General features: G+C 68.2%; 38 protein-coding genes, 4 tRNA genes, 2 pseudogenes and 1 riboswitch (1 of these 45 cut by a window edge). Of the genes and pseudogenes, 25 read left to right on the top strand and 19 right to left on the bottom strand.

Annotation, left to right across the window (positions count from 1 at the left end):
- The first annotated feature begins 125 nt into the window (after positions 1 to 125).
- From AB0N02_RS39865 to AB0N02_RS39815, 11 genes are all read left to right on the top strand, one after another.
- Positions 126 to 869 (top strand): hypothetical protein, encoded by a 744-nt coding sequence (locus AB0N02_RS39865; RefSeq protein ID WP_363958135.1) that lies wholly within the window; start codon positions 126 to 128, stop codon positions 867 to 869.
- On the top strand, positions 866 to 1,534 hold the full coding sequence (locus tag AB0N02_RS39860; RefSeq protein ID WP_363958132.1) for a YdcF family protein: 669 nt from the start codon (positions 866 to 868) through the stop codon (positions 1,532 to 1,534). Before AB0N02_RS39865 ends, AB0N02_RS39860 begins: the two co-directional genes overlap by 4 nt.
- 151 nt (positions 1,535 to 1,685) lie before the next feature.
- The gene (locus AB0N02_RS39855; RefSeq protein ID WP_363958129.1) at positions 1,686 to 3,455 is read left to right on the top strand and encodes a serine/threonine-protein kinase; all 1,770 of its coding nucleotides are present in this window, start codon (positions 1,686 to 1,688) and stop codon (positions 3,453 to 3,455) included.
- 210 nt (positions 3,456 to 3,665) lie between these two features.
- A complete protein-coding gene (locus AB0N02_RS39850) occupies positions 3,666 to 4,997 on the top strand; it encodes a hypothetical protein (protein ID WP_363958126.1) in 1,332 nt (443 codons plus the stop codon).
- A complete protein-coding gene (locus tag AB0N02_RS39845) occupies positions 4,990 to 5,625 on the top strand; it encodes a 2'-5' RNA ligase family protein (protein WP_363958123.1) in 636 nt (211 codons plus the stop codon). The genes AB0N02_RS39850 and AB0N02_RS39845 overlap by 8 nt, the downstream gene beginning before the upstream one ends.
- Positions 5,626 to 6,240: 615 nt before the next feature.
- Complete coding sequence (locus tag AB0N02_RS39840; protein WP_363958120.1) at positions 6,241 to 7,062, top strand: hypothetical protein; 822 nt, start codon at positions 6,241 to 6,243, stop codon at positions 7,060 to 7,062.
- Positions 7,063 to 7,572: 510 nt separating this feature from the next.
- Positions 7,573 to 7,995: a hypothetical protein gene (locus AB0N02_RS39835; protein ID WP_363958118.1), complete on the top strand. Its 423-nt coding sequence runs from the start codon at positions 7,573 to 7,575 to the stop codon at positions 7,993 to 7,995.
- Positions 7,996 to 8,009: 14 nt separating this feature from the next.
- Positions 8,010 to 8,306, top strand: a complete 297-nt coding sequence (locus AB0N02_RS39830; RefSeq protein WP_363958115.1) for a hypothetical protein — start codon at positions 8,010 to 8,012, stop codon at positions 8,304 to 8,306.
- Between the two features lie 77 nt (positions 8,307 to 8,383).
- On the top strand, positions 8,384 to 9,451 hold the full coding sequence (locus tag AB0N02_RS39825; RefSeq protein WP_363958113.1) for a DUF4192 domain-containing protein: 1,068 nt from the start codon (positions 8,384 to 8,386) through the stop codon (positions 9,449 to 9,451).
- 80 nt (positions 9,452 to 9,531) lie between these two features.
- A complete protein-coding gene (locus AB0N02_RS39820; RefSeq protein ID WP_363958110.1) occupies positions 9,532 to 10,560 on the top strand; it encodes a DUF932 domain-containing protein in 1,029 nt (342 codons plus the stop codon).
- A 145-nt stretch (positions 10,561 to 10,705) separates the two neighbouring features.
- Positions 10,706 to 11,200, top strand: coding sequence for a hypothetical protein (locus tag AB0N02_RS39815; RefSeq protein WP_363958107.1), 495 nt, complete (start codon positions 10,706 to 10,708; stop codon positions 11,198 to 11,200).
- 325 nt (positions 11,201 to 11,525) lie between these two features.
- Here AB0N02_RS39815 and AB0N02_RS39810 read toward each other — a convergent pair whose 3' ends face one another.
- Positions 11,526 to 11,702, bottom strand: coding sequence for a hypothetical protein (locus tag AB0N02_RS39810; protein ID WP_363958104.1), 177 nt, complete (start codon positions 11,700 to 11,702; stop codon positions 11,526 to 11,528).
- A gap of 158 nt (positions 11,703 to 11,860) precedes the next feature.
- Between AB0N02_RS39810 and AB0N02_RS39805 the strand changes: the two genes are divergently transcribed.
- Both AB0N02_RS39805 and AB0N02_RS39800 read left to right on the top strand, forming a co-directional pair.
- Positions 11,861 to 12,625, top strand: coding sequence for a class I SAM-dependent methyltransferase (locus AB0N02_RS39805; protein WP_363958102.1), 765 nt, complete (start codon positions 11,861 to 11,863; stop codon positions 12,623 to 12,625).
- Between the two features lie 193 nt (positions 12,626 to 12,818).
- Positions 12,819 to 13,049, top strand: a complete 231-nt coding sequence (locus AB0N02_RS39800; protein WP_363958099.1) for a hypothetical protein — start codon at positions 12,819 to 12,821, stop codon at positions 13,047 to 13,049.
- A 405-nt stretch (positions 13,050 to 13,454) separates the two neighbouring features.
- Here AB0N02_RS39800 and AB0N02_RS39795 read toward each other — a convergent pair whose 3' ends face one another.
- Entirely contained in the window at positions 13,455 to 14,390 is a 936-nt protein-coding gene (locus AB0N02_RS39795) for a nucleoside hydrolase (RefSeq protein ID WP_363958096.1), read from the bottom strand.
- A gap of 546 nt (positions 14,391 to 14,936) precedes the next feature.
- Positions 14,937 to 15,257: a hypothetical protein gene (locus AB0N02_RS39790; RefSeq protein WP_363958093.1), complete on the bottom strand. Its 321-nt coding sequence runs from the start codon at positions 15,255 to 15,257 to the stop codon at positions 14,937 to 14,939.
- A gap of 78 nt (positions 15,258 to 15,335) precedes the next feature.
- On the opposite strand from AB0N02_RS39790, the gene AB0N02_RS39785 reads away from it, so the two are divergent.
- Complete coding sequence (locus AB0N02_RS39785) at positions 15,336 to 16,148, top strand: phytanoyl-CoA dioxygenase family protein (protein ID WP_363958090.1); 813 nt, start codon at positions 15,336 to 15,338, stop codon at positions 16,146 to 16,148.
- Between the two features lie 244 nt (positions 16,149 to 16,392).
- Here AB0N02_RS39785 and AB0N02_RS39780 read toward each other — a convergent pair whose 3' ends face one another.
- From AB0N02_RS39780 to AB0N02_RS39770, 3 genes are read right to left on the bottom strand one after another with little or no spacing between them, the layout of a single operon-like run.
- On the bottom strand, positions 16,393 to 17,724 hold the full coding sequence (locus AB0N02_RS39780; protein WP_363958087.1) for an NlpC/P60 family protein: 1,332 nt from the start codon (positions 17,722 to 17,724) through the stop codon (positions 16,393 to 16,395).
- On the bottom strand, positions 17,721 to 18,626 hold the full coding sequence (locus AB0N02_RS39775) for a replication-relaxation family protein (RefSeq protein ID WP_363958084.1): 906 nt from the start codon (positions 18,624 to 18,626) through the stop codon (positions 17,721 to 17,723). The genes AB0N02_RS39780 and AB0N02_RS39775 overlap by 4 nt, the downstream gene beginning before the upstream one ends.
- A gap of 12 nt (positions 18,627 to 18,638) precedes the next feature.
- Positions 18,639 to 21,032, bottom strand: coding sequence for an ATP-binding protein (locus AB0N02_RS39770; RefSeq protein ID WP_363958082.1), 2,394 nt, complete (start codon positions 21,030 to 21,032; stop codon positions 18,639 to 18,641).
- A gap of 158 nt (positions 21,033 to 21,190) precedes the next feature.
- On the opposite strand from AB0N02_RS39770, the gene AB0N02_RS39765 reads away from it, so the two are divergent.
- Positions 21,191 to 21,625 (top strand): hypothetical protein, encoded by a 435-nt coding sequence (locus tag AB0N02_RS39765; protein WP_363958079.1) that lies wholly within the window; start codon positions 21,191 to 21,193, stop codon positions 21,623 to 21,625.
- Positions 21,626 to 21,630: 5 nt separating this feature from the next.
- Here AB0N02_RS39765 and AB0N02_RS39760 read toward each other — a convergent pair whose 3' ends face one another.
- The 5 genes from AB0N02_RS39760 to AB0N02_RS39740 all read right to left on the bottom strand — a co-directional run bounded on the left by AB0N02_RS39760 (position 21,631) and on the right by AB0N02_RS39740 (position 27,692).
- The gene (locus AB0N02_RS39760) at positions 21,631 to 23,388 is read right to left on the bottom strand and encodes a conjugal transfer protein TraC (protein ID WP_363958076.1); all 1,758 of its coding nucleotides are present in this window, start codon (positions 23,386 to 23,388) and stop codon (positions 21,631 to 21,633) included.
- A complete protein-coding gene (locus tag AB0N02_RS39755; RefSeq protein ID WP_363958074.1) occupies positions 23,385 to 24,320 on the bottom strand; it encodes a PrgI family protein in 936 nt (311 codons plus the stop codon). The genes AB0N02_RS39760 and AB0N02_RS39755 overlap by 4 nt, the downstream gene beginning before the upstream one ends.
- A complete protein-coding gene (locus tag AB0N02_RS39750; protein ID WP_363958072.1) occupies positions 24,317 to 25,921 on the bottom strand; it encodes a hypothetical protein in 1,605 nt (534 codons plus the stop codon). The genes AB0N02_RS39755 and AB0N02_RS39750 overlap by 4 nt, the downstream gene beginning before the upstream one ends.
- On the bottom strand, positions 25,918 to 27,282 hold the full coding sequence (locus AB0N02_RS39745; protein ID WP_363958069.1) for a hypothetical protein: 1,365 nt from the start codon (positions 27,280 to 27,282) through the stop codon (positions 25,918 to 25,920). The genes AB0N02_RS39750 and AB0N02_RS39745 overlap by 4 nt, the downstream gene beginning before the upstream one ends.
- Positions 27,283 to 27,524: 242 nt before the next feature.
- Positions 27,525 to 27,692 (bottom strand): hypothetical protein, encoded by a 168-nt coding sequence (locus tag AB0N02_RS39740; protein WP_363958066.1) that lies wholly within the window; start codon positions 27,690 to 27,692, stop codon positions 27,525 to 27,527.
- Between the two features lie 60 nt (positions 27,693 to 27,752).
- Between AB0N02_RS39740 and AB0N02_RS39735 the strand changes: the two genes are divergently transcribed.
- The 4 genes from AB0N02_RS39735 (at position 27,753) to AB0N02_RS39720 (ending at position 33,224) form a co-directional block, all read left to right on the top strand.
- Positions 27,753 to 28,760 carry a site-specific DNA-methyltransferase gene (locus AB0N02_RS39735; RefSeq protein WP_363958063.1) on the top strand — a complete coding sequence of 336 codons (1,008 nt, stop codon included), beginning with the start codon at positions 27,753 to 27,755 and terminating at the stop codon, positions 28,758 to 28,760.
- 5 nt (positions 28,761 to 28,765) lie between these two features.
- On the top strand, positions 28,766 to 29,002 hold the full coding sequence (locus AB0N02_RS39730; protein WP_363958060.1) for a helix-turn-helix domain-containing protein: 237 nt from the start codon (positions 28,766 to 28,768) through the stop codon (positions 29,000 to 29,002).
- Between the two features lie 213 nt (positions 29,003 to 29,215).
- On the top strand, positions 29,216 to 32,527 hold the full coding sequence (locus tag AB0N02_RS39725; protein WP_363958057.1) for a hypothetical protein: 3,312 nt from the start codon (positions 29,216 to 29,218) through the stop codon (positions 32,525 to 32,527).
- Positions 32,528 to 32,795: 268 nt separating this feature from the next.
- Positions 32,796 to 33,224: an RICIN domain-containing protein gene (locus tag AB0N02_RS39720; protein WP_363958054.1), complete on the top strand. Its 429-nt coding sequence runs from the start codon at positions 32,796 to 32,798 to the stop codon at positions 33,222 to 33,224.
- A gap of 25 nt (positions 33,225 to 33,249) precedes the next feature.
- On the opposite strand, the pseudogene AB0N02_RS39715 reads toward AB0N02_RS39720, so the two are convergent.
- From AB0N02_RS39715 to AB0N02_RS39685, 7 genes and pseudogenes are all read right to left on the bottom strand, one after another.
- Positions 33,250 to 33,483, bottom strand: a pseudogene (locus AB0N02_RS39715) (IS5/IS1182 family transposase); the annotation flags it as partial.
- Positions 33,484 to 33,687: 204 nt separating this feature from the next.
- Positions 33,688 to 33,831 (bottom strand): annotated as a pseudogene (locus AB0N02_RS39710) (abortive infection family protein); the annotation flags it as partial.
- Between the two features lie 481 nt (positions 33,832 to 34,312).
- Positions 34,313 to 34,387: transfer RNA gene (locus AB0N02_RS39705), tRNA-Val, on the bottom strand.
- Between the two features lie 14 nt (positions 34,388 to 34,401).
- Positions 34,402 to 34,473: transfer RNA gene (locus AB0N02_RS39700), tRNA-Gly, on the bottom strand.
- Between the two features lie 78 nt (positions 34,474 to 34,551).
- A tRNA-Cys gene (locus tag AB0N02_RS39695) sits at positions 34,552 to 34,622 on the bottom strand.
- Positions 34,623 to 34,644: 22 nt separating this feature from the next.
- Positions 34,645 to 34,719, bottom strand: a tRNA-Gly gene (locus tag AB0N02_RS39690).
- A 39-nt stretch (positions 34,720 to 34,758) separates the two neighbouring features.
- Positions 34,759 to 36,846 (bottom strand): N-acetylmuramoyl-L-alanine amidase, encoded by a 2,088-nt coding sequence (locus AB0N02_RS39685; RefSeq protein ID WP_363958051.1) that lies wholly within the window; start codon positions 36,844 to 36,846, stop codon positions 34,759 to 34,761.
- A 154-nt stretch (positions 36,847 to 37,000) separates the two neighbouring features.
- Here AB0N02_RS39685 and AB0N02_RS39680 point away from each other — a divergent pair, with 154 nt between their 5' ends.
- The 6 genes from AB0N02_RS39680 (at position 37,001) to AB0N02_RS39655 (ending at position 44,967) form a co-directional block, all read left to right on the top strand.
- Entirely contained in the window at positions 37,001 to 37,276 is a 276-nt protein-coding gene (locus AB0N02_RS39680; RefSeq protein WP_363958048.1) for a hypothetical protein, read from the top strand.
- 11 nt (positions 37,277 to 37,287) lie between these two features.
- A complete protein-coding gene (glmS, locus tag AB0N02_RS39675; protein ID WP_363958045.1) occupies positions 37,288 to 39,108 on the top strand; it encodes a glutamine--fructose-6-phosphate transaminase (isomerizing) in 1,821 nt (606 codons plus the stop codon).
- A 98-nt stretch (positions 39,109 to 39,206) separates the two neighbouring features.
- Entirely contained in the window at positions 39,207 to 40,229 is a 1,023-nt protein-coding gene (locus AB0N02_RS39670; RefSeq protein WP_363958042.1) for a tripartite tricarboxylate transporter substrate-binding protein, read from the top strand.
- Between the two features lie 4 nt (positions 40,230 to 40,233).
- A riboswitch (cobalamin riboswitch) is annotated at positions 40,234 to 40,432 on the top strand.
- A gap of 197 nt (positions 40,433 to 40,629) precedes the next feature.
- A complete protein-coding gene (locus tag AB0N02_RS39665; RefSeq protein WP_363958039.1) occupies positions 40,630 to 42,849 on the top strand; it encodes a ribonucleoside-diphosphate reductase subunit alpha in 2,220 nt (739 codons plus the stop codon).
- Positions 42,850 to 42,876: 27 nt separating this feature from the next.
- Entirely contained in the window at positions 42,877 to 43,872 is a 996-nt protein-coding gene (locus AB0N02_RS39660) for a ribonucleotide-diphosphate reductase subunit beta (protein ID WP_363958037.1), read from the top strand.
- A gap of 108 nt (positions 43,873 to 43,980) precedes the next feature.
- The gene (locus AB0N02_RS39655) at positions 43,981 to 44,967 is read left to right on the top strand and encodes a mechanosensitive ion channel domain-containing protein (RefSeq protein ID WP_363958034.1); all 987 of its coding nucleotides are present in this window, start codon (positions 43,981 to 43,983) and stop codon (positions 44,965 to 44,967) included.
- Positions 44,968 to 45,058: 91 nt separating this feature from the next.
- Here the strand turns inward: AB0N02_RS39655 and AB0N02_RS39650 are convergent, their stop codons facing one another.
- Positions 45,059 to 45,718: the 3' portion of an FCD domain-containing protein gene (locus AB0N02_RS39650; protein ID WP_363958031.1), read on the bottom strand. The gene runs 291 nt beyond the window's last position; the window shows 660 of its 951 coding nt (coding positions 292-951); its start codon lies beyond the right edge, outside the window; the stop codon is at positions 45,059 to 45,061.

The following is a 45,718-nucleotide window of genomic DNA, read 5'->3' as shown; positions in this document are numbered from 1 at the left end:
CATGCAGTACCAGCCCGAGCTCTTGACCGGGTTCGTCGCTCAGACCGGACTCATGGTCTCCGATCCGGTGTAACCCTCAGCTTTCTTGCTCGGTAAGCCGCCAGAACTTCACCTCCGCGTCCCAGTTGCTGACTCGATGGCTGACCCGGTGGAAGGCCATCGAACTGGACGACAAAGGCCTGTACCTTTTCGCCCGATCCACCGCCCTGCTCGGCGACCTTCAACGTGACCAAGGAATCCTTTTGGGGCCACTATCGGCCCACCACTCCTATTCCGACGCCCGCTCGATATACACCCAACTCGACATTCCTCGCCGTGTCGCCCAATTGGACCTGTCGCTGGCAGTGGTCACTGAGATGTCTGGAAAGCTCGACCAGGCCGCCCAGTACTACGAAACGCTCGCCATCGACGACCGGCTCAGTGGACGAGATCGGGCACGATCTCGGCTATGGGTGGGAACCGCGCTGAGCAAGCACGGCCACCACGACTACGCCATCCGCGTCATGACCGCCGCGACGCGCGAGTTCGACCACCTCGGTGAGGCCGACGACTGGTCGGTCGCCCACCAGAAAATCGCCCTAGCCCATCGCGGTGCCGGAGAGCTGACCAAGGCACTGCACTTCATCGACATCGCCCGCGGTACCGCCGCCACCGATTCCCCGATGCAACGGGTACGTCTCGACACCGCTTATGGGCACATCCTGCTGTCGGATCGGGCCACCATGGATGATGGGCTCAGCGTCCTCGATCACGCCGCCAAGGCGGCCGCGCGATACGGCCTGGCACACCAGCTGCGCAGCATCGAGACCATCCGGCAGACAAGCCAAGGGGATGACACCCCCGCGGCGGTGACCAGGGAGCGATCGTGACCGACAACCGGCAGGACATCACCGAAGAGCACTGGCGCCAGGCGAAGCTGATCTGGGACTACCACCAGATGCACCACGCCCTGCGGCCGTGTGACGTGGCGATCGGCCTGGGCAGCCACGACCTTGGCGTCGCCGCGTTCTCCGCCCACCTGTACCACGCCGGCCTGTTCCCACACCTGGTCTTCAGCGGCGGCAACAGCCCGACCACCGCGGCCCGGTTCCCCCGCGGCGAGGCCGTGCACTTCCGCGAGCACGCCATCGAGCTTGGCGTCCCGGACGAGGCGATTCTGCTGGAACCCAACGCCACCAACACCGGGCACAACATCACCCTGTCGCGCCGGCTCCTGGCCGAGACCGACATTCACCCCCGGTCTGTGTTGCTGATCTCCAAGCCGTACATGGAACGTCGTTCGTTCGCCACCGCCCGCAAGGTGTGGCCCGAGGTCGACGTCGTGTGCGCTTCCGAACCGCTGGAACTCGACGACTACGTCAAGGCCATCGGCGACGACAAGCTCGTCATCGACATGCTCGTCGGTGACCTCCAGCGGGTCATCGAATATCCCAGGCTCGGCTTCGCCATCGCTCAAGACGTCCCAGAGACCGTACAGGCCGCCTACGAAGCTCTTCTTCGCGCAGGCTTCGACAGCAGACTCCTAACTCTCTGAGTTGCCCTTGGCAGGTGATGACCATTTGTCACGTATTTGACAGGAATATCCGTTCCCGGGCGACGGATATTCAGATCCAGTCTCATGGTCGCGGCGGTCTCCTGAGAAATAGCCCGTTCACACGGCGCCGGTAATGAGATAAAAACTCCGAGTGATCCCGATCGATGACAATGACCTTCGGCAGATTGGTCCGTACCGCATCGCGGGCCGGCTGGGAACGGGCGGCATGGGGGTCGTGTACGCCGGTCTCGACCCGGATGGTGCTCGGGTCGCGGTCAAGCTCGTCCACGCCTCCCTTGCCGGGGACCCGGAGTTCCGGGCGAGGTTCGCGCGGGAGATCTCCGTTCTCACCCGTGTGCGAGGCGTGTGCACCGCTCGGATTCTCAAGTCCGACGCGGACGCGGCGCGCCCGTGGCTGGCCGCCGAATACGTGCCCGGCCCCACGCTGGACGACTACGTCCGGATGAACGGCGCCCTGCAAGGCGAGCAGTGGTTCGGCCTCGTGGCGGGACTGGCGGAGGCGCTGGTCGCGATTCACGCCGCGGACGTCGTTCACCGCGACATCAAGCCCTCCAACGTGATCCTCTCGCCGAGCGGCCCCAAGCTCGTGGACTTCGGGATCGCACGAGCACTCGACGGGACATCCGTGACCCACTCGGGAGTCTTGGTCGGGACTCCCGGATGGGTGAGCCCAGAGGAGTACCGCAGCGTGTCGGCAGGGCCGGCCGCCGACGTCTATGGCTGGGGGATGCTCGCCGTGTACGCGGCAACGGGCAAGCCGCCTTACGGCACAGGCCGCCCCGAGGTCCTCGCGCTCAAAGTTCTCAACGACCCGGTGGACACCTCGGCGGTTCCCGAACCCCTGCGTGACCTGGTCGACAAGGCACTGGCCAAGGAGCCGTCATCCCGGCCCTCCGCGCAGGAAGTTCTGGCGGAGGTATCCCAAGCATGGCGAATCGGCGGGGTCGACGAGCTGACGACGCGACTCGATCGCACCTGGGTGCTTCCCATCGAGGACATCCCTTGGCTGAACCGCAGTGGTGGTAGCGGTCGCCGGACCGTGATGGCCGCTGTCGCGGCCGCGGTCGTCCTGGGAGTGGCGGTGGCCGCCGTCCTCCGGCTCCTACCGGACAATGCCGGACCGTCCATGCCACCTGCTCTCGCCGCCACTACGGCGACGTCCGGCCCATCAGAGTCCCCGAAGCAGGCCCTCGTCCCGTCGGCGTCATCGAACACATCTTTCGCCCCGTCGACCGTATCCGCCTCGATGCCACCGTCCGCTCCGACACAGTCCGAGCTGCCGCGGACGACCGCCGAGCTCGCCGCCGCCCTTGACCTTGCGCTGGAGATCACCCCCGCGGCGAGCTTCTCCTTCGAAGGCGGCTTCACTCAGAGCGACACCACTGCAAGAGCAACCGGCCGCGTGGTGAACCGCACCAGCCACACCGGCCGCGACGACTTCGACGTCCAAATCGTGAGCGGCGATGATTCGAAGGCTCATCACGTCGTCTACGACGGTGATCTCTACCCCGGCGGGAAGGAGTTGTCGGATCTGGACCCGGCCACCCCCGAATGGGCCGCCCTCATGGTCGCGGGTACCGCCGGACCATCGATCATCGGCGAGGTGGTGGCCAACTCCACGCGGATGGAGCGCAAGGGGCACACCTACTCGGGAACCTTGGCCATCGACAAGACGAACGGACTCCTCCGAAATCTATTCAGCTCCTGGATGGGCGGAGACGTCGCGGAGACGAGCCCTCGTTCGTACCTCACCTACCGCCTCTCCATCGACTCGGACAGCCGACCGAAGAAGTTCAGCCTCGTCTGGTGTTTCCCCACCGGCAACAGCGGCATCTATAGGTCGGAATTCACCACCACCTACAGTGACTGGCGATCCAACAGCAAGGTCGACAAACCGTAGCTGGACATCAGGCATGGAACTGTGAATCCGACGGTTTCTGACCTGCGAGCCAGGGACGGCCCCTATCGGCCGGATCCCACGCAATGTGTCTTACAGCGGGACGCAAGCCACCCTCGCTGAGGCAAGGCAGCGGATTACTCTAGCGAATATCTATTACTCTCCGTAAAAGCAGTACGCCAATACGTGATTATGGCGACAATCGAAGGAGACATGGAACCGCTGATCCACCTCACCCAGCGGGAGGGACGCGCGATGTCAGCCGATGACACGCCGCCTTGGGCTGTACGGCTCCGGACAGAACGAGAAGAGCGGCTCTGGGCCATCCCTGAGATGGCCAGGCAGTTCCGCCAGGCCGCAGATGGCTCCCTGCCGAACCTCGACAGCCTCGTGCGGATGGTTGGTAAGTGGGAGTCGGGGCAGCACCTGCCGGGTGAGCGCTACCAGCTTCTCTACGGCAGAATCTTCGGAATCCCGCGTGAGCAACTGTTCGACACTCCCACACAGCCTGCGGACACCCCCGTGTTGGAGCCGCTCTCCGCGGACGAGGTGATGCGCTTCGGGTCCTGGGCCGAGTGCACCAACGTCGGTCCGGGCAGCATCGGTTACTACGCCGGAGCGGTGAACCGGCTGGCCCGCGACTATCTACGCCAGCCTCCCGCTCCGGTGCGCGTCCGCGCCGCCGTGATGACTCGAAGTGTGTTCGGGCTCGTCCAGAACGGCCGCCAACGCCTCAGCCAGACTCGGGAGCTGTACGGCGTGGCAGCCACGCTGTGCGCGTTCAACGGCTGGGCGGCCGGAGATCTGGGACAGACAGAGGTGGCCGAGGCGCATGCCAGGACAGCCCTCATCCTCGCTGAGGAGATCGACGTACCCGCCGTGCGGGCACTGGCCCTGTCCGTGCAGTCCAAGACCGCTTTCTGGGACAAGAAGCACGTCCAGGCGGCGGCGCTGGCCCGCCGGGGATATGAGTGCTCGCCGAACGACACGATGAAGGTCTTCCTCGCCTGCCAGGAGGCCGATGCCTGGCAGGCAGCCGGGGATATGCCCCGGGCACTGGACGCTCTGCGGCGGGTGGACGACGCGCGAGCGGCGGTGAACCGAGAGGACGAGGTCGGCGGCCTGTTCAGCTGCGGATTGGCCCGTCAGTACAACTACACGATGACGGTCCGTCTTCGCGCCGCCGACGCGCGTGCCGCGATCGCCGCGGCCGAGCAGGCACTGCTGGCCTACGAGGAGGGCGAGGAATGGGCCTACGGCACCTGGGCTCAGATCCGGATCGGCATGGCCCACGCCCACCTGCTGCTGAGCGAGTTGGACGAGGCCGACGACGCTCTCACTCCCGTCCTCGCCCAGCCGCCCGCGCTCCGACTGACGACCGTGGTCACCAGGGTCGGCGAGCTCGGCAGTCTTCTCGCCCAGACTCGCTACCGAGACGATCCGCTGGCGCGTAGTCTGCGAGACCGGATCGATGACTACCAGGCAGGCAAACAGGTAACGGGCACACCGGAAGGCGGCGTAGGTGACCGGGTCTCGGATGCGTGATCACTGGTGGTGGCGGCCTGGCTGGAGGATCGGCCGGCGGCTCTACACCTTCCATGCGACCTTCGATGGCCAGCCCGAGCTCCATCAGCTCGTCACCGCCCATCAGACGGCCCTGAGTGGTCTCGGCAGCCTGGACATCATCCCGCTGGAGTGGCTGCACCTGACCATGCAGGGGATCGGCTTCACCGACGAGGTGGCCGCCGCTGACGCCGACGCGATCGCCGTGGCGGCCACAGCCCGCCTGGCGTCCCTCGGCCCGGTCGAACTGACATTCACCCGGCCGATCGTCGACCCCGAGTCGGTCCAGTTCCAGCCACAGCCCGTCGAGGGCATCGACGAGGTACGGCGAGCGGTCCGCGCTGCGATCGCCCAGGTGCGAGGAACAGAGCAGGTGCCCGAGGAGGAATCCTGGGTTCCTCACATGAGCATCGCCTACAGCAACGCCGACGGTTCCGCCGAGCCGTACGTCGAAGCCCTCGAAAGGGTGCAGACCGAGCCTGTCACGGTGACCGTGCCGCGAATCCGGCTCATCGTCATCCACCGCGATGAGCGTCTATATCAGTGGGAAACGCACAGGGCCATTCCATTGGCCGGAGCGGGCGGAGCATCTGGAACGTCGAACAGGTAGACGAAGAAGTTCTGGCCTGATACTTGAGGCCACCCTCTTGCCTTAAACGGAATGGTGTACCAATCGATTTCCGGAGCGGTACGCACCTCGCGTAAGAGGGAAACGAGACGTTCTCATTCTGTCGCGGGCTTCCCGTTGGCGGGCGGCGATCCGCTCCTACTCGCCTCGCGATCACATCTTCCACCGCTCCTCCGACTACCCTTCCCGATTCCCCTGCCGTCAGCCGTTCTTCTTAATCAGGGCCGCCTGGAGTGGCGTTTGAGCAGCTAGAAGGGGTGCGCCGGGGGCGGGTGCGACCCCGACTCGTTAGGGGTATCCCCTAATCCTCAAAGGCGCGGGGCGTCACCCTATTGCAGCTGTAGACATTTTCTCATCACTCATTCATTTTTTGCCGCCATCAGACAGTCGTCCCATTCTCTCTCTTTTCTTTTCGGTCGGCGGCTACGTCGACTCATGATCATCTGGCACTCTCGTCACCCCTTTGACCTGCGAAAACTCCATTAAATCTTCCGGAATCCCATTGATTCGATCTCCATTTAAGGGTTCAATTGAATTGACCAGGAAAACGGTGGCCTGCATGCCGAAGAGCGTGCCGAAGGTGATCGGAGAGCGATCGTGTCAGGCTGGAATTTCGGAAAAGACGTTCCGTCGAACATTCCCGGCGCCAACCTCACCCCGGAGGACATGGCGCACGTCACGGCGGAAGACTGGGAAGACCTCCGCAAGTTGGCGCGCGGCTACTGCCGTACCGTCGACTCCACCCGTTCGCGCAAGCGGATGGACGGGAGCGTGACCATCGTCAAGGGAGGTTACGCCCCCTATGGCACCGACGACGTCTCGGACGACGTCACGCAGGACGCCGTCCTTCTCTTCGCCCAGCGTCTTCGTGACGTGCTCGGCAAGTGCGCACCGGCTCCCGAGAGCGGTACCACCCGCGAAACTCAGGCGTGGGTCTACGTCCGCAGGGACGGCGGAGAGATGATCATCACCCGTACGACCCTCCACCGGTGGGCGGTTCGCGACGCCGCCGCGCGGAACGGCTACCGGCTGGACGTCCCGCCGGACGAGATCGACGCGACCCCCGGCGCCCAGCTCATGCGCGGGCTTCCGCACGCGGAGAACGCCACCCGCGCGGCTGTGGCGTTCTGCGTCTCCCAGCACAGTGCGGAGATCTTCCGCGCGGCCTTCGCCGACGGCAAGGACTTCCCCGTCCTGCGAGACGCCCTGACCGTCGCCACCCAGGCCGAAGACCTGGGGCGCGCGGGCATCCTCTCCCAGGTCGCCCAGGCACAGCACGGGGGCGCGTACGGCTCCCGCCGGGCCGTCATCCGTACCCGTGACGCCGCGCGCACCGAATGGCGGGAGCTCTCGGAGCGCCTTGACGATGCCAGGAACGCGATGGTCTACGGGAGCACTCAGAGCAGCGCGAACGACTGACAGGCCGTCACGGAGGGCCCCGGGACCGTACGTCCCGGGGCCCTCCGCTTTGCTTCGTCACCTCTCGAAAGAATCTTGAAAAGCGCGGACGGTTGAGCACGTGTGGCGCCCGTATTTATGTGAGAGCGAAAAACGTCCGCGCGGCGCGCGACGCACGGACCGCTCCACACGGCGGCAACGGCAAAGCCACCCGATGCCTACGCGCGCGGCCATCACGTCGGCACGCATGAGCAGCGGAAACGCCACAGCCACAGCACCCTCACACGCGATCGGCATTTCAAAGAATCTTTCCGGTCGCGGACGGTCGGGCCGTTCCGGCTCCCGTATTTAAGTGAGGGCAAGAAAGCGTACTCACGCGGTGCGCTCTCCTCCACTCTCGTGGTCTTCCGGAACCGCGAGGTGATCGTCAGCGGTGAGTCTCCGTCCTGCTCTCCGCACCCGGATGACGTGTCAGGACGGGTCCCCTATCCGGGACCGACGGTCCCGCTGCTGGACCCCAAGGAGAAACCGATGCCCGTCCTCGACGGGGTCATCTTGCCCAGCAGATGGAGAATCTCCTCCCGCCTGCTGGCCGCATGGCCCATCGATGAAGATCACCTGTTGGAGATATGGCCTGCGGGCTACCGGGACGGCCGGATCCAGTGGTACTACCGGCTGTCGCGCAAGCGTCGGACGATCTTCGCGGCGTCCGACATCCGTTCCGCCGCCGGAACGGTGCTCAGCACCCAGGAACTGGTCAACGCCGCCCGAAGTGTGCTGGCCTTCCTGACGCTGCGCCCCGGCGACGTGGAGGCCGAGTACTTCGACGCCTACACCGCCACCCAGCTCACATGGCGTGACCGGTACGCCGAAGAACTGGCCGCATTCGCGATGGAGGACACCTGCGGCTACTGCGGATCCACCGACCACCCCTCACCCGGCTGTCCCATCTGAGGAGGTGACAGGCCGTGCGATGGTACGGCTTCTGGAACGGCGGGAACGGGTACGGCCCGTCGGATCCTGACGACCTGGAGGAGTTCGCCTCCATCGCGGACGCCAGGCGAAAGCTGCTGGAACGCCACCGGTACGGCTACCGGCAGACCTCGGTTTTCGCGTTCGTGCACCGTGAGTCCGTCCGTGCGCTGACGCCGTGCGTCGGGGATGACTGCGAGATCACCCTGTACGGCTCCGCGACAGATCTCTCCTACCCGGCCAGGCGGGTCTACCTCGGAAAGCGAGGCGGCACCCGCATCGACCCCTGCTGAAGCAGCACCCAACCCCTCCATCCCAGCCCCTGGCCGACCGGCCGGGGGCTTCGTCATGCGAGGAAGGGAAAATCCCCATGGACTCTGACAAGGTCCACGTGTCCCTGGACGAACTGGCCGACGTCATCGCGGTCGTGCCGTACCTGCTGGGCTTCCACCCCACGCTCAGCCTGGTCATCCTCGTCATCAACCCGGCGAACGGAGCCGTCACGGCGACGATCCGCTTCGACCTCCCAGACTCCGTCACCGACGGCCCGGAACTGGCCCAGCAGCTGGGCTGCATCGTGACGGGGAACGAGGCCAGTCACGTCCTGCTGATCGGCTACGGCCCCGGTCGGCGCGTGACACCGATCATGGACGCCGTGTGTCGCGTCCTGCACGGCAGACACATCGAGATCATCGAAGCCCTGCGGGTGGAGGAGGGCCGTTACTGGTCATACCTGTGTCCCGACCCCGGATGCTGTCCGCCGGAGGGCACGCCGTTCGACATCACCGCGACCAAGGCCGCCGCCAGCGCGGTCATGGCCGGGGTCGGCGTGCTCCCGAACCGCGATGCCCTGGTGGCCATGCTGTCACCGGCCAGCGGCTCCGAACGGGTCGCGATGCGCACCGCGACCCTGGCCGCGCACGCCCGCGCCGCCGCCATGCTCGCCGACCCGTCCGTTACCGGCGAGACCTGGTACGCCGAGGGACAGGAGCGGATCCGTGAGGCCCTGGCCCGGACGGCGGATGGCGAGGAGCTGTCCCATGAACAGGTCGCCTGGCTCGGCGTGCTGCTCACCATGATCGTTGTGCGGGACATCACGGTCACGTTCATCGACACCTATCCCGCCGACGTCCTGTTCCGGCTCTGGTCGCGGATCACCAGGCTGGTCGAGGTGGCCTACGTGCCCGCGCCCGCCACGCTGGCCGCCATGGCGGCCTACTTCAACGGGGACGGCGCGCTGGCCCGCATCGCCACCGACCGGGCCCTGCCGGCCGACCCCGGCTACCGGATGGCTGGGCTGTTGCAGTTCGCCCTGGACCACGGCCTGCCGCCCCAGGCGATCGGCCAGATCAACACCCCCGACCTGCCGGAGCAACTGGCCGAGCAGGTCCGCGAACACGCCCACGTGATCCGCCCCGTGATCCACCAGCTGGACTGACCTTGCCCGGTCCCCGTATCCGCCATCCATCGAAAAGGCGCCGGACCACCGGCGCCTTTTCCTTTCCGGAAGGAAAGATCATGTCTCGTGAAACCCTGCAGTGGCTCAACGACAACACCTTGATCGGCTTCACTGACAAGCGCGGTACTGCCTGGCACTACCGGGCGACCCTGCAGGGCGCCGAGCCCAACCACTACCCGGGGCCGATCCCGGTGGAGGACGTCAAGCGGCGCCTGTTCAGCTGGGAGGCCCTCTCCCGGCCGGTCTACGTGGAGCACCCCGTCACCGGCGGCCTGGCCCAGATCCCCGACCGGCAGGCGATCCTGCGCAGCGACACCGGGCACGTCATGGGGATCTTCTCCGACGGCTACGAGCCGCACCCCTATGTCGAGTGGCTCATCGACACCATCGCCCGACTGCTGGACGACGACCTGTCGATCGGTTCGGCGGGTTTGCTGCGCGGCGGCGCGGTTGCCTGGGTCTCCGTCGAGGTGCCCGAGAACATCGTCACCCCCGAGGGCGTGGAGTTCCGCCCCCACCTGTTCGGCGCGACCTCCTTCGACGGCTCGCTGGCCACGACGCTCAAGCGGGCCGTCACCAACGTGGTCTGCGACAACACCATGGCCGCCGGTCTGGCCGAGCACGGCCAGCAGGTCAAGATCAAGCACTCGAAGCACTCCAGGCTCCGGTTGGAGCAGGCCCGCGACGCGCTCAACATCGTCTACCAGGTGGCCGACGACTTCGCCGAACAGGTCCGCCTGCTGTGCGAGACCAGCGTCAGTGACCGTCAGTGGGCGGCCTTCCTCGACCAGCACGTGCCCATGCCCGAGGAGCGAGGCCGCTCTTGGACACTCGCCGAGACCAAACGCGACGCACTGGACCGGCTCTGGCGCCACGACCTCCGGGTTGCCCCCTGGGCCGGGTCGGGCTGGGGCGTGCTCCAGGCCGTCAACACCCACGTCCACCACGGACAGGCCGTCCGCGGTGTCTGCCGCGCCGAGCGTAACCTCCTGCGCGCCGTGACCGGCGGCATCGACGACCTCGACCGCGACACCCTCCACACCCTGGAGAAGGTCCTCGGCCGTCCGGTCTTGACCCGCGCCGCCTGACCCATCTCTCCCGGTACGGCCCGCACCCCATCGCGGGCCGTACCCCGGGCACGGAACCACGGGGCGTCTTTCGTTGGACTGTCACCGGCCGGGGCTTGACCGATCGGGCATGATCGGAGGGGAACGCGGGCGTTCGGAGGACGAGATGAACGACGAGACGGCAGCGCTGCTCTTCGACGTGGTCGGACGCCTGGAGAAGAGCATCGTCTCCCGCGACTGCCCCGCCATCGTGCTCCTGGACGGTGACCGCAGGCTGGTGCTCAGCGACTACGACTACCTGCGAGACGAGCCGGCCGCCGTCGCGTTCGAAGCCAGAGCCGCGACCAAGGCCCGCGAGATCGACGCCAGACGGTGGGTGCTGGCCGTCCCGCAGGTGTGGGTGTTCACCCCGCCGAACACGGTCTCCGTACGCGCGGTCTCCAACCATCCACTGCGCGAGGGAGAGCAGGAGGCCATCACCTGGATGAGCTGCGATCGCGACGAGGGCGTGGACTACGGACGGGTGGCATATGCCCGCCGTCCCAGCGGCGAACCGGTCTTCGAGGAGCCCGAGGTGTTCTCCGTGGGAGTCCAGCCGAGTGAGGCCATGCCGGGCTTCAGGATGCTCCAGGTCTACCTCGCGGACGGACCGGACGCCTGACAGAGCGGGCGGCAACGTAAGAAGGGACGGCCCGCGAACGAGCCGCCCCTCCGACCTGTCCCACATCGCATTCGACCAAGAAAACGGTGAGAGCGGTCACGGACCAGCGTACGCCTCGCCACCGGATTTCAGCGGCGAACCTGTGACAGCGCAGCGGATCATGTCTACTTCGCCTCGGCTCGTCTGAGCCTCCAGCGGGTGAGGCCGTAGGCGACGCTCGGCCCGCGAGGGGGATCGGACCGGATTTTGGCGGTAGCGGGTTAAGGGCCGCATTCGGTTCGAGCGTTCATCTAACGGTGGAGATCTCAACACCCACGGGCCTGCATCACGAGCCAGAGGCGAGGCGAACGAAAACGCTGACCTCGTGCTCGGGGTCGGAGGTCACCTCATACCCGGCGCCGGCGGGTACCTCGGTGAGGGCCTGGAGTTCGGCGTCCACGTCGGCGCCGATTATGTGCCCGATCGGCAAGACGTAGGAGTCGCCACGGATGTTGCTGTTCACCGAGAAGCCGAGGGTGTGCCGTCATGCCAGAGCCCGCCGGCCTTCACCCCGCGGCAGCCGTGGATCTTCACGAAGTGGAGTGGCGGTTCGCCGATCTAAGCGCTCAATCACAGGCAACCAGGCCGTACGCCTGTGTCGCCCGTGACTGATGAGCCACAATGGCCTGCATGTCTACCATGCCCGAGAAGCATGTTGAGGCCGCATCTTCGTCGCGATTCAACGACTACGACAGGATCGCCGAAGGGTACACGGCCGTGAACGAGACCAGTCTCATCAACGCGTACTACGCGCGGCCCGCGATGCTGGAGCTCGCCGGGGATGTGACCGGAAGGCGCATCCTCGACGCCGGCTGCGGCTCGGGTCCGCTGTTCTCCGTGTTGCGCGATCGAGGTGCCATCGTGACCGGCGTCGACGTGAGCGCCGGGATGCTCGCGATGGCCCGACGGCGGCTGGGCGCCGACGCAGATCTGCGGGTCGTCGACCTGGCCAGCCCACTGCCCTTCCCCGACGACGCGTTTGACGACGTCATCGCGTCCCTGGTGCTGCACTACCTGGAAGACTGGGGGCCGACACTGGCCGAGCTGCGGCGCGTGCTGAGGCCTGGTGGCAGACTCCTCGTCTCGGTCGATCATCCATTCATGAGCACCCTCATGCAGCACATGGCCGGGGAAAAGCCCACGTACTTCGAGACCCGTAACCGGATCCAAGAATGGACCATGGGCGGGCAGACCGCCCAGATGAGCTTCTGGGACCGGCCGCTGCACGCGATGACCGAAGCCTTCACCGCGGCTGGCTTTCGCATCAGCGTCATCAGCGAACCGCCGTTCGCGCCGGAAGCCCGCGAGATGTTCCCCGAGGAGTTCCGCGAGATCACCGGCACGAGGTTCCTGAGCTTCTTGTTCTTCGTTCTCGAAGCCGGCTAACGATGCCTCGTAATGATCAATTCATGGCTTTGTGCTTCAGCGGGCGATTCCCGCCAGCTGAAGCGCTAAGTCACATACGGCGATGTCCGGAGCACATCGCCGCGACGCTATGACTTGACGTTGGGCTCAGGGCGTCAGCCCCAGCTGGCGAAGCTGTGCTGGCCGCAGGGGTCGCCATCCGCCGGTGTCGAGCTTGGCGGAGCTCAGCCTCGACGTCGACGTTGATGACGCTGAAGAAGTTGATGTTGTCGCCGCCGAACTCAACAACCGCCCCCGCAAGGACCTCGGCTGGCAGACCCCACCGAGCTCTTCGCTAAGCTCGTCGCAACAGTCGATTGACCCCGTGTTGCGAAGATCGCTGGAATCCGCCCGGCCCGACCTGGACCCACTTGACTATCTTCGCCGGGAAGATGTGACGGCTTGATTTGGCCCCACCCGGAGCTAAGCAAGGGCAATGGCGTCAGTGCGGTCTGTGGACTCGGGGACTACCGTCCCCGAACCCCTGCCAGGCTAGAGCATCGCCCGCCTGGCGGGTGCGGGGGCTGGCGTCGTACAAGGCGGTCGACGCCCTCGCATCGGATCACGACGCTGGGACCCTCACGCACCTTCGAACGACACGGGAGCCTTCTCCCGAGCATGTCCCCAGCCCCAAGGTGAGCCGGTCCGCGCAGGTCACCGGACTTCCGAAAAGATCGTGTTCTCGGAGGCGGAGACGGCCACGGCTGCTGAGAACACGCACGGCTGAGAGGCGAAACCCCAGCTTGGCACTTCCGAGAACAGAACCGCGTCGCCAGTTGGCGGCTGGGGACACATTCGGGAGGAGGCCGGGTCAGGCCGACAGGTGTACCCGGCGCTCCGGAGAGTCGGTGCCCTCACCGGTGTTCGCGGTGTCCTCACCGATGAAGACCTCGAAGAGTCGCTCGTGGTCGAGCGCGGTCGTGATGAACGTCCCGCTGCCCGCCGCCGGCAGCGCGCCCCATCCGCTCTCCTCCCGGACCATCTCGACCTCGGCCCACGTGGCGATGGCGCGGTCGATGGCCACGCAGGCCGCCGTGGGGTCGTGCAGCAGCTTCCCCCCGGGCCGCTTGCGCAGGTAGTGCTTCATGCCGGCGAATATCAGGGCGAGCCCGGCGGTGCGGTCGCGGTGTGGGCGCAGCCGCTCGTGGAACTCGCCGTCGTAGGCGACGCCGTGAGTGACGTTCTTGGACACCAGCTCGCGCCGTGCGATCCGGTCCGAGGACAGTGCGAGCAGGGCCGCCCGGGGCTCACCGTTGAAGTTGAACGTCGGGCATAAGGTGCGGCCCTCGAACTTCGTTAACCGGTGCTCGGGCGGTACGACGTTGTCACCCGCGAACCCGCCCTGGGCCATCCACCGGCTCAGCCTCACTCCCGGATACGTGTCGAGGAACCGCCGGAGGTTGTGCAGGGGCCCGCCGGTGAGGAGCGTGGCCCCGGGGTGACACCGTACGGTCTCGGCGATGACGTCAGCGGGCGGGGCGTCCGGCTGGGCCTCGGGAGGAGTGCCGAGCCAGCGGTCGTGGAAGCCCGACACATGGCTCTTGCCCGTACCGGGATCACTGGCGCCCACCGCGACGTCGTCCCGCCCCAGCCGTCGCAGGACGTGCCGGACCAGTCCCACCTGCGTCGGCGACCCCGGAGTGACTGTGACCGCGCGCAGCCGTACGGCCGGATGTCCCGCGACTAGGCACAGGGTCAGTACGTCGTCGGGATCCTGGGTCTCCAGATCGAAGATCAGGTCTAGCATCGCGGGGATGTCCTTCCGTGAGTCCAGGCGAAACCCCCCAGAGCGTGCCGTGATCGTATTCATCCGCCACAAAGCGAAGCGACCGATTTAATCGGGTGTGCGGCTTCACCGGCTGCCGAGCGGACATCGAGGCCGGGCATGCGGCCTGGGGGCCGGTCCCGGCCCGCGCCCGCCCGCACGGCCGTCCGGACCTCGCCGCCCGCCGCAGGCCGGGCGATGACCGGGCGCGCTGGGGCGAGCAGGTGGTCGTCCCGGACCCCGAGACCGGGCGACCGCTCAAGCCGAACCACCCGGTGCGCCCCTCCCGAGACCGGGCTGTCTCCTGCCGACCAGCTCGGCCTCCTCCTCCCGAATGTGTCCCCAGCCGCCAACCGGCGACGCGGTTCTGTTCTCGGAAGTGCCAAGCTGGGGTTTCGCCTCTCAGCCGTGTTCTCGGCAGCCGTGGCCGTCTCCGCCTCCGAGAACGCGATCTTCTCGGAAGTCCGGTGACCTGCGCTGATCGGCTCACCTTGGGGCTGGGGACATGCTCGGGAGAAGGCCCCCTGTTCAGCCTGGCAGGTTCTCGCAGGTCGCGATGGCTTTTCTGGACATGCGAGCAATTACATAGGCGTGCATTTCTACATGCATAAAGGCGAGCGCGCCATGTGTCGGTGTCAACGCGTACGGTAGGGCCGCCCGGCTCTCCCCCTCAAGGACCGGCACATCGACTTCCTGGGCCGCTACCTGTTCAACATCAAGGCCAGCGGTCCCGGTCAGGGTCTTTGCCCCTTCCGGGACCCGGACGCCGTCGAAGACGATGAAGACTGGCTGCCGGCGCACCACCTCTTCCGGGCACGAGTTCAAGCGGGCGGCGTGACCGGGGGCCACGCGCTCATCCTCGTACCCGACAAAGGCGGTGCGGAGAATGTCGGGTGATCGGGGCCGGTGTCGCCACACGATGGGGGCATGGATGACACGACCTTGGTATCCCGCTTCCTGCGCGACGGCTTCGTGAAGCTGGAGGGCGCCGTCGCGCCGCGCGTGGCCGCGGACTGCGCGCGGCTGCTGTGGAGGGAGACGGGCTGCGACCCGGACGACCCGTCGACGTGGACGCAGCCCGTGCACTGGGTGGCCGGCATGGCGCAGGGACCGTTCGCCACCGCCCCCAACTCCCCGTCCCTGCACCACGCGTACGACCTGCTCGTCGGCGCCGGACGCTGGGAGCCGCGCTACTCGCTGGGCACGTTCCCGCTGCGCTTCCCGCACGAGGAGGAGCCGGACGACGCGGGCTGGCACATCGAGGGGAGCTATCTGCCGGAGGGCGAGAGCTGGTACTTCACAAATCTGCGCTCCCAGGGCCGGGCGCTGCTGATGCTGTTCCTGTTCAGCGAGGTCGGTGAACAGGACGCCCCGACCCGGATCCGGGTCGGCTCACACCTCGACGTGCCGAAGGTGCTGGAGAAGTACGGGGAGGACGGGGCGAGCGGGCTGACCCTCGCGCCCGATCTGGTGGCGGCGTCCGACCACCGGCCACTCGCCCTCGCCACCGGGTCCCCGGGCGACGTCTTCCTGTGCCATCCGTTCCTGGTGCACGCTGCGCAACCGCACCATGGGGTGCGGCCGCGCTTCATGGCCCAGCCGCCGCTGATGCCGGCCGCGCCGTACGAACTGGAGCGGGCCGACGGCGCGTACTCGCCCGTGGAGATCGCGATCCGCCGGGGCCTGGGACGGGACACCCCCGGTCCGGACGGGGACGGCACCGACCACAGCGCTGAGTAGACGTGCTTCACGACCATCGTCGGCAAGGTGGCCGTGAAGAGGGATGAGGAAGGAGGCCAGGCATGCTGGAGCGGCTGAACGCGGCCAGATCAGCGCCAGTCCGGCGAGCAGGTCCCCCAGACTCTCGACGCTGTATCCACCCATCATGGCTGCCCCGGGCCTCCTATGATCAGGGCTACCGACGGTACGTCTCGGCCGGTGGATCTCTCAACCTCCGGTGTTCGGCTCCCGAGTACCATCCGGATCAGTCCGGCCGTACCGCACCCACGAAACCTGGACGGCGGATCGGCTCGACGCGCACTCTCGCCCCGGTGAACGGCGCGTTGACCATCTGGGTGCCGGAGACGGCGAGGCCGACGTGGTCAGGCCCTGAAAGCTCGGAGTTCGTCTCGTAGAAGACCAGGTCGCCGGGCTCGATGGGACCGCGGACGCGGGTTCCGTGGTCCCACTGGTCGTAGGTGACGCGGGGGATCGAGATCCCGGCTCTGGCCCAGGCGTACTGGGTCAGAGCCGAGCAGTCGAACCCCTTAATGCCCGCTCCTCTGCCGATGCCGAAGCCAGGGCCGGCCGTGTCGCCTCCGCCCCAGGAGTACGGCGTGCCGCGCATCCTCAGGGCGGCCTGTACGGCTATGGCCGCGCGTCCGGAGACCTCCGCAAAGTCGCTCTCGATTCCCTCCAACCGGTCGTTGATCTCTGCGAGCCTGGCCGTGAGCTCCCGGCACAGGCGCTCGCTCATAGCGGTGACGATCTTCTCCGCACGCCTCTCGTACTTCTCCGGGAGGTTGGCCACCGCGTGGTTCTCCAGTGCCGTACCGCGAAGGGCACGGGCCACGTCGGCAATCACGGCCTGCCGATCGATCCCCAGGGAACCAGCGGCTTCGATGCTTCCCCGAACCTCGGCCAGGACCTCCGAGGGCAGGCCGAACTGCCCTCTCCGAGAAGGCGGGTTCGGTGCCCATGACCGCACGCCGGAAGCCGACAGCGCGGTGACGATCTGTTCGGCGCGGGCTTCGTGCCTGGCGTAGGCGTCCGGGAAGGCGGAGCGCTGCACGGCCTGGGCTGCCGCGGTCAGCGGTTTGGCCTGCCAGCCCTTCACCTGTGCCAGGCGGGAGAAGAACATCCGGGCCGCGTAGCGGGGGTCCGTCACCTGCGCCCGCGTTCCCCAGCCGTTGACGGGCCGCTGCTGGAAGATGCCGAAGGACGTCCCGTCAGTGCTGATGGCCTGCGCGCGCAGGCTGGACTCCTGCAGGGCCGTCGCGACGCCGATGACGGCGGCCCGCTCGGGCAGCCCCAGAGAGTCGGCGGTGCCCACGATGACGCGGGCGTTGGCCAACTGCTCGTCGTTCAGATCGAGCCGACCGGTGGCCGCGGGGGAACCGGTTGTGGTGGTCGACGAGTCGCGCGGAGAAGCGGCCTGGTCGGTGTAGGAGCACACGGCGGCGGCGAGCCTGCCGGGGTCGGCGGAGGCCTCGGCATACCTGCCTCCACCGACCATTCCGGCGATCAACGCGATGCCTGAGACGAGGCCGCCTCCCGCGACGATGGCCTTGACGCCGATCCCGGCTTCGAGGATCACTCGTCGTCCTCCCCGGGCAAGATAGCGGGCTGGGCAGCGGCGTCCCGGGAGCCGAGGCCGGGCCAGTAGAGAGCGAGTTCGGCCAGGCGCAGCCGGGGTCCCTCGGTGTCGGAGGGCAGCCACTTCTCGCCCGCCGGGCCGTCGTCCACGGGGCCGACCAGGGCCGAGGGGCTGCCGGTCGCGATGGGTACGAACATGTGCGCCGGGTGGTGGACGAGCTTGCGGCGGAGGTTGGCCTCGCGGCGCCCGCCCTGTACCCAGAACAGGACGGGGGTGACGAGCTGGGTGGCCTGGGAGAGGGTGGCGTAGCCGTCGAGCTTGCGTACGACCCGGTCCAGGGGCTCGCTGCCGGTGTCGTACTCCAGGAAGAAGTCGACCGTGTACTCGTCCTGGCGCCAGCGACCGTAGGCGTCCGGGCGGACGGTGTCACCCCACACGGAGGCGCAGCGGTTCTCCGGCCACCAGGTGACCAGCTCGGCGTCGGTGTGCCGCCGGGCGAAGCCGTACAGGTCGGCGCCGAAGCCGTTGGTGCCGACGGTGTGGGCCAGGCGCTGGCTGTAGGCGATCGACAGGACCCGATCACGGCGGTAGCCGCAGGCGGTGACGTCCACGCCGTCCTCGGAGGCCAGTACGGCGGCGCCGGCCGGACCGAGCACGTAGTGGTAGGGCGCGGTGCCCATCCCGGGCGGCAGGATGGGCCGGAAGCGGTCCAGCACGCCCATGTGGTGCAGGGCGAGCAGGCGCTTGCGGGCAGCGTCGTCGGTGTCGAAGGCGATCTGGGCGATCTGCGGCGAGGTCAACACGCGCTGCTCCTTGACCAGCCGCAGCAGGCGCCGGTCCCGGAAGGTCAGCCGGGCGGCGAGCTGGGCAAGGACCAGGGGAGTGAAGCGGGAGGTGGACATCGGTTTTCTCCTTCACTTCTGGAGCCGGGGGTCGCCCGGCCGGGATTCGGGGGTGACGGTGGAGCGGCCGTGTGCCCGCGCGGCGGCGGCCCTGATCAGGCGAGCCACGTCCGGTGAGGGCTCGGGCAGGGGACGGGTGCGCAGGGTGAACGGGGGAGCCTCGGCGGAGCGCACCACGAGCCGGGCGGCGGCCTGGAAGGCGTCGAAGTTGGCCAGGTCGTGCGCTCGTAGGTGAGGGGTGAAGTGGTGCTCGACCTCGCGGGCGTCCTCGGGCGACAGCGAGAAGTAGATCTTGTTGCGGGCGTCGGAGGAGACGGCCTGGCGCAGGGTTCGGGGGAGTTGGGCCAGGTGCTGGTGGGCCAGGACCAGCGAGAGCCGGTAGGCACGGGCCTCGGCGAGCATGTCGCTGAGGGCGTGCGGCAGAGTGAGGAAGTTGTGCGCCTCGTCGACGTAGAGAGCGGCCGGGGTGCGGGGACGGCCGAGCTTGGCGCGGTGCGAGGCGGCCTGCCAGATCTGGGCCAGGACCATGGAGCCGAGCAGCCGGGCGCTGTCGTCGCCGAGCACACCCTTGGGCAGCCGGACCAGCAGGATCCCGCCGTCCAGCACGTCGCCCAGGTCGAAGGTCGACTTGGCCGAACCGAGCACGTCGCGGACGAACGGCCGAAGCAGGAACGCCCGCAGCTTGTTCATAATCGGGCTGGTGACGTGGGCCTTGGCCGAGTCCGACAGGTTCTCGTACCAGTGCCAGAACCCGAGCAGCAGCGGGTCCCGCAGGCCGCCCACGAGCCGGCGGCGGTATTCGGCGTCGATGAGCAGGGTCGGGACGTCGGCAAGCGTTCCGCCGTGGCGGGCCAGGGTGAGCGCGCAGCCGCGCAGGATGTCGTCGGTGCGCGGCCCCCAGTAGTCGGCGTAGATCTGGTGGAAGATCCCGACGAGGTTGTCCACCCCCATGTCCAGCTCGGTGCCGCCCAAGACGTTGAGCGACGGCCGGGCGTGGTTGTCGTCGGGGTCGATCAGCACGACCTTGTCGGCGACCCTCTCGGGCATCAGGCCGAGCAGGTCGCTGATCAGGTCGCCCTTGGCCTCGATGACCGCAGTGCCGCGTCCGGCCTCGATGTCGGAAAGGATCATCTGGGCCAGCAGCGTGGACTTGCCCGTGCCGTTGGGGCCGAGGACGTGCACGTGGTGGCAGGAGTCGGCGACCCGCAGGGCGACGGGACGCTCGTGGCCGGAGTCGGAGAAGCCCAGCACCTTGGCGTTCGCCCCGCCATGGGCGATCTGCGGTGACGGCGGGACGGTGTTGGCACCCGCGCGCTGCAGTCCCGGGACCGCGGCGTCGAGCGGCAGGTGCGCCAGGGCGGCCAGCTCGGAGACCGACAGCAGGAAGCCACGCCCGAGCCAGCGTCCCGCGAGCTGGGCAGCGGGCATGAACAGCCGATGCCGTTCGAGCCGGTTGTGTCCCGCGTACAGGGCGAACGCCGAGGCCAGCGCGTGCGCTCGCCCTCTGATCGCGTTGCGGCGCGCGGCGTGGGCGACGTTGACGGCTTTCACGTCGGCGGAGGTGAGCTCGTCGGCCTGCACGGTGTAGCGGATCGCCACGGCATAGCGAGACTGGTGGGCCTTGTCCCTGATCGCGCGGGCGTCGGCCGCCTCCTCCAGCCGAACCGCCTGGTCGCTCGCCTGCCGATACGAGTGCTGAGGGTGCGGGCGCGTGTGCTGTCCTCCGGGCGTCAGCAGGTCGAGCGCGGCCCGCACCGCTCTCGCCGGTCCGCTCCTGATGACGTGGGCCAGACGGCGGCCCGTCGCCGGGCGGGCGAGGATCTGTACGGCGGCGTGCTGCCAGACCGGCATCCCGACGGCTGCCCCCACCAGTGCGCGGATCGGGTCGGTGTCGTGCTTGGAACGGATCGGCAGCCGCTCGCTGCGGGCGATCCACAGGTGCCCGCCGTGCGCCTGGCCGGTGAGCGGCACCGGCGGGGCCACCTCCTGTACGGCGGTGCGCGCCGAGGGCCAGGCGGCCTCGACGGCGTGTTCCACCAGATGCTGGGGGATCACGCCGGGCACCCAGAGCCGGATGCTCACCCCGCCCGTGCCGAAGAGGTACTCGAAGACCAGGTGAGGCTGGCCGAACAGGAGCCGCTTCCAGGCGGGCCGCAGCAGTCCGACGAGGTTGCCCCACAGGGCTTCGGCACCGGGCATGTCCGCGACGGGCGGGGCGAGGATCTCCACGCAGCGCGCGCCCCGGGTGAACCGACGGTGGCGGAGCCGCGCCACCAGCTGTCCGATCAGGAAGGACGTGACGTCCATGGCGAGGCCGAGCGCCATGAGCTGCCACAGGTGGACCCGGAGCCAGGTGAAGGCCAGGTCCAGGAAGGCGGCGGGGTCGATGAGGAGATCGTGGATCATGCTGGGAAACCTCCGTGTTTCACAGGTGGCGTGACTGTCGCCGGACGCGAAATGCGCTGGCGTTCGGTGCTGCGCGCTGTGCACGATGGGCTCAGAGGGCTCGGGCGAAGATCGTGCGACTGGGAGGGCGAGTGGATTGGGCGAGCGCACATGATCTGATGGGGTGTGAGGACCCCGCCGAGGTCGACGCCGCCTTCGAGCGAGGTGAGCCCCTGGTCGGGGTGGCCGTGCTCGGCCTGTCGCTGTGTCACCCTGACGCCGGGGTCATCGCTCCCCGGGCTCGCAGAGCCATCGCCTCTGGTCGGCAGGAGCTTCGCTGCCAGGGGTTGACCGCCGTGTCGCACATGGTCCGCCGTACCGGCGAGATCGATGAGGTGACGCTGGCGACTCTGCGGCTGCTGCTGCGCGATCCCGACCGGATAGTCCGCGAGCACACGGGCAGTGTCGTCGCCGACGTATGGATCTTCGTCCCGCATGCCGGCCTGCCGGGCTGGTTGAGCAGACGGCAAAGACTGCGGGCCGTCACAGGATGGTTTGAGATCAAGTGGTGGGGCGTGATGCACTGGACGGGCCTCATCAAGTACTTCCGATGACGTGATCACAGGTCGGCCTCCTCGTCGTCGAGGTCGGCCAGTTCCTGTGGGTCGCTGGTGACCAAGTCGTGTTCTCGTCTGCTGGCGATCACCTGTAGGGGGACCCGCTGTGCGCCCGCGCCCGCGGTGAGCAGGCCGGTGCCGCGTTCGGCGGACAGCAGGAGCTGGCGTTCTCCGTCGGAGAGCTGGAAGGCGTCGGCGACTCTGCCGATCGCCTGGGGTGCCTGTTTGAGCAGGATCTGGGTGGTGGAGTTGGCGATGACGGCCTGGCCGATCTCGGAGCCGAGCAGGTCGGCGGCGTCCTGGGTGACCACCGACAGGCCGGCCCAGTGCTTGCGGGCGGCCTTGGCCATGCGCAGCAGGAACTTGGCGCCTTCGGGGTCACGCATGAGCAGCCACGCCTCATCGACCACGACCAGCCGGGGCCGCCTGTCGTGGGCGTCGGAGACACGCCGCCAGACGGCGTCCAGGGTCAGGAGCGTGCCGACCGCCTTCAGCTCCTCCGGCAGGTCGCGCAGGGAGAAGACGATCAGATGGGAGTCGGGGCGAGTGGTGGTGGGGCCGTCGAAGAGCCGGCGGTGGCTGCCGGTGACGTACGGCGCCAGCCCGGCGGCCAGTTCCCCGGCCTTCGGGTCGGCGTCCTCGGTAAGGGCGGCTACCAGGTCCCGCATGAGCGGCGGGCGCCGACTCCAGGTGCGAGGCTCGAAGGTGATCCCGACCCGCCGGTAGGCGGCGATGATGGCCCGGTCGAGCGCGGCCTTGCTCGCCCGGTCCAGCGGTTCGCCGAGCATGACCGCGATCAGGGTGTGCAGGAACATCGCGCGCCGAGTGAGCGGGTCACTGTCGCGCTGAGCCTTGGGCGGCAGATCGAAGGGATTGAGCCGGACCCTGGGGGCGCCCAGGTGGATGTAGGCGCCGTCGACGGCCGTGCACAGCCGGGCGTACTCGTCCTCGGGGTCGATGACCGCGACCTCCACCCCCGCGTACAGGGAGCGCAGTGCCTCCAGCTTGGCCAGGTAGGACTTGCCGGCCCCGGAGCGGGCCAGGATGACCGAGTTGTGGTTGTCCTGGGCGAAACGGTCCCAGGCGACCAGGGAGGCGCTGGAGGTGTTGGCCCCGTACAGCACGGCGGTCGGCCCCAGCTCGGCGGTCAGGTCCGGACTGGTGAAAGGGAAGGCGGAGGCCAGGGCGGGGGTGTCGAAGGTGCGCCGCATCCCCAGGTTGTCGTAGGCGAATGGCAGGCCGCTGACCCAGCCCTGCACCTGCCGGAACGTCACCTGCCGGGCGTCCAGCAGCAGCGAGGCGCCCAGCGCCCGTACCTGGGCGCAGGCGTCGTCGAGTTCTTCCTCCGAGGCGGCGTGCACGGTGAGGTAGATCGACGCCCGGAAGAGTCTGGCCTGACCACGGGCGATCCGGGAGGCCAGCTCCTGGGCGTCCTCGGCGGCGGCCTCGGCACCCGGGTCGAGCAGCCGCCCGTGTTCCTGGTCGGCGCGCAGCCCGGACTCCAGGCGGGCGAGTTGCTTGCGGAGCCGATCGGAGGCGACCAGCGACGGCACGGGCTCGATGTGCACCGAGACGTCGAGGCGCCCGGGATAGGTGAGCAGCGGCTCCAGCCAGCCGGGGGCGACCTCGCGCGGAAACCCGGTGATCGCGAGGGTGGCGCATACCCCGTCACCGACGCGCAGCCGCCGGGGCTGGACCTCGACCGCGTCGGGGCCGATGCCCGATGGACGCGGAGCCGTACGGCACAGGCGGAATCTCATCGTCGGCCTCGCCCGGTGACGACCTCGTCGGGGAGGGCGACCTGCGCCTCAGCCAGGGAGGGACCGGCCGGGTCGAAGCAGGAGGCCAGCAACGCCGTCACTGCGATGGTGTCCAGCAGGCGGACGGTGAGCCCGCACGCGCCCAGGACCCGCCCCGCCTCGTCCAGCCGCCGGTAAGCACGGGCGGCAGCCGAGGTTCTGCCGTTGGCTCCCACCGCGGCCTCGCGGATGACCAGCAGGACTTGGCGGCGCAGCAGCTCGTGCCGGGTGGCCAGGTCGGCGAGGAAGGCCGCGTGCTCGCGGGCGGCGTCCGCCAGGGCCGGGTGTGGCAGATCGCGGGCGCCGTCGAGGAGGGCGTTGACGGTCTCGGCGAGCTCGATGCGCTCGGCCCGCACCAGGATCTGTACGGGCCCAGACAGCGAGTTGAGCCAGCGGCCGAAGACCGCGACCAGCGCGTCCTGCTCATCGGGGGTACGCAGGGCGAAGCTGACCGTGGAGACCTCGGCGATGGCGGCGACACCGTCAGGACCAAGATCGATCAGTCCGTCGCCGATCACCCCGCGCGCCGGAAGCCTGAGCAGGGCCGGAAGCGGAGCGGACCGGGCGGCCATCCACGCCGGAGCCGCGGGGACGTCATCGGCGGCGACCAGGTGCTTGGGGGAGCGCTGGTGCCGGATGGCAGCGAGTACGAACCGGTCAAGGCTGATGCCGTCGTGCGTGCCGACCGCCAGCAGGATCCCGAGCACCGCGACCGGCAGGGCGAGCCCGGCGCACGCGGTGAGCGGGAGGCGCTCACCGACGGCCGTGTAGCCGAGGTAGAGGGTGCCGCCGGTCACGCCGAGAATGGCGACCTGTCGGGCGGTGAACCCCCAGACAATCTTGTCTGGCTGCTCGACGTCGGCGGGGATACGTACCACTTCGGCCCAGCTCATGTCCCGTCACCTCCCTGCCGCCTGGACCTGCGACGGCGCGACGAGCCGGACGGAGGCGGCGGGGTACGGCGGCGGCCGGGGTTCTCCGGCCAGTTCAGACCGCCGGGGATCGGCGCGTTCGGGGTGACGATGGGCCGGGCAGGGCGGGAGGGGGTGGGTGGAGGAGTGATGCCTCCGCTTGCATCCGTTCCTTGACCGCGTAGCCGGTGCATCTGGACCAGTCCGGCCGGTCCCCCTGCGTAGAAGTTCTCGCGTGGATATCCGTAGACCGGCGTGGACGGAGGAATCGGCTGCTGCGGGCGAGGCGTGGGCCGGTACTTGCCGCGGACCGGCGGGGCGGTCGGGGCGTGTTTGACCGGCGCCGCCTCCCAGTCCTCGGCACGGGGCGGCCGACGAGCCGCCACGGGAGCGTGTTTGGCCGGGCCGTTGCCGCCGCGTGCTGCGGAAGCGGCCGTTGCCGCCGTGGCAGTGCCGGCGGCAGCCGTACCGGCAGGCCCGGCCGCGAGGGCAGGCAGGATCCTGCCTGCCAGGGCGGTGGTCGCCGTACGCCTGGCCGTACCGGCGGCCCGGCCGCCTCCGCCGCGCCGCAGGTGCAGAGCGCCCAGCAGGGGGCTGGTGAGCTTGTAGGCCAGCGCGTACCTGACGATCCGGACCACACCGAGGCCGCGCCCGCGTCCGCCGGGCAGGAACATCGCCCGCGATACCCATCCCGGGATGCGCACCAGGAGGATCAGCAGGACGAGGGCCAGGAGCAGGTTGTAGAGCTGGCCGCTGCCGTCCAGGCCGACGATCTCGCGGCCGCCCTGGTTGAAGAAGACGCGCACCGCCGTGACCAGGGTGAGCGACTGGCAGATCTGGATCACCAGCAGCCCGCTGAAGACCCGCCACCACAACTGGGCCAGCCCCTCGGTCTGGGGCAGAGCGTGGCAGGCCAGCGCCAGCGGGGCGGCGACCACCAGCAGCGTGGTCAGCGCCACCCGCAGCACAAAGGTGATCAGTAGGGCGACCAGCAGGACCACGGCCACCAGTGCCAGCAGGATGTAGAAGATCTGCGAGTTACCCGGCGGCACGATCAGGAAGCGGATCGCATTGGTGGCTCGCCGGGCGTCGAAGTCCTGCCCCAGCAGGGCCTGGGCGAGGGCGTTGGCGACTTCGATGGCCTTGCTGGCCAGCAGGAAGCTGGCGTTCGCCGCCAAGAAGGCCACGACCAGCCGGGGCAGGATCTCCTTGAACGCGTACCGGGTCTGGACGGTCTCGTATCCCATGACCAGGATGCCGCCGACCACGACGAACAGTACGAAGCCGCCGTTGGCCAGCACCAGGGTGGTCTGCCACAACTCCTGCACCCTGCCCTGGCCGTCGATGCCCGGAGTGGTGAGCAGAGTGGCGGCCAGGGCGTCCAGCAGCGGTTTGATGGCCAGACCGACGAGGTTGGCGAACCAGGTGTTGATCTGATCGCTGATCCAGCCACCGAGGCCAAAGCCGAAACCGGAGGTTCCGGGCATGGCGGGCGGTGGAGCGAGCGGCAGGTCGGGGGTCGGGGTGGGGGTCGGTCGTGTCCACAAGGTGTGGATGGCGGGGGTGAGGGCCATCGCCGTCACCCGCCCACGATGCGCTTGAGCACATTGACGAACAGCGGAGCCAGTACGGCCAGGCTGTAGCCGAGCGCGGCGGCCTTCAGCGCGGCCTTGGCCTTCTGGATCTCTCCTGGATCCCCGCCGGCGACCAGGTACCGCAGCCCGCCGATGGTCAGCATCAGTGTCGCCAGGGTGGCCAGCAGACCGATCAGCCAGCCCCGCAGCTTGTCGAAGACCTGACCGAGTTGGTCGGGGCCTGTGGGTGGCCGAGCAGCCCGGATGCCGGTCGACGGCATCGCCGCAGTAGCAAGTTCACCATTCTCGGCGAACGCGGTGACGGCGATAACGGCAACGATCGTGGCGGTAACGCCGACGACGATCAGGACCTGGAGGACGCGGCGCCGTAGCAGTCGTCTCCGGCGCGCGTTCGCCGATGAGACGATCCCGTGCGCGACAAAGGTCTTCGGCCATCCGATCAGGCCACGGTGGATTCGCGCGGAGCCGGTGGGGCTGCCCCGGCCTCCCTTCGGGTCGACGGTTGATTCGGGCTGCGGATCTGAGGTCCGGCTCCGCGCGGAGATCATGGGAACTTCCTCCTTCACCCCTCTAGGGGCAGGGGAAGTGATCGTTAGGGACACGGCCGCTTCGACTTCTCCACCGAGAACGGCCGTGACCAGAACAGGCTCCGAACGCTGACGGCGCTTCTTGGCTGCCTCCGGAGTCAAGCCGAGTGCCCTCGCGGCGTCGGCCAGGGTCCTGTTCTCCAGCCGGGTCAGGCCGATCAGCTCGGCGTCCAGCCCGCTGACGACGCCCTTGGCCACCGTGTCGATCAGAACAAGATCGGGATGTCCCCATGGCGAGTGCGGTGCGGCCGGCTCGTGAAACAGCAGTCGCCGGGCTGTATCGGCCTCGGCGTTCCGGCGGGTACGCTCACCAGCGCGCTTGGCGGCGGCGGCCATCCGGGGCAGAAGGTTGGGCCGGTTGACGTCGATACCGCGCACAGCCTCGATGAACGCGGTCAGGACTTCGGTGTCGATGTCCTCCGCCTCACCGGCAACGTAGCCGCGGCAGATCCTGCCGCTGACGCGCCGCAGTGCCGGAACGGCAACGCCGACCGCGCCCACCAGCCACTGGGGCCCGTCCTGCCGTGCGTGAGTGACCAGCGCACGCCAGACCGCGTCCCGGGTGGAGTTCAGCAGAGGATGGGAGATCAGCAGATCGCGCAGCTCCGGCAGGAGTAGATGCCGCCGGGGCAGGTCGGGGCCGAGGGCTCTGCCGTCCAGGGCGAGGCCTGCGGGAGCGCATGCCACGAGCCGGAAGATGTGCTCGGCCGTGTCCAGCGGCGAGCGGCTCGTGGTGGTCGTCTCGTACGGGTCGGTACTCATCGGATCGCTCCACTGCGAGAGGAGGTCGGTTCTCGCAGCCCGGTGTACGACTCACCTCTGGCGACCCATACGCGACGCGAAACGACGGCCTTGGACAGACTTCCGTCGCTTCCCTTCGATCTTCACCGGCGCAGCTCCGCCAGAGGCTCGCCGGAGATCGTTATGGGTATGTGGGCCGGTCACGACCACGCCAGAGGTCCGCCAGAGGTGGCTGCTGAAGTACGAGCCGAACTCCTCGCGGGTCATTCGCTCGCAGGAGTCATGCGGATCTGAGGCCCGCCCCAACTGGTGATGACAACGTTCATCAACGCCACACCCACCTGTGCCGCATTGCCGGCACCGATCTCATCCTCGGCATGTTCGACCGCTGAGGAGTCCGGCACCCCGGTGCCGGTGCTGCTGCCGCCCATCACGCCTGTCCAGTGCCGTACGGCATTCGAGCAGGTTCTTCGCGGGGAGAGGCGGGAGCTGTGAGACTGCCTTACTGGAGTGACGACAGCTCCACGCTCTATCTGGGGGACGCCCATGAGGTGCTCTCCGAGATGCCGGACCGGTCTGTGGACTGCCTGGTCACCAGCCCGCCGTACTACGGCCTGCGGGACTACTGTCCGGGGCAGTACAGTCAGGAACCCACACCTGCCGAGTACGTGGAGGCCCTGCGGACCACGTTCGCCGAGGCCAGAAGGGTGCTGGCCGCCGACGGCACCTGCTGGCTCAACCTGGGTGACGTCTACGCCGCCAACTCCGACGGCTACGCCCGCGGTACGGACTACAACGAACGGCAGCCCACCGTACGCCCTCGTTCTCGCCTTGCCGTGCCGCCGAAGAACCTGCTCGGTATGCCCTGGAGGGTTGCCTTCGCCCTCCAGCAGGATGGCTGGATCCTGCGCAACGCCATCGTCTGGCACAAGCCCAACGCGATGCCCCAGTCCGTCCTGGACCGCCTGTCCACCTGCTACGAGCTGATCTTCCTGCTCGTCAAACAGCGTTTCTACTGGTTCGACCTCGACGCCGTCCGCCAGCCGTACACCGGAGACCGCCCCCTTTCCCACCGAGCCCGCCGCAGCGCCACCAAGCTGACCTCTATCCAGACACCTTGGCCACCTCCCAGCACGCACAGCCAGACGGCAACCGACGGCATCCGACACGGCACTGCACTGCCACCAACCGGCCAGACCCACGACCCCACCCACCTCAACGGCCGCAACCCCGGCGATGTATGGACCATCTCCACCCGCCCCTACCGGGGCGCCCACTACGCCCCGTTCCCCGTCGACATCCCCTTGCGTGCCATTGCCGCCGGCTGCCGCCCCGGCGGCACCGTCCTCGACCCGTTCTCCGGAGCGGCAACGACCGCCCTTGCCGCCCGGCACCTCGGACGGCAGTTCATCGGCATCGAACTCAACGCCGACTACTGCGCCCTCGCCAAGGCGCGCCTACTCTCGTCGTGTCCCGATGCGGGAGGCGAGGCCAGGTGACCCCCATGACCATCGCCGAAGTCCAGGCACTCCCTGCGGTCGTTCCCCTCCTCACCGCAGCCCGCGCCCTCGGCCTGAGCCGCAATAGCGCTTACCGTCTCGTCAAGGCTGGCGAATTCCCTTGCCGGGTCATACAAGCTGGCGGAACCTATCGTGTCCCTACGTCAGAGATCCTCCGGATTCTCGGTTTGGCTTGTGGCGCCGTAGCCCTCTGCCGCGAAAGTGATCACCTGATCAAGTAGTCCCACGAAACTACAAATCGGGCCACGTGACGCCTGCACCTGTCACGTGGCCCGATAGCCGTCTTACTTTCTGAAAAGTAATCGTTACGCCCGTATCCCGCCATACCTGCCACTTCGAAGGACCAGATTTTCTGTCGGACACCTCTGGTCCAATGGACCAGGGCATGTCCCATGTCTTTGTGCATGCCGTGCTGGATGGATGGAGGGGTAGAGATGTCGAAGAAGCGTCCGGTGTCGCCCACGGCTAGCGGAGGTGCTGGCACGCTCTTCGAGTATCGAGTCGGTGCGATCATGCTGAGCCACCTGCTCGCAAAGACACACCCGCCTGGACTGTCGATGCCGGTCGTCGGAGTGGCGTGGCAGCAACTGGTCACCGGGCATCTGCTTGATGACATCGTCGTGTACGGCGAGGACGTGCCCAACGGGCTGTGCACCGAATACCAAGTCAAACGAACCCTGAAAGTGACCGCCAGCGATAAGGAGTTCGTCGACGTGTTGGCTCAGGTGCTGCATACCTTGAGCGAACGCGCGGACGCCGTCGCCGGTGGGGAGCTCGCACTCGGACTGATCGCCGATGGCGAGGCTGTCCCGCTGGATCAGCTCAAGACGCTGGTCCAGTATGCGCACGCGCATAGCTCGCATGAGAGCTTCGACAAGGTGTTCGTCGCCGAGGTGGTCAATGAGAAGATACGAAACCGCCTGATCCAGGTTCACCAAGCTGTTGAACAAGCGATTCGAAATGGCGCGCCGGACTTGGGCGGCGTCCATCGCACTGCGCATGCTGCGCTCGCTGTGCTACATGTGTGGCATGTGAGCGACGCCGACCATCAGGAGGCCCTGAATCGGATCAAGCCGGTGGCCGAGGCATTCGATAAGACTCCTGTCGATCTGTTTGGGCACCTCACCGCTCTGGCCGAGGAGTGGGGACCACTTGCGGGCGTGGTTGACGCGGCCAGCGTATGGAGACAGCTCCGGCGACGCGGTCTTCGGCAACGTCCCGTTGAAGGACAATCGCCAGCCGAGCCGGTCGACGCGGACGCCGTAGTCCGTGGCCCCATGGCCTCGCTGACCCTGGAGGATGCGTTCGATGAGGCGAACCGGTTACTCGTAGAGGGGGATCCGTCAGCGGCGCCGAAGTTTCATGAGATTGCTGACAAGTTAGAAGCGAAAGGCTTCGCCCCACACGCGGCCCTGGTACGGCGTCGTGAGGCAGATGCTCTCCAGAAGAATGGCGACGCCGACGCTGCGGTGCACACACGGATCGCTCTCGCCTGGAGCCTTCTCGACGTGGTCCAGCCCTGGGAGGCAGGCTTCGCGCTCAACGACGCGGATCCCGTATCCGAGGCGGCCACCCGTGTTCTGACAGTCACGCAGGCTGCCGTCCAGCTGGCGAAGGGCGGCGACATTGAGCGACTGGCCGTGGCGTTCGATGCTCTCGCGGACGACGATCCGTACCGGGACTGCGCGGCGGCGTTTCTGAGCGAGGAGGCCATCGCCATGGCCGAACCGAAAATCGTCCTCGCGCGGCAACAAGCTCTCGAAGACATAGCACGTTCAACCTCACAGGCCGCGATGCGCGTTCAGATGTGCCTCGGGGATGCAACAGGACAATGGCTGCCACGCTTACGTGATATCCATCGTCGTTTTGACCGGCCGCTGGTGGCCTGGGCACATGCGCGTTTCGCCCGCCACCTCGCACTCACAGGTGACGGGGCTGGAGCGCAGGAGCAATATCTATTGGCCATCGAACGCGCCTGCGTCGCGGAGATGTTCGATGAAGCGGCCGACTGGCTGTACGCGTGGCGTACAGTCCGCTTCTGGTACCACGATTTCGACAAAGATGAGCAACACCCTCTGGCACAGGCGCTGCGGCCCAACGCGCGTCCCAGCCGTCTTCCAGGTTCGGCTCACACGACCAAGCAAGCGCTGCGCGCCATGCAGAAAGAGGGGCATCCGGCTGAAGCGTTGCGGTGCGTACGACTGTGGCAGTGGCAGGCAACAGTGCGCGCCGATCTGAGCGGAGAGGTCGAGGCGGCTCAGACATTGGGAACGCTGCTGCGCCGCCACGAGCACGCCGATGCGGCGATTCCGTGGTTCGTCCGCGCGGGCGAGGCAAAGCTCGCGGCATCAGCAGCCAAGGAGCTTACGAAGGCACCGGCCGAGTTGACTGTATCGGTCATGCCGGCTGTGGACATTTGCAAGATTGCCGTATTTGCCGCCGTTGCAGCCGCCGCCGATCTGCTGGATGACGAGTCGGCCAGAACGTGGGCGGCCCAGGCGCTCATGGAGATCGGCAAGGAACCCATCGATGACCAGGCGGAGGATGTGCGGATACGTGCTTTTGAAGTACTCGCCGCGTTGTGCCCTACGCTTACGGATCCGCAGGTCCACGAATTGCTCCGTGTAGCGGAGCCCTTGATCGAGCGTTCGCCAGGCCAGTATCGCCTCACCGATGAGAGCGTCGCGAAGATCCTTGTCACTCTGACGGAACGGTCGCCGGACGCGGTGCCCCTCATGGCTCGCGCTCTCACCGCCCACGAGCGTATGGCTGGGGTTGTGCTGGATCGCCCTGAACTCCTGGCGGCGAACCGGGACGTCGTGACTGAGTGGCTGGTTCAGGCCGCCGCACATAACCAATTCGCCTGCCTTGGTTTGATCATGGCGGGAGCGGATCCCGCGTCCGTGATCCCGTTGGCGCGGGAGCGAGTGGCTCGTGATCTCCTGCCTCAGGAGCATCAGCAGGGACGGGTCGTTTATCGTGCTGGCGCGGATGCCGCCGCGATCCTGGCCTCTGTCCTGGAACCCGAAATCCGCGTGGAGTTCGCGCGAGCGATGCTGAAGCGAGCCCTCGATCGCCGTGAGACGACGACGAGTCGGCGAGACGCCCTGAACGGTCTCATCAACATCGCCGACGAGATCGATGAAGACTCACGCAAGGCCCTCCTGCCTCAGGTTCTGGAACTGGCACGGGGTGAGTGGGACGGCGGGCCTACCGACGAGATCGAAGCCCTCTGGCGGGGGTCATTCAACGGGGTCACCATCAACACGGGATCCAACACCTTGACCGATCTAGCGCTCCTGAGCGCTGCCCGGCTTGCCGCCGAACCGACCGACCAACTGATGATCGAGCGGATCGGCATGGCGCTACTGCGCGGTGCGAATCAGTCGGCGCAGTGGCGCATCGGACGCGCATTTACTCTTCTCTCCGCCACCAACTCCAGTCTTGACCTTGAAGTTTGCGCCATTCATCCTGTTCCCGCGCTCCGCGCGGTAGCGGCGGTCCGCTGGGCTCGGGATCCTGGATGTCTTCCCGTCGAGCGAGTCGAAGCCCTCGCCAAAGACGACGACTACCTGGTGCGCCGGAACCTGGCCCTCGCGGTCCGCGACAACCACGAGACGATCCCCGCCGACTTACGAGGTCATATCATCGAGGTTCAGTCGTCAGACAGCCATCGGAGTATTCGGAAGTTAGTGATGGGACTGAACCGAAGCAATCTCCTCGGCTTAGGTTCCCTTCAGAGCTGAGCCTGTACGGAATTCGGATCTCTAGGCTGGCCGGAGGCTTCGGACCCATAGGACGGCCCCGCGTACACTCCGCCACCTGGAGGCTGGGGACACGTTCGTGAGCGGGGGGCCAACCAGGAAGGGTGGTCGACGGGCTACCGCCGCCTTCCTGCAGCGGAAACCCTGTCCGGAAGCGGTCACGGCCGAAGGGTGATTTCCCGTCCGTAATCGTCTCTTATGGAGACAAGGCGGCGCACCGCCACCTCCCACTCCAGTTCGAGAGGCCCCCATGGACATCCCGGCCCGAGCCACCCTGATCAACAAGAAGTCCGGGCTCGCCCTCGACATCAAGGAATGCGACATGTTCGACGGTGGCTGGGTGATCCAGTGGACCCCCCACGGCCGGACCAACCAGATCTTCCACCTGGAACCCGCCGAAGGCGGCTACAAGTTCATCGCCGAACACTCTGGCAAGGCCCTCGACGTCACCCTGGCGAACCAGAACTCCGACTTCGCGATGCAGTGGGGCATCAACGGCAGCCCCAGCCAGATCTGGTACCTCAAGGAGCACGAGGCGGGCGTCTACCGTCTCATCGCCAAGCACTCAGGCAAGGTGCTGGCAGTCGCAAACGCCTCCACCGACCCGGGCGCGCGCGTGGTGCAGTTCGAACCAGGTCATGACGAGAATGAACTCTGGCTGCTCAAGGCCGTTCCCTAGCAGAACCTGTACGGAGTTCGGATCTCTAGGCTGGTCGGAAGCTTCGGATCCATAAGACGGCCCCGCGTAGGTACAGGCCGGCCATATAGCTGTTGGGCGTCTTGCTGAACCGGAAGGCCAGCCCACGCCACTGTTTGATCCGGTTGATGCAGCGTTCGGCCGTGTTGCGCTGCTTGTAGAGATCGGAATCATGGGCGACCGGCCGGTCACCGGCAGAGCCGCGCCTCTTGCGGTTGGCCGCTTGGTCGGCCTTCTCCGGGTAGGTCTCATTCATTGCTCGCTGCTCCACCGAGACCCCGAGCAGGTTCTGCTCGGTTGACTGGAGCACAGTCAAGTTAGCTGCCTTAAGTCGGCGGGCGAGCTCGCCGCTGTGGAAAATCCCTCCATCTCGAAGGTCTCGGGCCAGCGCTGTAGGTTCACCGTCGATGAGGTGACCAAGACGGCGGAGACTCCAACGAGTCCAGAGCAACGCGGCTTCGACGCTGAGGGAGATCATTTCTTCGGCGATTTCAGGCTGCACCTGACGCCCGTGGCCAGTCCCGTACTGGTTGCGGACCTCCGCCAAGTGAAGCACCATCTTCCGTGCCTCCTGCACCACGTCCCGCAGGGGAGGGGCATTCGCTAGCCCCTGGCCCGGTTGACGCTCAAGACCGCGTGAGCGCCCTGTACCACCTTCGGGAAATCCTCGTTGCTTGGAGGAGTTCGTCCACGCGCATCGAGAATGACCTTGGCGGTGGCTTCCACCAGTTCCTTCGCTGTACCGATCACCAGAGTGTGATCTTGATCACGAAGAGCCCGCTCGAGGTGTGCTCGATAGCCCTCGATAGAAGATCAGGTAGAGGCATCGAGACCCGCAGGGCGAGGGAGTTCCAGATCCATCCCTAACTCTGAGGCCTCGTGAACTCCTGGTGCGTTTGAACCAGGTAGGTCGTCCTGAGGCTTACTGCAAGAGATCAAGGTGCCCAGGAAAACTCACTTGAACACGTCGATGCCCTCTGATGAGGTTCCGGTCGACGGTCGAATGACCGTCAAACGATCAAGAGGCTAGGTCCGTGATCTTGGGACCTAGCCTCTGAGCTGGTAAAACATGGTGGACGATACAGGGATTGAACCTGTGACCTCTTCCGTGTCAGGGAAGCGCTCTCCCGCTGAGCTAATCGTCCTTGGGGGATATCAGAGCGGAAGACGGGATTCGAACCCGCGACCCTCACCTTGGCAAGGTGATGCTCTACCACTGAGCCACTTCCGCGTGTCTGCTCCGGGTTTCCCCTCGGCGGCACCTGCGCTACTTTACCGGATCCCGGAGGGTCCCGATGTCGGCGCACTGAGGTGGAGACGGGATTTGAACCCGTGTACACGGCTTTGCAGGCCGTTGCCTCGCCTCTCGGCCACTCCACCAGTCAGACCCCGAAGGGCCTGCTGGAGCGGAAGACGGGATTCGAACCCGCGACCCTCACCTTGGCAAGGTGATGCTCTACCACTGAGCCACTTCCGCGTGTCGCCCGGAACCGATGCCCGGGTGCACGTGAAAACTCTAGCGCTTCTGGCGGGTGGATGTGCGCAACCGGAGCGCATGGGAGACATTCTCGTCGGTGACCACCTGGACGTCGGAGGCCCTGACGAACATGACCCGGTGGCCGAACTGGATCTGGCGGTAGCGCGCGTCCCCCCTGATGATCCGGTGCCGCGTCTTGGCCGTGGTCCCCGACCGCAGGTAGGAGCTCTGGCTGGTCAGGCCGAGGCTGTAGAACTGCCCGGCGGGCATGGAGTACTGCAGCGGGACCAGTTGCTGCGCCGGGACCCGTCTGGGGTAGGCGGAGGCCTCGGGGTAGGCCCTGCCGTACACCTTGACCGACGACAGGCCGGGCCGGGGGGTCACCAGGCGGCCCGCGGCCGGCATGGAGGTGCGGGCGTCGACCGGATCGAGGAACCAGGCCTTCTGTCCGAGGTACCAGATCGCCGTCCAGTCGCCCTCGCGGCCCGCGAGCGCGTAGCGCTGGCCGGTGGAGGCGCGGGCGGCGTGGTCGTAGACGCTGTAGGTGGAGTCTCCGTCGGGGTGCCTGCCGATGTCCTTGACGAGCGGGGCCGACGTCGAGGGGCGGCTGTACAGCCAGACCGAGGCCGACCCCCGGGGCGGGCAGTCGCCCGACGTGGAGCAGCCGGTGAAGCGCGGCTGGTTGAGGGCGTAGTCGGGCTTGATCAGCACCGAGTGCGCGTCCGGGTTCCGCGAGCCGGTCAGCGGACGGCCGAGCAGCTCGAAGTAGTGGCTCCAGTCCCAGTAGGGGCCGGGGTCCTGGTGCATGCCGCGCACGGTCTGCGGGGTGGTGCCCGGCACGTTGTCGTGGCCGAGGATGTGCGCCCGGTCCAGGGGGATGTCGTAGCGCTGGGCGAGGTAGCGGACCAGGTTGGCCGAGGCCATGTACATCGCCTCGGTGAACCAGGCGCCCCTGGCCACGTATCCCTCGTGCTCCAGGCCGATGGAGCGGGAGTTGAAGTACCAGTTGCCGGCGTGCCAGCCGACGTCGTCGCAGCGCAGGTGCTGGGCGATGTGCCCGTCGCCGGAGCGCAGGGTGTAGTGCCAGCTCAGGTACTCGGGATTCTTCACCAGCCTGGTCATGACGTCGTAGCCGGTCTCGCCGTCGTGGATGACGATGTAGTCGATCTGGCGGTGCCCGTCGTAGCGGTCGTGGTTGCCGTGGTCGCCGTTCCCGAGCCGCCGGTAGGCGGCGGGGATCCACTCGCAGGAGACGGTCGCCGGGCAGTCGGGCGCCGTGGTGTCGAGCGCGCGGCGCGGCGCGGGCCGGTCCGGCGGTCCCACCGGGGGCAGTTCCGGCGTCGCGGGCAGGATCACCAGCTCGCCGTCGTCGGTCACGCGGGTGGCGCCGGCGCGGATGACGGCGTAGACCTCGTCGGCGAAGATCCGTGCCGCGGAGGTGTCCGCCGAGCCCGAGTAGCGGGCCACCGCGTCGTACCAGCGCGCCGGGTCCGTGCTCGGCGCCCCGCCGGCGCGCCGCTGGTAGTCGGCCAGCAGCGCGGCCCCCGCCTGGACGTTGGCCGTCGGGTCCGTGCGCAGCACGCCGGGGGCGATCCCGGTCAGTCCGGACGCCCTGTGCAGGGTGTCCTCCGGCGGGACCGGGGCGATGTCCGGGACCTTGATCGGGTGCGGCCGGGTCTCGTCGCCGCGCGGGTCCCCGACGGTGTGGTGACGCGGGCCCGGATCGGCCTGGCCGTCGACCAGGTGCATGGGCCCGTAGCCGCCGGAGACGCTGGGCAGCCCGTCGTTGTCGTCCCACCGGGACTCCATGTAGGAGACGGCCAGCAGCACCTTTTCCGGCACGCCGTACGCCCGTGCCGCCAGGGCGAACGCCGCCTGCCGGTTGCCCCTGCCCGTGGGCGTGCCCGACGGCAGGGCCCCGCCGGCCGCGCCGGTGGCGCCCGTCGCGCCGGCGGCGTCGCTCTCCCGGGGGACGGCGCGCGCTCCCGCGGCGGCTCCGGCCGCGGAGCGGCGATCCGGGCCGGCTCCGGCCGCGTGACCGGTCTCGCCGTCCGCCGTCCGCCACGCGGCGGCCGGGACCAGCACGGCGAGAGCGGCAACGATTGAGATCCCCGGCAGATGGCGCATGGTGGTTTCCTCCCGTCCGAATGACTACCCAGAGTGAGGAGATGATACTGACTGTTTCCGATGAGGGGCCGGGGAGATCGAAGGCAATGTTTTCTGCCCGAAATCGGGCAGGAAATTTGATAAACCGGTTTATGGCTGCGTATGGTCCTCGTCTGTGTCGACGGCATGGCATCCCCACGAGGACCTGATCGCCCACCTGACCCGGACGAGCGCGCTCGGCCCCGGGGAGGCGGCGCGGGTCGTGGCGGACGTGCTGGCCTACTTCTCCGAGCCGGTCGAGGAGTTCGTCCAGCGGCGTCACGCCGAGCTCAAGGCCAGGGGGCTGGTCAACGACGAGATCTTTCCCCGGATCGCCGTCGAGCTCCGAGCCCGCCGTGTCGCGCCACCGGAACTCTCCCTGCGCCAGCTGCGCCGGGTCGTCTACGGGTAAGGAGCGGTCGGATGTGCGGAATCGTGGCCTACGTGGGACCGAAGGACGCGGCCCCCATCCTGCTGGAGGGCCTGCAGCGCCTGGAGTACCGCGGCTACGACTCGGCCGGCGTGGTGGTCTCCAACAAGGGACTGAAGATGCGCAAGGTCAAGGGCAGGGTCGCGGACCTGGCGGCGGCCGTACCGGCGCGGTTCAAGGGCACCCTGGGCATCGGGCACACCCGCTGGGCCACCCACGGCGCGCCCAGTGACGTCAACGCCCACCCGCACCTGTCCGGCGACGAGCGCATCGCCGTCGTGCACAACGGCATCATCGAGAACGCCGACGAGCTGCGCGCCAAGCTGGAGGCCGACGGCGCGGTCTTCCTGTCCGAGACCGACACCGAGGTGCTCTCCCACCTGATCGCCCGCACCGTCGAGGACGCCGACTCGCTCCAGGAGGCGGTCCGCGCCGCGCTCAAGCGGGTCGTCGGCACCTACGGCGTCGCGGTGATCGACGCCCAGCGGCCCGGCGAGGTGGTCGTGGCGCGCAACGGCAGCCCGATCGTGCTGGGCATCGGCGAGAAGGAGATGTTCGCCGCCTCCGACGTGGCCGCGCTGGTCCGCTACACCCGCCAGGTGGTGCACCTGGAGGACGGCGAGCTCGCGGTGCTGAGGGCCGACGGCTTCCACACCTTCTCCAGCGACGCGCGGGAGACGGCCAAGGAGCCGCTGACCGTCGACTGGGAGGCCGGGCACTACGACACCGGCGGCTACGAGCACTACCTGCTCAAGGAGATCTCCGAGCAGCCGGAGACCGTGGCCAGGACGCTGCGCGGACGTCTCGACGACCGCTTCCACATCGCCCACCTGGGCGGTCTCAACATGGACGCCCGGGAGACCCGCTCCTTCCGGCGGGTGAAGATCATCGGCTGTGGCTCCGCCTACTACTCGGGCCAGATCGGCGCCCAGCTCATCGAGGAGCTGTCGCGGATCCCGGCCGACGCCGAGCCCGCCAGCGAGTTCCGCTACCGCAGCCCGGTCGTGGAGCACGACACCCTCTACGTGGCGATCAGCCAGTCGGGGGAGACCTACGACACCCTCGCCGCGGTCCAGGAGGTCAAGCGCAAGGGCGGCAGGGTGCTCGGCATAGTCAACACCGTCGGCAGCGCCATCGCCCGCGAGGTCGACGGCGGTGTCTACCTGCACGCCGGCCCCGAGGTCTCGGTGGCCAGCACCAAGGCGTTCACCTCGACCGCGGTGGCTTTCGCGCTGCTGGCGCTCCACCTGGGCCGGGTACGCGACCTGTCCCCGGCGGACGGCCGCCGCATCTGCGAGGGCCTGCGCGCGCTGCCGGACCAGATCAAGCAGATCCTCGCCCTGGAGCCGGAGATCAGGGAGCTCGCGCACAAGTACGCCGGCTCGCCGAGCATGATGTTCGTCGGACGGGTCCGGGGATACCCGGTGGCCAGGGAGGGCGCGCAGAAGCTCAAGGAGATCTCCTACGTGCACGCCGAGGCCTACCCGGCCAGCGAGCTCAAGCACGGGCCGCTGGCGCTGATCGGTCCCGAGATGCCGACCGTGGCGATCGTCCCGGACGACGAGCTGCTGGACAAGAACCTCACCACGCTGGGGGAGATCCGCGCGCGCGGCGGGCGGGTGCTCATGGTCGGGCACCGTACGGCCGACCCGAAGCTGGCCGACGACTGCCTCGTGGTGCCCAAGAACGAGACCGAGCTTGACCCGATCCTGCTGTCGATCCCGCTGCAGCTGTTCGCCTACCACGCCGCCGTCGCCCTGGAGCGGGACGTGGACAAGCCTCGCAACCTCGCCAAGAGCGTCACGGTGGAGTGATCTCGCGAGGCTATACCCCCGACATGTACTACGGAAAGTAATTGCCCTGTAGCGTGAAGTATCTAGAGGTTTGGGGGATCTCGGGCTAAGGGGTGCTTATGCACCGTAGGCGGTTCTTCGCGCTCGCGCTGGGGGTCATGGCCGCCACCTGCGGCTGTGACAGGCTGGGCGACTCCGGCGCGGCTCCGGCGGGCAGGCTGACCATCGTCGTGCCCGCCCCCCGCGGGCAGGGGTGGGACCAGGCCGCCCGCGCGCTGGCCGCGATCCTGACCGGGGACGGGCTGGCCGGCGCGGTCGAGGTCAGCAACCAGCCGGGCGGGGTCGGCGCGGCCGCGCTGAGCGCCTTCGCCGCCCGCGGCCCGTTCGCGCGCGACGGCAGGCTGCTCCTGGCGGGCATGCCGGTGGTGGCGGGCGCGGAGATCGCCAACGTCGCCTCCGTGATGGCGGCGACCACCCCGCTGGCCAGGCTGGTCGGCGACTGGACCGCCCTGGTCGTCTCCACCAACTCCCTGCTGCGCACCTTCGAGGACTTCGCCGCGGTGCTCCGCCGCAACCCGGCCGAGCTGGTGGTCGGCGGCAGGCTGGACGGCGGCTCCGACCACGTGCTCTACGGCATGATCGGCAAATGCCTCGGCGTGGACGTCAGGCTGCTGGACTACGCGGGCTACCCCGGCGGGGCCGAGGGCGTCGAGGCCCTGCAGGAGGGGCGGGTGGCCGCGCTCCTGGGATCGGCCCGGGCCTTCCTGCCGGAGATCGCCGCGGGCCGTGTGCGGCCGCTGGTCGTCTCCTCCAGCGAGCGGATCGACGGCATCGACGCGCCGACTTTGATGGAGCGGGAGATCCGGCTCGAGTACGCCGACTGGTGCGGCGTGTTCGGCCCGCGCGGCATGAGCCCGCGGGACCGGGACGAGGCCGTCGCGCTGTGCGACCGGATCGACGCCTCGCCCCGCTGGCAGGCACTGTGCGCGGCCAACGGCTGGAACCGGGTCTATCTGAGCGGCGACGAGTTCCGCCAGTGGATCGTCACCGAGACCCGCCGAACCCGGGGAGTTCTCGGCGAACTCGGGCTACTCAGCTCCTTCGACACAAGTTGTTGGGGTAGTTGCGTCGGGCGGCACTAGATGTAGGATCCTGCTTGTTGCTGGTTCGCCCGAGGGGGCGAGGTAAGAGGGAACCCGGTGCGAGTCCGGGACTGCCCCGCAGCGGTGAACGGGAACGACCGCCGTCATGAGCACTGGGTGAGCCATGCCTGGGAAGCGACGGCCAGTAGAAGTGTGCAAGGTGCCTGTGAGTCCGAAGACCTGCCGGTGACACGTGGCTGAGGAAGCCGAGCCGGGCACCGGGGGACGCGCAGAGCGGCCCGCGGCGTGCCGGGCGAGGTGGGCTCGGCCATGGGAACTGTCCAGGGCCTCGAGGGAGGGTCCGCGGAACGAGGCGGTCCGGCGTGCCCGGGGACCGCCCGTGGACGCGCGTCCTCCGGCGGGAGCCGTACGGGGAACACGAGCGCGCGAGGGGTAACACGTGACACAGACCTTGATCGATGTCGCGGAGGAGAGCGGGAGAGAGCGGGACGACCGCAGGCTGGCCATCGAGGAGGCCGCCGCCCGGGTGATCACCGATCCGGAGAACTCCAAGGTCGCCGCGCGGTTGCTGGCCGAACTGATCGCCGACGAGGCGGCCGGGCACGGGGTCCGGACCTTCTCCGAGTCGATCGCCGCGACCCACGCCGCCGGACTCCTCCAGGACCGGCTGGCCGCGTTCGTGGCCGCCCACGCCGAGGCGCTCGACGCGCTGATCGCGCCGGACGCCGACGACCGGTTCGAGTACTTCGGGCTGCGCACCGTCTACGACCGCTACCTGCTGCGCCACCCGCGGACCCGCAAGGTCCTCGAGCGCCCGCAGCACTTCTTCCTGCGCGTGGCCTGCGGCCTGTCGGAGACGGTCGAGGAGGCCGCCGAGCTGTACGCGCTCATGGCCGCCCTGGCCTACCTGCCCAGCTCGCCGACCCTGTTCAACTCCGGCTCGCGCAGGCCCCAGCTGTCGTCGTGCTTCCTGCTCGACTCGCCCCGTGACGAGCTGGAGGCCATCTACGAGCGCTACGGGCAGGTCGCGCGGCTGTCGAAGTACGCCGGGGGGATCGGCGTCTCCTGGACCCGCGTCCGCTCGCGGGGCTCGCTGATCCGGGGTACCAACGGCCACTCCAACGGCATCGTGCCCTGGCTGCGCACGCTGGACGCCAGCGTCGCCGCGGTCAACCAGGGCGGCCGCCGCAAGGGCGCGGCCTGCGTCTACCTGGAGCCCTGGCACGCCGACGTCGAGGAGTTCCTCGAACTGCGCGACAACACCGGGGAGGAGGCCCGCCGCACGCACAACCTGAACCTGGCCAACTGGATCCCCGACGAGTTCATGCGCCGGGTCGAGGCCGACGAGACGTGGTCGCTGTTCGACCCCAAGGAGGTGCCGCACCTGACCGACCTGTACGGCGACGCCTTCGACGAAGCCTACCGGGCCGCCGAGGCCGAGGGCCGGTTCGTCAGGCGGGTCCAGGCCCGCGCGCTGTACGGCCGGATGATGCGCACCCTCGCCCAGACCGGCAACGGCTGGATGACCTTCAAGGACGCCGCCAACCGCACCTCCAACCAGACGGCCCGTCCCGAGAACGTCATCCACCTGTCGAATCTCTGCACCGAGATCCTGGAGGTCACCGGCGACGCGGAGACCGCCGTCTGCAACCTCGGCTCGATCAACCTCGCCGCCCACCTCGGCACCGGGGAGGACGGGCGGGAGATGGACTGGGAGCGGCTGCGCCGGACCGTCCGCACCGCGGTGCGGTTCCTGGACAGGACCATCGATCTGGGCTTCTACCCGACCCCCGAGGCCCGCGTCGCCAACGAGAGGTGGCGGCCCGTCGGGCTGGGCGTGATGGGCCTGGCCGACGTCTTCTTCGCGCTGCGGCTGCCGTTCGACTCCCCGCGGGCGCTGAAGCTGTCCACCCGGATCTCCGAGGAGATCGCGCTCGCCGCCTACGCCACCTCCGCGGACCTGGCGGCCGAGCGGGGACGCCACCCCTCCTACGACGACACCCGCGCCGCGGGCGGCGTGCTGCACCCCGACCACTACGGGGCCGGGCGCTCGGCGGAGTGGACGGCGCTCAGGGCGCGGATCGCCGAGACCGGCCTGCGCAACTCGCTGATCGTCGCCATCGCCCCCACCGCGACGATCGCCTCCATCGCGGGCTGCTACGAGTGCATCGAGCCCCAGGTCTCCAACGTCTTCAAGCGCGAGACCCTCTCCGGGGAGTTCCTGCAGGTCAACCGCTACCTGGTCGGTGACCTTTCGGACCGCGGCCTGTGGACCCCGCAGATCCGCGACGCGATCAAGCGGGCCGACGGGTCCGTCCAGGACGTTCCCGGCCTTCCCGAGGACCTCAAGGAGCTCTACCGGACCGCCTGGGAGCTGCCGCAGAAGGCGCTGATCGACCTGGCGGCGGCGCGCGCGCCGTACATCGACCAGTCGCAGTCGCTCAACCTCTTCATGGCCACCCCGACCATCGGCAAGCTGTCGTCGATGTACGCCTACGCGTGGAGGTCGGGCCTCAAGACCACCTACTACCTGCGCTCCCGCCCGGCCACCCGGATCGCGCAGACCACCGTGACGAGGGCCGTCCCGGAGGCCGGGACCGAGAGCGGAGCCGTCGCCTGCTCACTGGAGAACCCCGAGTACTGCGACGCCTGCCAGTAGGACCCCGTACGACGAAAGGCTCCCCCGATGTTGCTCGACCCCGGCATGGACCTCACGCTGCGGCCCATGCGCTACCCGGACTTCTACGAACGCTACCGCGCCGCCATCCGCAACACCTGGACCGTCGAGGAGGTGGACCTCAACTCCGACCTGGCCGACCTGGCGAGGATGACGCCCGAGGAGCGTCACCTGATCAACCGGCTCGTCGCGTTCTTCGCGACCGGCGACTCGATCGTGGCCAACAACCTGGTGCTCAACCTCTACCAGCACGTCAACGCCCCCGAGGCGCGCCTGTATCTCAGCAGGCAGCTGTTCGAGGAGGCCGTGCACGTCCAGTTCTACCTGACCCTGCTGGACACCTACCTGCCCGACCACGAGGAGCGGGTCAAGGCCTTCGCCGCGGTCGAGCACATCCCCTCGATCCGGGACAAGGCCGAGTTCTGCTTCCGGTGGATCGACTCGCTCGGCGGCCTGACCCGGCTGGAGTCGCGGGACGACCGGCGTGCCTTCCTGCTCAACCTCATCTGCTTCGCCGCGTGCATCGAGGGCCTGTTCTTCTACGGCGCCTTCGCCTACGTCTACTGGTTCCGCTCCAGGGGCCTGCTCGGCGGCCTGGCCACCGGGACCAACTGGGTCTTCCGCGACGAGTCCATGCACATGGAGTTCGCCTTCGGCGTGGTGGACACCGTCAGGGCCGAGGAGCCGGAGCTCTTCGACGACGAGCTCGGCGTCCAGGTCACGCGGATGATGGAGGAGGCGGTCGAGGCGGAGCTGGCGTTCGCCGCCGACCTGTGCGGCGACGGCCTGTCGGGGATGAGCGCCGATCGGATGAGGCAGTACCTTGAATACGTGGCCGACCAGCGACTGGCCCGGCTCCAGCTGCCCGTCCGGTACGGCACCGCCAACCCGTTCGCGTTCATGGAACTGCAGGACGTCCAGGAGCTGGCCAACTTCTTCGAACGGAGGGTGTCGGCCTACCAGGTGGCCGTCGAGGGAAACGTCGCCTTCGACGAGGCCTTCTGAACAGGACGACTTCTTCTGAATAGGCGGTGAGCGCGGGGGCACTCAGTCCGGGAAGCGACGACCGGGGGGAAGCCGTCAGTGTCCAGATGGATCATTTTGATCATTTCGGTGCTTGCCGCCGTCGCCTGCGTGGAGATGGTGCGGCGGGCGTTGCGCTGGAGGCTGATCGGCGAGAAGTGGGCGCTCGCCGCCCCCCTCGTGCGCCGTTGCACCTGGCCCGCGTTCGCGCTGGCGGGCGTGGCGACCGCCAACCTGCTCTACCGGCCCGGCATGGCCGAGGGGGCGGTCGAGGACACGATCGAGCGGACGGTCAGCCTGCTCATGATCGGGTGTGTCACCTGGCTGGTGATCCAGGCCGCGTACGCGGTCACCGACGTGGTGCTCGACCGCCTGGTCACCGTCGAGGGCGAGCGCAACCGGCGGGCCAGGCGGATCCGCACCCAGATCACCCTGGTCCGCCGGGTCGCCTCCGCGGTGGTCATCGTGCTGGCGCTGGGCGCGATGCTGTTCACCTTCCCCGAGGTGCGCGCGCTCGGCGCCGGACTGCTGGCCTCCGCGGGCATCGCCGGAGTGGTGGTCGGCATCGCCGCCCAGTCGATGCTGGGCAACCTGCTGGCCGGGCTGCAGCTGGTCTTCAGCGACGCGCTCAGGCTGGACGACGTCGTGGTCGTGCAGGGGGAGTGGGGCCGGATCGAGGAGCTGAGCCTCACCTACGTGGTGCTGCGCCTGTGGGACGAGCGCAGGCTGGTGCTCCCGGTCTCCTACTTCACCACCAACCCGTTCGAGAACTGGACCAGGCACACCAGCCGGGTGATCGGCGCGGTGATGTTGCGGGTCGACTGGACGGTCCCGGTCGACGAGTTGCGCGTCGAGCTCTACCGGGCCCTGCGCGAGCACCCGCTGTGGGACCAGAAGGACTGGACCCTCCAGGTCACCGACACCCTGCCCAACGGGCTGCTGGAGGTGCGCGCGCTGATGAGCGCCGCCGATTCCCCCAGCGCCTTCGACCTCAAGTGCGACATGCGCGAGCACCTGGTGAAGTACGTCAGGGACAAGTATCCCGAGGCGCTGCCCAGATTCCGGGTGGACACCTGACCTCCTCGCGGCGCCCGGCGGTGTCGGGGGCCTGGGCGCTCGCGGGCCGGTGTCCCCCTCGTCGCTCCGTCGCCTCGCTCCCGCGTTCCTCTCAGCCGTGGTCGGCCAGGTGAGGGGCGCCGGGTTGTGCCCGGATGCCCATGAACCGGTGCGCCTCGGCGGCGCGCAGGACCCGTGAGGCGTTGCCCGAGGCCACCGACTCGATCATCTCCCGGTGGATGGCGAGCCGGCGCTGGATGTAGTCGGCGTCGCTGTCGCTGCGCACCACGGTGTCGAGGTGGGCCTCGATCACGGAGAGCAGGCCCAGGTAGGTCGAGCGCAGGACCGCGTTGCGGCAGACGGCGGCCAGGCGGGCGTGCAGCCGCCAGTCGGCGCGGTAGTACTGCTCGGGGTCGTGCGCGCACGCCTCCATCTGGGCGATGAGGATCCGGCAGTCGGCGATGTCCTCCTCGGTACGGTACTTGGCGGCCTCGGACAGGAGCAGCGGCTCCAGGGCGTCGCGGACGTGCAGCGCGTCGGCCACGGCGACCGGGTCGGCGTTGACGGCCAGCACGGACTCACCGAAGCCGAGAAGCTCGACGGGGGAGTGCGCGGCCGCCTCGCCGCCGCTCAGCCTGCGCATCGCGGCGACGAACCGGGCGGTGTCGATGTCGACCAGGTGCCGGCTGAAGTGCTCGGTGATGTCGCTGAGATAGCGCGCCTGGGCGCCGCGGAACCTGACGGCTCCGGCGTCGGTCAGCTCCAGGGTCAC

Source organism: Streptosporangium sp. NPDC051022, assembly GCF_040683035.1.
Taxonomy (GTDB): domain Bacteria; phylum Actinomycetota; class Actinomycetes; order Streptosporangiales; family Streptosporangiaceae; genus Streptosporangium.
The sequence above is the reverse complement of the archived record's forward strand: the minus strand, read 5'-3'. Positions and strand labels throughout refer to the sequence as shown.

Coding starts and splice junctions, on each gene's coding strand:
- AB0N02_RS39850 (WP_363958126.1), top strand. CDS start 3,666: ATGGAACCGCTGATCCACCTCACCCAGCGGGAGGGACGCGCGATGTCA.
- AB0N02_RS39845 (WP_363958123.1), top strand. CDS start 4,990: ATGCGTGATCACTGGTGGTGGCGGCCTGGCTGGAGGATCGGCCGGCGG.
- AB0N02_RS39835 (WP_363958118.1), top strand. CDS start 7,573: ATGCCCGTCCTCGACGGGGTCATCTTGCCCAGCAGATGGAGAATCTCC.
- AB0N02_RS39825 (WP_363958113.1), top strand. CDS start 8,384: ATGGACTCTGACAAGGTCCACGTGTCCCTGGACGAACTGGCCGACGTC.
- AB0N02_RS39820 (WP_363958110.1), top strand. CDS start 9,532: ATGTCTCGTGAAACCCTGCAGTGGCTCAACGACAACACCTTGATCGGC.
- AB0N02_RS39815 (WP_363958107.1), top strand. CDS start 10,706: ATGAACGACGAGACGGCAGCGCTGCTCTTCGACGTGGTCGGACGCCTG.
- AB0N02_RS39805 (WP_363958102.1), top strand. CDS start 11,861: ATGGCCTGCATGTCTACCATGCCCGAGAAGCATGTTGAGGCCGCATCT.
- AB0N02_RS39795 (WP_363958096.1), bottom strand. CDS start 14,390: ATGCTAGACCTGATCTTCGATCTGGAGACCCAGGATCCCGACGACGTA.
- AB0N02_RS39785 (WP_363958090.1), top strand. CDS start 15,336: ATGGATGACACGACCTTGGTATCCCGCTTCCTGCGCGACGGCTTCGTG.
- AB0N02_RS39775 (WP_363958084.1), bottom strand. CDS start 18,626: ATGTCCACCTCCCGCTTCACTCCCCTGGTCCTTGCCCAGCTCGCCGCC.
- AB0N02_RS39770 (WP_363958082.1), bottom strand. CDS start 21,032: ATGATCCACGATCTCCTCATCGACCCCGCCGCCTTCCTGGACCTGGCC.
- AB0N02_RS39765 (WP_363958079.1), top strand. CDS start 21,191: ATGGGGTGTGAGGACCCCGCCGAGGTCGACGCCGCCTTCGAGCGAGGT.
- AB0N02_RS39760 (WP_363958076.1), bottom strand. CDS start 23,388: ATGAGATTCCGCCTGTGCCGTACGGCTCCGCGTCCATCGGGCATCGGC.
- AB0N02_RS39755 (WP_363958074.1), bottom strand. CDS start 24,320: ATGAGCTGGGCCGAAGTGGTACGTATCCCCGCCGACGTCGAGCAGCCA.
- AB0N02_RS39745 (WP_363958069.1), bottom strand. CDS start 27,282: ATGAGTACCGACCCGTACGAGACGACCACCACGAGCCGCTCGCCGCTG.
- AB0N02_RS39740 (WP_363958066.1), bottom strand. CDS start 27,692: ATGGGCGGCAGCAGCACCGGCACCGGGGTGCCGGACTCCTCAGCGGTC.
- AB0N02_RS39730 (WP_363958060.1), top strand. CDS start 28,766: ATGACCATCGCCGAAGTCCAGGCACTCCCTGCGGTCGTTCCCCTCCTC.
- AB0N02_RS39725 (WP_363958057.1), top strand. CDS start 29,216: ATGTCGAAGAAGCGTCCGGTGTCGCCCACGGCTAGCGGAGGTGCTGGC.
- AB0N02_RS39720 (WP_363958054.1), top strand. CDS start 32,796: ATGGACATCCCGGCCCGAGCCACCCTGATCAACAAGAAGTCCGGGCTC.
- AB0N02_RS39685 (WP_363958051.1), bottom strand. CDS start 36,846: ATGCGCCATCTGCCGGGGATCTCAATCGTTGCCGCTCTCGCCGTGCTG.
- glmS (WP_363958045.1), top strand. CDS start 37,288: ATGTGCGGAATCGTGGCCTACGTGGGACCGAAGGACGCGGCCCCCATC.
- AB0N02_RS39670 (WP_363958042.1), top strand. CDS start 39,207: ATGCACCGTAGGCGGTTCTTCGCGCTCGCGCTGGGGGTCATGGCCGCC.
- AB0N02_RS39660 (WP_363958037.1), top strand. CDS start 42,877: ATGTTGCTCGACCCCGGCATGGACCTCACGCTGCGGCCCATGCGCTAC.